This window comes from Leuconostoc holzapfelii (genome assembly GCF_012396485.1).
GTDB classification, from domain to species: Bacteria; Bacillota; Bacilli; order Lactobacillales; family Lactobacillaceae; genus Leuconostoc; species Leuconostoc holzapfelii.
Genome location: NZ_JAAXPO010000006.1, coordinates 1 through 57,671 on the forward strand (window position 1 = coordinate 1; position 57,671 = coordinate 57,671).

The 57,671-nt window shown below is 43.0% G+C and carries 62 protein-coding genes and 1 other annotated feature (1 of these 63 running past the window's edge); of the genes, 7 read left to right on the plus strand and 55 right to left on the minus strand.

The features are described from left to right. Nucleotides 1–161: 161 nt before the first annotated feature. Nucleotides 162–521, plus strand: a complete 360-nt coding sequence (locus tag HF966_RS05945; RefSeq protein WP_168677101.1) for a GNAT family N-acetyltransferase — start codon at nt 162–164, stop codon at nt 519–521. Nucleotides 522–1,181: 660 nt separating this feature from the next. On the opposite strand, the gene HF966_RS05955 is transcribed toward HF966_RS05945, so the two are convergent. From HF966_RS05955 to HF966_RS06015, 15 genes are all read right to left on the minus strand, one after another. Next, a complete protein-coding gene (locus tag HF966_RS05955; protein ID WP_168677103.1) occupies nt 1,182–1,829 on the minus strand; it encodes a putative bacteriocin export ABC transporter in 648 nt (215 codons plus the stop codon). 1 nt (nt 1,830) lies between these two features. Next, the gene (locus tag HF966_RS05960) at nt 1,831–3,972 is read right to left on the minus strand and encodes a hypothetical protein (RefSeq protein ID WP_168677104.1); all 2,142 of its coding nucleotides are present in this window, start codon (nt 3,970–3,972) and stop codon (nt 1,831–1,833) included. Nucleotides 3,973–4,109: 137 nt separating this feature from the next. Further along, entirely contained in the window at nt 4,110–4,244 is a 135-nt protein-coding gene (locus HF966_RS08960) for a hypothetical protein (RefSeq protein WP_281418512.1), read from the minus strand. Between the two features lie 27 nt (nt 4,245–4,271). After that, nucleotides 4,272–4,406, minus strand: a complete 135-nt coding sequence (locus HF966_RS08965) for a hypothetical protein (protein ID WP_281727732.1) — start codon at nt 4,404–4,406, stop codon at nt 4,272–4,274. Between the two features lie 85 nt (nt 4,407–4,491). Continuing rightward, nucleotides 4,492–5,013 (minus strand): Asp23/Gls24 family envelope stress response protein, encoded by a 522-nt coding sequence (locus HF966_RS05965; protein WP_168677105.1) that lies wholly within the window; start codon nt 5,011–5,013, stop codon nt 4,492–4,494. Between the two features lie 21 nt (nt 5,014–5,034). Then, nucleotides 5,035–5,244: a DUF2273 domain-containing protein gene (locus HF966_RS05970; protein WP_168677107.1), complete on the minus strand. Its 210-nt coding sequence runs from the start codon at nt 5,242–5,244 to the stop codon at nt 5,035–5,037. Between the two features lie 17 nt (nt 5,245–5,261). Then, nucleotides 5,262–5,816, minus strand: a complete 555-nt coding sequence (gene amaP / locus HF966_RS05975) for an alkaline shock response membrane anchor protein AmaP (protein ID WP_168677108.1) — start codon at nt 5,814–5,816, stop codon at nt 5,262–5,264. 23 nt (nt 5,817–5,839) lie between these two features. Beyond that, on the minus strand, nt 5,840–6,085 hold the full coding sequence (locus HF966_RS05980) for a GlsB/YeaQ/YmgE family stress response membrane protein (RefSeq protein ID WP_168677109.1): 246 nt from the start codon (nt 6,083–6,085) through the stop codon (nt 5,840–5,842). A 312-nt stretch (nt 6,086–6,397) separates the two neighbouring features. Continuing rightward, nucleotides 6,398–8,695, minus strand: a complete 2,298-nt coding sequence (gene metE, locus HF966_RS05985; RefSeq protein ID WP_168677111.1) for a 5-methyltetrahydropteroyltriglutamate--homocysteine S-methyltransferase — start codon at nt 8,693–8,695, stop codon at nt 6,398–6,400. Then, nucleotides 8,688–9,605: a methylenetetrahydrofolate reductase gene (locus HF966_RS05990; protein WP_168677112.1), complete on the minus strand. Its 918-nt coding sequence runs from the start codon at nt 9,603–9,605 to the stop codon at nt 8,688–8,690. Before HF966_RS05990 ends, metE begins: the two co-directional genes overlap by 8 nt. Before the next feature lie 220 nt (nt 9,606–9,825). After that, nucleotides 9,826–10,069 (minus strand) — a binding site (T-box leader). Nucleotides 10,070–10,159: 90 nt separating this feature from the next. Then, nucleotides 10,160–11,839 (minus strand): D-lactate dehydrogenase, encoded by a 1,680-nt coding sequence (gene dld / locus HF966_RS05995; RefSeq protein WP_168677114.1) that lies wholly within the window; start codon nt 11,837–11,839, stop codon nt 10,160–10,162. Nucleotides 11,840–11,985: 146 nt separating this feature from the next. After that, nucleotides 11,986–12,435, minus strand: a complete 450-nt coding sequence (locus HF966_RS06000; RefSeq protein ID WP_168677115.1) for a threonine/serine exporter family protein — start codon at nt 12,433–12,435, stop codon at nt 11,986–11,988. 10 nt (nt 12,436–12,445) lie between these two features. Next, nucleotides 12,446–13,219: a threonine/serine exporter family protein gene (locus HF966_RS06005; protein WP_168677116.1), complete on the minus strand. Its 774-nt coding sequence runs from the start codon at nt 13,217–13,219 to the stop codon at nt 12,446–12,448. A 160-nt stretch (nt 13,220–13,379) separates the two neighbouring features. Further along, entirely contained in the window at nt 13,380–13,805 is a 426-nt protein-coding gene (locus tag HF966_RS06010; RefSeq protein WP_168677117.1) for an Rrf2 family transcriptional regulator, read from the minus strand. 51 nt (nt 13,806–13,856) lie between these two features. Continuing rightward, nucleotides 13,857–14,708 carry an NAD(P)H-binding protein gene (locus HF966_RS06015; RefSeq protein ID WP_168677119.1) on the minus strand — a complete coding sequence of 284 codons (852 nt, stop codon included), beginning with the start codon at nt 14,706–14,708 and terminating at the stop codon, nt 13,857–13,859. A gap of 385 nt (nt 14,709–15,093) precedes the next feature. On the opposite strand from HF966_RS06015, the gene HF966_RS06020 reads away from it, so the two are divergent. From HF966_RS06020 to HF966_RS06030, 3 genes are all read left to right on the plus strand, one after another. After that, entirely contained in the window at nt 15,094–15,582 is a 489-nt protein-coding gene (locus HF966_RS06020; RefSeq protein WP_168677120.1) for an MscL family protein, read from the plus strand. Between the two features lie 185 nt (nt 15,583–15,767). After that, a complete protein-coding gene (locus HF966_RS06025; protein ID WP_168677121.1) occupies nt 15,768–16,502 on the plus strand; it encodes an AzlC family ABC transporter permease in 735 nt (244 codons plus the stop codon). Continuing rightward, a complete protein-coding gene (locus tag HF966_RS06030) occupies nt 16,492–16,824 on the plus strand; it encodes an AzlD domain-containing protein (protein WP_168677122.1) in 333 nt (110 codons plus the stop codon). Before HF966_RS06025 ends, HF966_RS06030 begins: the two co-directional genes overlap by 11 nt. Nucleotides 16,825–16,841: 17 nt before the next feature. On the opposite strand, the gene HF966_RS06035 is transcribed toward HF966_RS06030, so the two are convergent. The 14 genes from HF966_RS06035 to HF966_RS06100 all read right to left on the minus strand — a co-directional run bounded on the left by HF966_RS06035 (nt 16,842) and on the right by HF966_RS06100 (nt 31,349). Next, nucleotides 16,842–17,750, minus strand: a complete 909-nt coding sequence (locus tag HF966_RS06035) for a polysaccharide deacetylase family protein (protein ID WP_168677123.1) — start codon at nt 17,748–17,750, stop codon at nt 16,842–16,844. Continuing rightward, nucleotides 17,747–18,025 (minus strand): hypothetical protein, encoded by a 279-nt coding sequence (locus tag HF966_RS06040; RefSeq protein WP_168677124.1) that lies wholly within the window; start codon nt 18,023–18,025, stop codon nt 17,747–17,749. Before HF966_RS06040 ends, HF966_RS06035 begins: the two co-directional genes overlap by 4 nt. Nucleotides 18,026–18,030: 5 nt before the next feature. Then, entirely contained in the window at nt 18,031–19,242 is a 1,212-nt protein-coding gene (locus HF966_RS06045; protein WP_247594547.1) for a glycosyltransferase family 2 protein, read from the minus strand. Between the two features lie 5 nt (nt 19,243–19,247). Continuing rightward, the gene (locus HF966_RS06050; protein WP_168677126.1) at nt 19,248–20,297 is read right to left on the minus strand and encodes an acyltransferase; all 1,050 of its coding nucleotides are present in this window, start codon (nt 20,295–20,297) and stop codon (nt 19,248–19,250) included. Nucleotides 20,298–20,472: 175 nt separating this feature from the next. Then, nucleotides 20,473–22,095: a MucBP domain-containing protein gene (locus tag HF966_RS06055; protein WP_168677127.1), complete on the minus strand. Its 1,623-nt coding sequence runs from the start codon at nt 22,093–22,095 to the stop codon at nt 20,473–20,475. Continuing rightward, nucleotides 22,085–23,461 carry a hypothetical protein gene (locus HF966_RS06060; RefSeq protein ID WP_168677128.1) on the minus strand — a complete coding sequence of 459 codons (1,377 nt, stop codon included), beginning with the start codon at nt 23,459–23,461 and terminating at the stop codon, nt 22,085–22,087. Before HF966_RS06060 ends, HF966_RS06055 begins: the two co-directional genes overlap by 11 nt. Nucleotides 23,462–23,758: 297 nt before the next feature. Then, nucleotides 23,759–25,093: a dihydrolipoyl dehydrogenase family protein gene (locus HF966_RS06065; protein WP_168677129.1), complete on the minus strand. Its 1,335-nt coding sequence runs from the start codon at nt 25,091–25,093 to the stop codon at nt 23,759–23,761. Between the two features lie 148 nt (nt 25,094–25,241). After that, nucleotides 25,242–25,514 (minus strand): hypothetical protein, encoded by a 273-nt coding sequence (locus tag HF966_RS06070; protein ID WP_168677130.1) that lies wholly within the window; start codon nt 25,512–25,514, stop codon nt 25,242–25,244. 147 nt (nt 25,515–25,661) lie between these two features. After that, on the minus strand, nt 25,662–26,252 hold the full coding sequence (locus tag HF966_RS06075) for an ATP-binding cassette domain-containing protein (RefSeq protein ID WP_168677132.1): 591 nt from the start codon (nt 26,250–26,252) through the stop codon (nt 25,662–25,664). A 10-nt stretch (nt 26,253–26,262) separates the two neighbouring features. Then, nucleotides 26,263–27,018 (minus strand): hypothetical protein, encoded by a 756-nt coding sequence (locus HF966_RS06080; protein WP_168677133.1) that lies wholly within the window; start codon nt 27,016–27,018, stop codon nt 26,263–26,265. Nucleotides 27,019–27,324: 306 nt separating this feature from the next. Beyond that, nucleotides 27,325–28,014 carry an N-acetylmannosamine-6-phosphate 2-epimerase gene (locus tag HF966_RS06085; RefSeq protein ID WP_168677134.1) on the minus strand — a complete coding sequence of 230 codons (690 nt, stop codon included), beginning with the start codon at nt 28,012–28,014 and terminating at the stop codon, nt 27,325–27,327. A gap of 130 nt (nt 28,015–28,144) precedes the next feature. Then, a complete protein-coding gene (locus tag HF966_RS06090; RefSeq protein ID WP_168677135.1) occupies nt 28,145–29,494 on the minus strand; it encodes an FAD-dependent oxidoreductase in 1,350 nt (449 codons plus the stop codon). Nucleotides 29,495–29,621: 127 nt separating this feature from the next. Continuing rightward, nucleotides 29,622–29,954, minus strand: a complete 333-nt coding sequence (locus HF966_RS06095) for a DsrE family protein (RefSeq protein WP_168677136.1) — start codon at nt 29,952–29,954, stop codon at nt 29,622–29,624. Between the two features lie 69 nt (nt 29,955–30,023). Beyond that, the gene (locus HF966_RS06100) at nt 30,024–31,349 is read right to left on the minus strand and encodes an MATE family efflux transporter (protein WP_168677137.1); all 1,326 of its coding nucleotides are present in this window, start codon (nt 31,347–31,349) and stop codon (nt 30,024–30,026) included. Nucleotides 31,350–31,462: 113 nt separating this feature from the next. On the opposite strand from HF966_RS06100, the gene HF966_RS06105 reads away from it, so the two are divergent. Together HF966_RS06105 and HF966_RS06110 are read left to right on the plus strand one after the other, a co-directional pair. Then, the gene (locus HF966_RS06105; RefSeq protein WP_168677306.1) at nt 31,463–32,758 is read left to right on the plus strand and encodes a Y-family DNA polymerase; all 1,296 of its coding nucleotides are present in this window, start codon (nt 31,463–31,465) and stop codon (nt 32,756–32,758) included. Further along, complete coding sequence (locus HF966_RS06110) at nt 32,751–33,164, plus strand: hypothetical protein (protein ID WP_168677138.1); 414 nt, start codon at nt 32,751–32,753, stop codon at nt 33,162–33,164. The genes HF966_RS06105 and HF966_RS06110 overlap by 8 nt, the downstream gene beginning before the upstream one ends. Here HF966_RS06110 and HF966_RS06115 read toward each other — a convergent pair. The 4 genes from HF966_RS06115 to HF966_RS06130 all read right to left on the minus strand — a co-directional run bounded on the left by HF966_RS06115 (nt 33,161) and on the right by HF966_RS06130 (nt 36,466). Beyond that, nucleotides 33,161–34,252 (minus strand): ABC transporter permease, encoded by a 1,092-nt coding sequence (locus tag HF966_RS06115; protein ID WP_168677308.1) that lies wholly within the window; start codon nt 34,250–34,252, stop codon nt 33,161–33,163. The genes HF966_RS06110 and HF966_RS06115 overlap by 4 nt on opposite strands. Further along, the gene (locus HF966_RS06120) at nt 34,252–34,971 is read right to left on the minus strand and encodes an ABC transporter ATP-binding protein (RefSeq protein ID WP_168677139.1); all 720 of its coding nucleotides are present in this window, start codon (nt 34,969–34,971) and stop codon (nt 34,252–34,254) included. Before HF966_RS06120 ends, HF966_RS06115 begins: the two co-directional genes overlap by 1 nt. A gap of 138 nt (nt 34,972–35,109) precedes the next feature. Continuing rightward, the gene (locus HF966_RS06125) at nt 35,110–35,790 is read right to left on the minus strand and encodes a VIT1/CCC1 transporter family protein (RefSeq protein ID WP_168677140.1); all 681 of its coding nucleotides are present in this window, start codon (nt 35,788–35,790) and stop codon (nt 35,110–35,112) included. A gap of 1 nt (nt 35,791) precedes the next feature. Further along, the gene (locus tag HF966_RS06130; RefSeq protein WP_168677142.1) at nt 35,792–36,466 is read right to left on the minus strand and encodes a VIT1/CCC1 transporter family protein; all 675 of its coding nucleotides are present in this window, start codon (nt 36,464–36,466) and stop codon (nt 35,792–35,794) included. A gap of 158 nt (nt 36,467–36,624) precedes the next feature. On the opposite strand from HF966_RS06130, the gene HF966_RS06135 reads away from it, so the two are divergent. Further along, the gene (locus HF966_RS06135) at nt 36,625–37,491 is read left to right on the plus strand and encodes a LysR family transcriptional regulator (protein ID WP_168677144.1); all 867 of its coding nucleotides are present in this window, start codon (nt 36,625–36,627) and stop codon (nt 37,489–37,491) included. Nucleotides 37,492–37,520: 29 nt separating this feature from the next. Here HF966_RS06135 and HF966_RS06140 read toward each other — a convergent pair whose 3' ends face one another. From HF966_RS06140 to HF966_RS06245, 22 genes are all read right to left on the minus strand, one after another. After that, nucleotides 37,521–38,726, minus strand: coding sequence for an aminotransferase-like domain-containing protein (locus HF966_RS06140; RefSeq protein ID WP_168677146.1), 1,206 nt, complete (start codon nt 38,724–38,726; stop codon nt 37,521–37,523). 97 nt (nt 38,727–38,823) lie between these two features. Continuing rightward, a complete protein-coding gene (locus HF966_RS06145) occupies nt 38,824–40,035 on the minus strand; it encodes an MFS transporter (protein WP_168677148.1) in 1,212 nt (403 codons plus the stop codon). Between the two features lie 26 nt (nt 40,036–40,061). After that, nucleotides 40,062–40,835 (minus strand): amino acid ABC transporter ATP-binding protein, encoded by a 774-nt coding sequence (locus HF966_RS06150; RefSeq protein ID WP_168677150.1) that lies wholly within the window; start codon nt 40,833–40,835, stop codon nt 40,062–40,064. Nucleotides 40,836–40,845: 10 nt separating this feature from the next. Next, nucleotides 40,846–41,817, minus strand: coding sequence for an NAD(P)-dependent oxidoreductase (locus HF966_RS06155; protein WP_168677152.1), 972 nt, complete (start codon nt 41,815–41,817; stop codon nt 40,846–40,848). Between the two features lie 13 nt (nt 41,818–41,830). Beyond that, on the minus strand, nt 41,831–43,066 hold the full coding sequence (locus HF966_RS06160) for an aminotransferase-like domain-containing protein (RefSeq protein WP_168677154.1): 1,236 nt from the start codon (nt 43,064–43,066) through the stop codon (nt 41,831–41,833). A 26-nt stretch (nt 43,067–43,092) separates the two neighbouring features. After that, complete coding sequence (locus HF966_RS06165; protein ID WP_168677156.1) at nt 43,093–43,836, minus strand: amino acid ABC transporter ATP-binding protein; 744 nt, start codon at nt 43,834–43,836, stop codon at nt 43,093–43,095. Continuing rightward, nucleotides 43,833–44,546, minus strand: coding sequence for an amino acid ABC transporter permease (locus tag HF966_RS06170; protein ID WP_247594548.1), 714 nt, complete (start codon nt 44,544–44,546; stop codon nt 43,833–43,835). The genes HF966_RS06165 and HF966_RS06170 overlap by 4 nt, the downstream gene beginning before the upstream one ends. 9 nt (nt 44,547–44,555) lie before the next feature. After that, nucleotides 44,556–45,383, minus strand: coding sequence for a transporter substrate-binding domain-containing protein (locus tag HF966_RS06175; protein ID WP_168677312.1), 828 nt, complete (start codon nt 45,381–45,383; stop codon nt 44,556–44,558). A gap of 43 nt (nt 45,384–45,426) precedes the next feature. Next, a complete protein-coding gene (locus HF966_RS06180; protein ID WP_168677158.1) occupies nt 45,427–46,173 on the minus strand; it encodes an amino acid ABC transporter permease in 747 nt (248 codons plus the stop codon). A gap of 261 nt (nt 46,174–46,434) precedes the next feature. Beyond that, nucleotides 46,435–47,109, minus strand: a complete 675-nt coding sequence (locus HF966_RS06185; RefSeq protein WP_168677160.1) for an ABC transporter ATP-binding protein — start codon at nt 47,107–47,109, stop codon at nt 46,435–46,437. A 4-nt stretch (nt 47,110–47,113) separates the two neighbouring features. Beyond that, the gene (locus tag HF966_RS06190) at nt 47,114–48,190 is read right to left on the minus strand and encodes an ABC transporter permease (RefSeq protein ID WP_246586678.1); all 1,077 of its coding nucleotides are present in this window, start codon (nt 48,188–48,190) and stop codon (nt 47,114–47,116) included. After that, a complete protein-coding gene (locus HF966_RS06195; RefSeq protein ID WP_168677162.1) occupies nt 48,160–48,702 on the minus strand; it encodes a TetR family transcriptional regulator in 543 nt (180 codons plus the stop codon). Before HF966_RS06195 ends, HF966_RS06190 begins: the two co-directional genes overlap by 31 nt. A gap of 101 nt (nt 48,703–48,803) precedes the next feature. Beyond that, entirely contained in the window at nt 48,804–49,157 is a 354-nt protein-coding gene (locus HF966_RS06200; protein ID WP_168677164.1) for a VOC family protein, read from the minus strand. Between the two features lie 95 nt (nt 49,158–49,252). Beyond that, nucleotides 49,253–49,912: a phosphatase PAP2 family protein gene (locus tag HF966_RS06205; RefSeq protein WP_168677165.1), complete on the minus strand. Its 660-nt coding sequence runs from the start codon at nt 49,910–49,912 to the stop codon at nt 49,253–49,255. Between the two features lie 53 nt (nt 49,913–49,965). Then, on the minus strand, nt 49,966–50,736 hold the full coding sequence (locus HF966_RS06210; protein WP_168677167.1) for a COG4705 family protein: 771 nt from the start codon (nt 50,734–50,736) through the stop codon (nt 49,966–49,968). A 104-nt stretch (nt 50,737–50,840) separates the two neighbouring features. Further along, nucleotides 50,841–52,160, minus strand: coding sequence for a sensor histidine kinase (locus tag HF966_RS06215; protein WP_168677168.1), 1,320 nt, complete (start codon nt 52,158–52,160; stop codon nt 50,841–50,843). A gap of 4 nt (nt 52,161–52,164) precedes the next feature. Next, complete coding sequence (locus HF966_RS06220; RefSeq protein WP_168677170.1) at nt 52,165–52,839, minus strand: response regulator transcription factor; 675 nt, start codon at nt 52,837–52,839, stop codon at nt 52,165–52,167. A gap of 88 nt (nt 52,840–52,927) precedes the next feature. Continuing rightward, nucleotides 52,928–53,362: a peptide-methionine (R)-S-oxide reductase MsrB gene (gene msrB / locus HF966_RS06225; RefSeq protein WP_168677172.1), complete on the minus strand. Its 435-nt coding sequence runs from the start codon at nt 53,360–53,362 to the stop codon at nt 52,928–52,930. Nucleotides 53,363–53,486: 124 nt separating this feature from the next. Then, nucleotides 53,487–55,319 (minus strand): aminodeoxychorismate synthase component I, encoded by a 1,833-nt coding sequence (gene pabB / locus HF966_RS06230; RefSeq protein ID WP_168677174.1) that lies wholly within the window; start codon nt 55,317–55,319, stop codon nt 53,487–53,489. A gap of 31 nt (nt 55,320–55,350) precedes the next feature. Next, a complete protein-coding gene (locus HF966_RS06235) occupies nt 55,351–55,950 on the minus strand; it encodes an anthranilate synthase component II (RefSeq protein WP_168677176.1) in 600 nt (199 codons plus the stop codon). 36 nt (nt 55,951–55,986) lie between these two features. Further along, nucleotides 55,987–56,676 carry an NADPH-dependent F420 reductase gene (locus HF966_RS06240; RefSeq protein ID WP_168677178.1) on the minus strand — a complete coding sequence of 230 codons (690 nt, stop codon included), beginning with the start codon at nt 56,674–56,676 and terminating at the stop codon, nt 55,987–55,989. Between the two features lie 2 nt (nt 56,677–56,678). Further along, nucleotides 56,679–57,671: the 3' portion of an LLM class flavin-dependent oxidoreductase gene (locus HF966_RS06245; RefSeq protein WP_168677179.1), read on the minus strand. 48 nt of this gene lie beyond the right edge of the window; the window shows 993 of its 1,041 coding nt (coding positions 49–1,041); its start codon lies beyond the right edge, outside the window; its stop codon occupies nt 56,679–56,681.

Sequence of the window (57,671 nt, forward strand, 5' to 3'; positions counted from 1 at the left end):
GTTCGTGAGCTGATAAACTAGAAGACATAAGCTGCAGATCCTTTATGGTTGATTTTAGTCAATTACCATTAAAGTCTCTGCAGTTTTTTTATGCAAGGTGTTCGGTTTAATTTTACAATCTGCCATATGCAGAAGAAAAAATTCAAGCTGGTACCTGGCAAATGAATGATGCCTTAGAAAATTCTGAAAAAACATATACGCGTTTATTGCCAAATGGCCTTGAAACATCCGGAAACTATTTTTATTCAATCTATGATGAAATTAATATAATAGGCTACATTTGGCTAGGAACTGATAGCGAAAATGAATCAAATGCTTTTATTTTTGATTTTGAAATTTACAAACAATATCAAAACAATGGCTTTGGCTCAAAAGCTATTATATTAGCTGAAAAGGAAGCCAAAAATATGGGATTTCGTACCATTGGTTTACACGTATTTGGTAGTAATCAACGAGCCATACATGTTTATCAAAAATGTGGTTACGGTATTACAGATATCAAGATGCAAAAAGCACTCTAAATTAATTTCAGAGTGCTTTTTCTTTCTGAACCGGACCAATCAAAATTTACATAATCGTTGCTATTTCCAAACGCTGGAAAAGCGTTTGGAAATACAAAAAAATGCTTGTGAAAAACAAAAATCCATATACATCTCTTATACGCTATTAACTAGTTTCATAAGATCATAAATAATAACATTGCACAAACATAAAAAAATTGACCAACTTTTTTGATCGATTATAAAAAATAAAATCGGTATTCCACTGTGTAGCTTTTTTTGTGTTCAGGCCAATGTCATTCCGATTCTAAGTGTATTTAGTATAATTCACGAGACCTTGTTCAATAGAATATTCACTCCCCTTATATCCGTGATTACTTAGTATATTTTGTTTCCAATTTTTTCAACGTACTCTTCCAGACCAGCCAACTTACTAGGGTATATTGCTCATTCTTGTAGGTATCATAATCGTGGACATCATTTTTAGGTTCATTGCCTTTGTGACGGCATTTTAATCACAAATAAACGTTAGTATAAAGTCATTACGCCCCGCTTTATTTCAATGTCAGTGATATAGGTGATACGTAAGATTTTCTGCTTCTTATCAATTAAGTGAATTATTTATGAAAAGCAATGGTCTATTGTTTGCACATGCTAAACAAATAGACCATTGCCTTAATGTTAGTCTGTATTTAACACAATTTGCCTTGTCGCCATTTTCGCCACGTTTGAGTCATGTGTCACAAGAATAATCGTTTTTCCAAGTTGATTTGCTTTCAGTAGTAAAGCCATAATATCGTCGCGGTTCCCAGAATCTAGTGAGCCGGTTGGTTCGTCTGCTAATAATAATCTACCAGGCTTGATAAGCGCTCGCGCAATAGCAACGCGCTGTTGTTCTCCGCCAGATAGCTCATAGACATGACGATTTTCAAAGCCACGCAATCCCACCTCAACAAGTATGTTTTTAATCATTTGATTTTTTTCTGACTTGCTTTTCTTGAGATATTTTATAGCGATGTTGAGATTTTCAGCAACGGTATCTGATTCAATGAGTCCAAAATTTTGAAATAAATAGCTCAAATCATCTCGAATAATTTTCTGAGATTTTTGACTATTAATTGGGATATTGGTTTTGCCTGAAAAACTGTACATACCAGCATCAAAACGATCAATAAATCCAATAATGTTCAATAAGGTTGATTTGCCAACGCCGCTTGGTCCAGTGATGGCTAGAATCTCACCTTCTTGTACTGTTAAGTTGAATCCTGAAAAAATCGTTTTTTGGCCGAATTTTTTTGTTAAGTTAGCTAGTCTAATGAGTTCTGGCATCTTATTCTCCCCTTAATGTCGTACTTAAACTTTTATTTTCAAGCCGTAGTATAAATGTTAACGCCATAGCGGCATCAATCAACAATATCAAAATGACAATTGGTAACACGAGTAACGATTGACTAAATATGGCTAAAGTGAGGAATTGAATCACATATATGCCGATAAAAATCATCATTTCCCAGCGATACCGATCCTTGACTTTGTAGCCATGCATTTTTTGGATGGCTAATATTTTTCTTTTTGTTTGGATAATTGTTGTTGTGAGAAAGAATGAACTAAAGCCATTTAATATGAGCAATGCCAGCAATATGAGGCCTAAAATTTGTAATGATGATATATTGCTATCAATCTGATCACCAACCAATGACCCAATACTTGAAAACTTTGGCATAATTCTGCTGTCCCCTGTTTGTTGGTGAATTACCTTTTGAATGGTTTGAAGATTGTTGTGAGTATTGGTGATTTTAATTGGTGAATGATTTAAACCTGTATTTGCAAGCAGTTCTTTTTCAGACCAGGACATATTTTGCTGATTAAAAAAGGCAAAAATTGGCTGCTTGATTTGGCTGGGCATGTTTGAATTATAAGGAAATACCTTGATGTTTGCTTTATAGTAAACAATATTAAACGGTACCGTGTTAACGTCTAAGTGCTGTTGATCTTGAAACGATTGTCCTTCGAAAATACTATTTTGTATCAAATGAGTCATTTTTTGTTGTTCAGCTTTATAAGCTTCTGGTACAAAAAACGTCCGGATATTTCCTTGCAGCTTAGCCTTTGGAAAAGGGAACTGCATCGCTTCCAGATAGTTCTGGTTGATATGAACGATGTTGTATTCATCTGATTTTTGATACAAATGTGCGTAGTGATGCTGGGATAAAAAATAATTTTTCGTTGGGACGACATGTTCGACGTTAATATATTGTGCAGCAACAGATTGCTCAAGTTGTGCAAATAAATCAACAAATCGCTTTTGATTTTCTGATGTATTATTAACTAGGTCTTGTCCAGCCAACCCCGTTGGCGTGAGGTAATCAAGTGTCAACGTTTTTTGATGCGCCTGCCAATGCTTGCTCATTTGGTAGTTGGTCATGAGCGATTTGGCATTAGCCCCGACTAACATTAAAACACCGACTGTTGCTATCATTATCAAACATTTTAGTGTGTAAGTGATAAAGACGCCAATTTTAAAATCAACAAAATTCTTCAATAGATGCTGAATCGTCATATTTTTAATCACAAGATAAGTCATCAAATGACTGGCTAAGTGAATAAGGCCGATGGTTAACTGTACGACTATGAGCGTTGGCATCATGAGATTGGGTAGAAAGTCAAAGACAATGATCAAACCTATGTCGACCACAAAACTTATGCCAAAAATCCAGCCGATATTTTCTAGGATCTCTTGCCAAAAGATACCACTATTAGACCAACCATTTAGTTTTTTAATGCCGATAGCCTTGATGTAATGTAATGGCAAAATGAAGTTAATCGCAAACATGATCAACAGCAGGCATAGAATCATGACTGCTAAAATGATCAAATGATAATTGACAAAACCAACGCGGCCTTTCGATGTTTGTTTTTGTAAACTTTCGGTACTTTCACCAAAAAAACGCGCAAGTTGTGCTAACACTGCTGCTTGATTATTGCGACTTAAAACGACCGTATATGCGCCCACAATAGACATACTTTTATCTTGATAGGTTTTATCCAAAGTCTGTAATTTAAGTGTCCTCGGACTCAAGAAAGTTGGAATGATCGTATGAGTATGCCGTTCCTGACTGGGTTTATTACTGTAAACAGTATTTTCATTAGAAAATAAATTGGTTTTTTTCAGGCCAAATGCTTGATATGGGAAACTGTTCGCATCATAGATGACTGACTTAATCATCGTATTCGTGTTAATGACGTCGGTTTTAAAAATCGTGACTTTTTTATCATGTGACAGTTGTTTTAAAAAAGTGAGTTCCGAAGCTAACGAAACACCCCGATTTTCTTTAATATAAAAATTAAAGCTCTTGTCCGTCTTCTCGATCTCCTGAAGACGAATGATGTCTTTTGTTTGAAAAATATTCACAATAAGTAGCGTTGTGAGTATCACCGTACTGATCAAAATGGCGCGAATGACTTTTAGCAAGTGTCTATCTCCCCCTAAAAAATTATGCTGACGTGTGTTAAATACTACGTTTTTGCGCTTGATTTGACACACATCATAATTCATTTTTGATACAAATAAAAAGAGCAAAGCGCTGACGGCTTTGCTCTTTCTCAATGTCAACTTTTCTTTTTATTTCTAATGTCTTTGATTTCATGATAGACACTAAATAACAATTGGCCAACGGCCAACAAAACAGATAACCGGCTCCAAAAGCCAGCTTTTTTCATTTTATGCTTTTTTTCTGACATCATTTGTTCCCCCAAAATCCCTGAATTTAATTAGTGAATGGCATCTTGCAGTTCATCACCGGCCTTGTCAATTTCTTTTGCTGCAAAAATTGTACCGCCAATGACTAACCCACCGAGAACAAGTGATGTTGCCACTGTGAACTTTAAAATATTTTTTAACATCATGGATCTCCTTGATTAAGCGAGTCAGAATGACTAGTAAAAAAGAACCGTAAAGGTTCTTTGCCTTATTTGGACAAGATCAAACTTGTTAGACAACACGCGTATCGTCGTCTTCCGTCATTTTACTGGCGGTGTTTTTCACACTATCATAACCATCGGCAGCCTTTTCTTTCAAGGTATTACCGGCATCCGTTACCCGATCTTGTAACGTCACGCGAGATGATTCATATTCAGATTTTGTTTGAATATCAACAACTTCGACGTTTAACTCAACTAGGTTCAAGCTTGTCGTTTCGGTCAATTTCTTAGCCACGACCTGTGTGATTGATTGGTAAATGTCATGTGCATTATGGCCAAATTCCATAATCACATTTAGATCAACCGCGACCTGTTCTTTACCGACTTCAACTTCAATACCATCCGTAGCGTTGTCGCTATTAACGATTTTATTTTTGATATTGGCCACAAAGCCACCATCAACACCTAACAAACCAGGTGTATTTTCAATGGCATAGCCGACAACTTTTTGGATCACTTTATCGTCAAACGTCAATTCACCCTTAGGCGCTGCCGCTTGTGTGTCTTGTGTTGCTTTATTTTCTGTCACCATGCGTATTTCCTCCAAATGGACCTATTGTTGGTGCTTGCCGACGCGCTTTTTTATCACGGACAAGACATCAATATTGTGTTTATCTAATAAATAGCCACTATAAGTGCCAACTAGCGTCACGAAAATGATAAAAAGTGTTTTGAAAAATCCCAAAGCCATCAATAAAGTAGCTAACAGAAAACCCGTACCACCCATTATCCCAATCAACGCTAAACGGTTATAATTTTTCATCTCCACACTCCAAACGATTAGATCACGCGCGATGTTTTGCGCTTGCTGTGATTAGCTTGGTTGATCTGCATGTCAATTTTGACCGGCACATCATTGACGCCTGCCAACAAAGTTGTCAATTGGTCCGTTAATGTTTGCTTCAATCGGGGGAGTTTTGCGACCATATGTTGTTGGTAAGTAGTATCTGCCACAACCCGAAAGCGTCGTCGATGACGAGTATTCTTAATTTTGACGCGAATGTTGGTTAAGCCTTCCCCTGATAACTGCGTCTGAATAAAGTGCGTGATGCCATCATTGCTCAATGCCAGCCGACCACTTGATGAGACGCGCAATGGCACATCATGTTTTTGTGATGGCAAGAACAGAACCATCAAGAAGATCAGCAACGTGATCCCAAGCAGCGTCAAGCCATAATAGTGGCCGATAACTTGGCTATTGCCGTCGAGGTTCAGATGCCATTGGCGCAAGAGTTGCAAGCATTGCGCAAAGAGTCTTGGCCAAAGCATGAGTGCTAATCCGATCAAATAACCAATACTAAGTAAACTTAGCAAAGTTTTTTGCCATTTCTTCATATCACACTCCTTAAACAGTTGTATTAACGTCTATTCTTCACACCAAAAATAGCCGAAACAACGAGTACGAGAATAACCGCACCAATAATTGATGGAATGAGTGCCATCCCCGCTAGGCTTGGTCCCCAATGGCCAAGAATCCCTTGACCAATGGCTGAACCAATTAACCCAGCAAGAATATTGCTAATCCAACCCATTGATTCTCCGCGATTTGTAATTGCACCTGCAACGGCACCAATAATGGCACCAACGATTAATGACCAGATCATAATGAGATCCCTCCGTTTTTTCTCTTTTAAATAAAATTCTATCTAAGTAGCGCTACCTATTAGTGATATTATAGCACTGTTTTTGTTATTTCACAAATTAACATTTGAACAAACGCCCATACAACGGCTTTGGAAGCGCTTACTATTATTTATTTTTTCACAAGAAAAGAAAAATAAAATAAAAATTCTACGCAACTTATGGTATCGATAATGGCACGATTCACCATTTTTTTAACCACAAAGAGCAAACCACTGTATGGTTTGCTCTTCCTCAATATGAAAGAAAAAATCGCTGGTTTGCCCAAAAGCAAGTTATGCCTCTTGATGTTTAAGCACGACGCGGTCGCGTGCGGCTTGAAGACGAGTAAGTGCGATAATCACTTGTTCTTCAGTTCGCGTTTTTAAGCCACAATCAGGGTTGACCCAGAATTGTTTTGGATTAATCACTTGCAGACCACGTTGAATGTTGGCCGCAATTTCACTAATGTTTGGCAGTCTAGTCGCATGAATATCATAAACCCCTAAGCCAATTTGCTTTGTATAATGCGTCCGTTCAAAGGCGGCAATGATTTCCCCGCGCGAACGTGCAGTTTCAATTGAAATCACATCTGCATCTAAATTGGTAATCGTATCGATAATGTCATCAAAGTCCGAGTAACACATATGCGTGTGAATCTGTGTCTGATCTTGGACACCGGTTGTGGTAATTTTAAATGCAGCCACGGCAGCATCTAAATATGCTTGCCAATGACGGACTTTTAAGGGCAACCCTTCGCGTAGTGCCGGTTCATCAACTTGAATGATTTTGATGCCCGCTTGTTCTAAATTCAATACTTCCTCTCGCAATGCCAAGGCAATTTGGTTTTGAACAGTTGCCCGTGTGATATCATCACGAACAAAAGACCAATTGATAATGGTTAATGGTGCTGTAATCATGCCTTTGACCGGTTTGTCCGTTAATGACTGGGCATACACAGATTTGTCAACTGTGATGGGTTCTTGATAATAAACATCCCCATAAATTACTGGTGGGCGTACCGCGCGCGAACCGTATGATTGCACCCAACCATTCTTTGTCGCTAAGAACCCGCCTAACTTTTGCCCGAAGTATTCGACCATATCTGTGCGTTCAAACTCTCCATGAACCAAGACATCAAAGCCAATGCGCTCTTGCAACCGAATCCAACGCTTGATTTCCGAGGCAATGAACATGTCGTAAGCTTGATCCGTTAACTTACCCTGTCGCCATGCGGCGCGTTTTGCGCGTACAGTGGCGGATTGCGGAAAAGAGCCAATGGTGGTAGTTGGTAAGAACGGCAATTTTAATGCCGCAGCTTGTATCTTTTGCCGTGTGTGATAGTCTGATTTGCGTTTGAATTGTGATTCATCTAAAGCATTGACACGTGCTTTCACGTTAGGATGATGACGAAAAGGTGCTAATTTTAAATGGTTAAGCGCCTGTTGATTTTGGGTCAGTGCTTTGGTCACATCTTGCTGGTTGCAGGCCTTTGCAATGATGCCTAACTCTTTAATTTTTTCATCGGCAAAAGCCAGCGCATGATAAATTGTGTCATCGCGTGCGGCTTCATATTTTGTCGTGATGGGAACGTGTAACAGGGAATTACTGGGTTGCAGCCAAATTTTAGGCGCGTACCCTTGTAGCGTTTTGGCCAATTGCACCTTTTCTGTTAAATCTGATGCCCAAACATTGTGACCATCTATAATCCCTGCAGCCAAGATTTTATCTTTTGGGAATCCGATCTGTTGGATATGTTTCAGATTTTCACCATGATCATGGACAAAATCTAAGCCAATAGCTTGGACGGGCAGCTTCATCACAGCTTCGAAAGGATCAATCGCGTCAAAATAGGTTTGCAATACAATGTTGATTGTTGGCGCAACGCGATGTAAATAGGCCGCCATTTTTTGGTAAGGCAACACATCGTCAGCGTGGGTTAATTGCACCAGTGTCGGTTCATCAAGTTGCACCCATGAAACACCAGCTGCCGCCAGTTGTTGAAATACTTCACCATAGATTGGCAATAGCTGATCCAGAAGTGTGTTGATATGGTCGGCCTCAGTGACATAAGTGCCGTTAATTTTCCCAAGTTTGATGAGGCTAACAGGCCCGAGAATAACCGGTTTGCCATCGATATGCAAGGCATCTTTGGCTTCTTGCCAATAGCGTAACCACCGATTATCTAATAAACGTGGTTGGGTATGATCAAATTCAGGCACGGTATAGTGGTAGTTAGTATTGAACCATTTTGTCATGTCGGCTGGCACATTTTTGTCTGTTCCCCGCGCAACGGCGAAATATTCGCTCAAGTGCAAAGGCCGATTATACGAACCAAACCGTTCCGGCACCAGATTAAAAGCAGCCATTGTATCTAACACATGGTCATAATTCGAATTATCGGCCACTGGAATATGTGTCACCCCAAATGCTAACTGCTTTTGAAGATTTAATAACCGTAACCGTTTAGCGGCGATTTCAAATTGGTGGTCATCAATTTCATGGCGCCAATAGGATTCAAGCAATTGCTTCCATTCTCTTTTTTCGCCAAGTCTGGGATAACCTAAATTCGATGTTTTCACAGTTTCAAGCATGTTTGTTCTCCTTTGGTGAAAGACCGTCAGTTTTTTTGTTTTGTATATATTGGTTGATTTTGGGAATCATGGTGGTGAGGACATCTTGTTGATTCATGGCATAAATATGAATGCCATCGACCCCATGATCAATTAAGTCATAAACTTGTTTAAGCGCATACGTCATACCTGCTTGCCGAAAGCCAGCAGGATCATGCTGGTATTTATGGATAAGCTTTGTTAACTGAGCGGGCAGTGACGATCCGGTCAGATAGGTTAATTTTTCGACATGCTGCGGGCTAATAATAGGCGCAATACCAGCCGAAACTGGCAAATGGATCCTTTGACTGCTTAACGTTTCTTGCATGCGATAAAACGCCTGATTATCAAAGAAAAGTTGTGAAATGAGAAACTTAGTACCAGCGTGCATCTTGCTTTTAACGCCTTCAATATTTATCCCAGTTGCTGGATTGTCCACGTGACCTTCTGGGTAAATAGCAGCCCCAACACAAAACTGCTGGGTTTTGGAAATGGCCTGAATTAAATCTTTGGCAAAAGGAAAGTCATGCGTGCCCTGGCTTAACTCAGAGACGTCACCGCGCACTGCAAGAATATTTTCGATACCAGTTGTGCTGATCTTTTCTAATAATTGTTGTAGACGGTTTGGGGTTTGATTGATACCAGTTAAATGATGTAATACAGGAATACCCCAATCATTTTGAATCGTCTCGGCAATGTCATGCGTCTGCAATTGATTATTTTGCCCGCCAGCGCCATAGGTCACGCTGATAAAGTCCACGCCAGCCTTTTTAGGTTCTAAGTTGGCCAGGGCTGCATATAACGCCCGACGTCGTGTTGGATGCGGGGGATAAATTTCAAACGATAGCACAGGCCCAGTTTTTGTGTGATAAATTGTGTCAATCTTTGTCATAACGACTCCTCTCTTTTAACATAAAAAAACAGGCGTTACATGACAGCATCTACCGCACCACTACCACGCAAATAAACTTGCGTCGTCATTTTGTTGGAATGCAAATAATAAAATTTTTTAAAACCTTTCGACATATTGGTTACACTCCAGATTGCATACTAAGTGAAGTAACTTGTCTGAGAGACAAAAAAATCCCATAGTCTCTGTTTTCAAACAAAGACTATGGGACGAGGTTATCGTGTTACCACCCAATTTTAATAAAGCATGACTACTTTATACTCTATAGGTACATCCGTGGAAATACCTTGTCGCGATAACGGGCGCACCCGAGACATTCTCACTTCACAAAGCTGACACGACTATGAACTCAAAGACCATATTCCGGCGCGCCTCATGCCAAATCACACCCCACTTTGGCTCTCTATCAATCCGCTTCGCCGTACTCATCTTTTCAACGTTTAATCTTAATGCCACCATTATATAATAATTGTAATTTAATGTCAATTAACATGCCATTTTTACACGATAAAAACAGTATGATATAACAAAAAAGATTAATATTCGCCCCAGTATTTTGACATTGATTGTTGGCCAATGCCAGGATTGAAGCTATTCGTTGGATCGTTCTTACGGTAGTGATTGACCAATGCGGGTGCTGCAAAGTATAAATGCCCAACATTATGTTCAGCCGGGTACACCGCATGCCGGGCATCCAAGATTTTTAACATGTCCTTTTTCAATGCATGTGCATCTACACCAGGTTTGAGTATATAATCCTGGTGCATCACGTGATCAAGTAAGTGACCATAGTAAATTTTATAGGCAATTTTTTCTTCAATTTCCGGTGGTAATTGTTCGAACCAATGATACTCATTGCTAGCAAACGCGATATCTAAAGGCAAAATGTCAATGGTATCCTGTTTCAATTCTTGGTAGCGAATGGCGACACCGGCCGTCACATAACGGTGAGTTTCTGCCTTACTGGTTTCATTGGCATCTGCTTCAAAATAGTCCCCATCCTGAGTTGGGAAAATTGACGCCAGATAGTCACGTGCCTCAGCAATACCATCTCCAGCCATTTTGAGTTGCAAATAATGGTCGTATTTTTCATAATACGTTTCTAAGCGTTTGGGCAATTGGTTTGGGAAAAGATGACTGAGGGCTTGCAATAAGCGATCTGGGAAATAAGGCTTAAAGAACGGGATATGCTTCAAGAACCGTTCACCCCAAGCTTTCAAGGCAAACATCTGTGGCAAGTGTCCGGTCCCAATTTTTTCAATCACAATTAGCGAATCTTTACCGTATTGCTTAGCGAGTTCATATGCCGTCTTATGCATATACTCTCCTGAAACCGGCAATGCTTTAAATTGCGTCATGATATGCCGTCGAATATCTTCGAGCTCATCTGGATTATTCGTCCCAATATAAAAGACTTGTGTCGTCTCATCTTTTGGGAATGTATCTAAACGTACAGCCAGCGCGGCCACGTGACCAGCAGAACCAGACACTTCAAACAATTCTTTTGGATTGGCATTATAACGAATTGGTTGATCAGATGTCACATCACGCACCACTTTTTCATGGTTAAACATTGAGCCGTGATGGTCAGTTGCTGGCACTTGGTTTAAGTCGAAATGACGATTTTCCAAATTGGTAATGATCTCTTCCGGGGTGTTTCCTAAATCAATGCCGAGATGGTTCACTAAGTGCATCTCATCATTTTCATCAATCCAAACATATAGCGCCAATTCGGTATAGGCTGGACCGCGACGAATCAAGGCGCCACCAGAATTATTGTTTATACCTCCAATCACGGAAGCACCAAGATTAGATGAACCAATGACGGAATGGGGCTCGCGATTTAATGGCCGTAAGGCATTTTCCAAATTAAATAGTGTTGTCCCTGGGAAAGCTAGGACCTGTTCTCCATGATTAATCAGTTGTAGCGCCTTAATCTTCATGCCGTTGACAACCACAGCGGGCCGATCATAACCAGGGGCGGGTACTGACCCTTCTGTCAAACTGGTATTGGCGGCTTGCATAATGATCACGATGTTGTGATCATGCAAGACATTCAAGACACGCCACATCGCCATCAAACTGGTTGGGAAAACCACTGCTAAAGCATCCCCATGGCCCGAACGATACCCCTTTCGGAAACGTAAGGACTTCGCGGCATTCGTGATGACATTTTTTTTGCCAACAACCGCAACTAACTCGTCAACTAAACTCATATTTCCAACTACCCTCCATCGTGTTTGGACTAACTCTACACCCCATCATACGCCTTTTTTTGGTCAAAGTTTAGTCAAAATGTCTATTTTTCCGCATAATTATTAAAAAAACGATCATTCAGCAGGTGAAATACCGAATGACCGTGTTATCGTTCTGATGCAACGCGCTTTTTTTTGTAAAATATTCCATTAAAAATATTAGCAACACCAACACCCAAGGCCAACGAGATAGCAACACACCCTGTGTTAAATAGGCCTTTGAGCACAGCCGATAAATTATTTTCAGAAATTTTTTGCAACGTACTAAACGCCATACCACCTGGAACCAGTGAAATCAGTGCCCCAACATAGATCATGGTCACTGGGACACGAAAGCGGCGTGCTAAGTAAAAGCCAAGCACACCAACGACTAAAGCAGCTGCAAAATTGGGGACTACAATGCTGTGATACACTAAATTTAAAAGATAATAGGCTATCCACGAACAGACGCCAGTCATGCCAGCACCCAATAATGCGCGCTGTGGCACATTAGCAATGATTGAAAAACCAATACTCGAAAGCAAGGCTAAAAACGTGCTGAATAAAAAATTTACCACAAGCAATACCTCAAACAAAATTTACGATTTCTAACGCGAGCCAAACGCCAGTGACTAAGGATGACACCACCAACAAAGCGTTAATTGATCGCACCAATCCAGACAAGACATCACCCATAATAATTTCTCGGATGGCATTAGTCATTGCCAAACCAGGCACAAGCGGCATGACAGCGCCTAAGATGATGGAAAGTGATGAACTTCCAGACAACAAACTATGACTCATTAATACAAAGAGGCCAATACCAAATCCACCAATAAATTCAGGCGCATACGGTGTTTTGGAATATCTGTCGGTCATCACATAGCACAAGTAACCAATAATGCCAGCAAAAAACATGAGCACAAAATCAAGCCCGGTTCCCTGCCCAATTAACGAAGGTGCCATCGCCACCAACCCAGCACTCAATACTTTTACGGCCAAGGGGAAGTCAACTACCCGTTGTTTCAAGTCGTCAATGGCCACATAAAACGCGTCGGGCGAGATCGTCCCAGCCACCAAGTCACGCGAGAGACTATTAACGCGGTCAACTGTCTGCAAATTAAAACCCGAAATACGGGCTTTGACTAACTTTGTTTGGACACCGTTGTTTGCAGAAACGACGACGGCTGTCATGGTGACATAACACGTTAACGGCAAGCCGAGTGATTTGCCAATATGTTCCACCGTTTCTTCTATGCGAAACGATTCTGCGCCACCAAGCAAGAGCAACCGACCAGCTTCGGTGGCAACGTTGATAATGTCTGATTCTGTATACACAGTTTGCGATGTTGGCGTTGTCATCAATTCGTTCACCCTATTTGGACAATGAACACATTGTCCGTCTTTTCGTTTTATTATTATTATCTAGTGTATCATGGATTGAATGCACAGAAAAAAATACGAATGTTATTCGACAAAAACTTGGTTTTGTTCAATAAAAAAGCCGTAGTTCCCTACGACTTTAACATGACGCCTGTTGTAAAATATCTTGAATCACATCAGTTAGTGGCATGGCAGCCATTTTTTGGTAAGCGGCCGCTTCAACCGTTGTATACATATGGTCGAGCGTTGTTTGAATTTGACCCCCTACCAAGCAATTTGGGTTCGTTTTGGGATCGACATGCAAGAGTTGGTGTGTCATGTTAATCGCTTGATAAACATCATATAGGCTAATCGCCTCTGGGGCTCGTGCCAACGCTGGTTTCGCCACACCTTGGCGGGTGGTGAGTAAGCCTGCTGCACGCAAGTCCAACATCAAGTTACGAACAACACTCGCATTTGCGCCAATACTTGCTGCAATGGCCTGACTAGATAAATCTTTGGTTTTAAAAATTTCAATGTAAGCTAAAATGTGGATGGCATCGCTTAATTTATAAGAATAACGCATATTAGGCAGATGCCCTCCTTCTGTCTACTGTCGTTGTCCAATGGCGACCAATTAACGCGCGAGAATTTCCTTTAACGCCAATGGAAGCGGTGTTAACTCACGACCCAAAACTGCCGCCAAGTCATCTGAAGCGACAGCTAACGATCCTTCAGCAATCGGACTTTGGAACGAAGCAAATAGCACGGCCAACTCGTGTGGTAAATCGTGGCTTTCTAAAATACTAACGTATTCGTCTTGTGTTACTTGTTTGACTTGAATAGCTTGGTCGGTGGCTTCACTCAGCGCTTGTCCAAGCGCTTCATAATCAGCTAATCGACCAGAAAATTCATAGACGGGCTTCGGCGTATCACTGACCAAAACTTTCGCAGCGGCTTCAGCATATTCGCGTTCCAACGCCCAACCCGCGCGTCCGGACGCCCAGTAGGCCGTGATTTTTTGCGTGGCACCGGTGGTAATAAACCCAGTTTCATTTTCAAGATACCAATTATTGCGCATGATTGCTGCGGGAATGCCAGCGCTTGCTAAAGCTTTTTCAGTGGCTAAATGATCTGCCGCTAGCGCGCTCACAGATTGGTCTGCTTGAATGAAACTTGTGTAAGCGACAAATGACACATGCGCTGCAACCATGGCATCAATGACATTTTGATGTTGCTTGTCACGGGGCACGGGCCCACCGGGTTGCGATGAGATGAATAAGACACGATCAATACCGGCAAATGCGCGCGTCAAAGCATCGACATCATCGTAATCAGCGATCCGTACTTCGGCATCGGGGAATTGCTCAGTTGCCTTCGCTTGATTTCTAGCGATGACGACGATATCTTGATTATCGACTAGCGCTTGGAGGTAGTGATAAGCTAATTGACCAAAATGACCAGTAGCGGCAGTAATTGCATATTTCATGATAAATGTCCTTTTCTATCAATGCCTGTTGTTTTATTTGTTACAAGTAGTATAGCACAGCTTGTTGTTTAAAAAACAACAATTTTTTCAATTTTTAACAAATCAAACAATGTTAAGTAAAGTTTAATTCACCCCCTTGTTATACTGTTAATGTACCACGTTGGTACGCACGCAAAGCCATGTTTATTAAACTATGTTTCTCAAATATACCGTAAAATTCATACTCCCAGAGCATGGTTTTTGTGTACATAAGGCCAATTTGGCCGCCATTCGATTCAAAGAACTGTAACATGCTATTGCCTCATAAAACCTGGGGCGCTAGCATGTTTTTTTGAGATTTGTTATACTTATTTCTACTATATTGATGAGGAATAGCCAGTAACACATGAAAAACCCAAAAAAATTTATCCAACAGCAAACCAATCAAATGCTCAACAAGTCAACCGAACATTTAGGGCAGTTTAAACAATTCTTGTTTGCCCCTAACCTCATCACATTTGTGATTTCAGTTGTTGTCGGTAATAGTTTTGGTGCCACCATTAAAACGCTTGTCAACCTTGTATTTGGCCTGTTTGATTTTACCAGAATTTGGCTTTTTTCAGCACAACACACGGCCTATTATAACCGCATTACACAGCCTTTTTCAGAATTTTCCAGCAGCCTGATTACCACAATTTTGATTGCAACGATTGTTTTTTTCACCATCCGTTTCATCAATGAAGCGCTCATCGTTGATCCTGTCAATAAGTGGGGCTACAATCAAGTGCATGCGGATGCCCTGCAATTACAAAAGCAAAATGAAGAAACAATTGCCTTGCAACGTCAAATTTTGACTGAGCTTGAAAAACTCAATCAGCAGCGTGACTCAAGGTAACTTTGGACACAGCAAAAAAACCGGTTGTTCACCGGTTTTTTTGTGGGTTTTTAGCCACATTGGGTTAAGTTTTTTTGCCCTTGAGATCGTATCATGATGAATATTAGTGAAACAATGATAAATCAATAACATTTTAATGTGATAAAATGAACTGATTATTCGAACGAGGAGCACGTTGCCATACAATGATCAAACAATCATCTGGTTTTAAACAGTTTATTAACGGCATGCAAGCTGCATTGCCAACAATTTTAGGCTTTATTAGTATTGGTGGAGCTTTTGGTATCATCGCCAGTTCCGAGGGTTTTTCCGTATGGCAAGTGTTTCTTCTGTCAGCCGTCCTCTATGCCGGTTCTGCACAATTTATTATTATTAGCATGCTGCTATTTCATGCGGCCTTAGCTGATATTGTCTTCATGGTCTGCCTCGTGAATTTTAGAATGTTTTTACAATCACTTCATGTGGCACAATACTTCGAACCGCAGCCAATGTTATCAAAACTCTTGATGGGGAGCATGATTACCGATGAATCATTTGGTATCTTTTCGTTGGAATTAATGGCTAAAAAACCAATGAGCATGAACTGGATGCATGGGTTAAATATTGCTTCTTGGGTTGCATGGTGGGGCGCTTCTACTGGCTTTGCCCTGCTTGGCAAAAATATTCAAAATCCTGAAAAATATGGTTTGGATTTTGCACTCACGGCGATGTTTGCTGGCTTGTGGTTGTTAACGACCGTGTCATTCTTCAAAAATCCAAACGAATCCCGCTTAAAAATTATCATTGGAATCACCGTGACAACAGCCCTTTTCTATCTCACGGAAACTGTCTTTAGTGCAGTGATTGGCGTGCTCGTTGCCGCTGTTTTTGGCAGCCTATTTCTCACGTACTTAAATAAGGAAACCGTTCATGTCAGCTGATGCACAAAACTTTTATACAATTTTGATTCTCTCAACTTTAGTCACTTTGGCGATTCGGATTATCCCTTTTTTGCTCGTCAAATTCATGCGTTTTCCTGATTGGTTGACAACTTTTTTACATTACCTCCCGCTCACAATGATGACCGCCCTTTTTGTACAAAATATTTTCGATAAAAAAACTGGCCACCTCCTACCACTCATTAACTTTGAAAATCTATTAGCTATTCTCCCAGCACTAGTTGTCGGCTATCTCAAAAATTCCTTAATGGCTGTCGTGATTGTCGGTATCGTGTGTATGGCAGCCTTACGCCTACTGCACTAAACATTGCCTGACATCAATTATTTCATGACGAGCCAATCTTGCAATTGTTTGAAGTTCTGGTCGGTAATAATAAAACGCGGGATTTGCTGCTGGATATGCTGCGCATCATTTGTCACAATGCCTGGTTCTAACAGGTAAATACCTTTCACACCATGCGTCATCATGTAGCGCGTCAGGGTTTTGTTGGCACGCCCATAAGGATAAGCAAACACATTGGGTTGCCGATTTAATTGTGCTTTGATTTTAGTACGTGATTGTTTATAGTCCTTAATTATGTCACGCTGAGATACCTGGTGTGTGGCTAAAACTGGTTGATTATTCACTTGGTAGTGCAAATCATTTGTGTGCAGTCCAACAGTCACGCCATGACGTTGAGATAATTTTTCAATTTCCGGCCAAGAGGCCAATTGCTCACCATCAAGATTTTTACCGACCTGACCTGTAATCACAAAAAACGTAAACGGGAATTGTTTTTCAAAAAGCACATTTGCGGCATTGCGAGGTAAGGTCGTGTCGATATCATCAAAAGTTATAACAACATGTTTCCCCTTGATATCATTTGCTTTGATGTGTGCAAGTAATTCATCACTGGACCAGACACTAATTCTTTCTTGCTTCAACCAGGCCATCTGTGCGTTAAAAACTGCTTGGGAGACATTATATTCTTGCAACTGTGGGTTTTTGGATACGCGCTGCGCAAAATTAACGACTTGATTATCCTTTAGAATTCGATGGTAAGCCAGCACAATCACACCATCTTTAATGTCAGCATGCTTTGCGGCAAAATCACGGTACGTGTAATCGACTTTTTTGGCAACCATATCTGGCTGATAATTTGGTTTTAACCCCTTAAAAATCATCAGCACACCCGTACCCAACATCACACAAATCAGCAAAAAGACGAGTAATCGATTACGCTTCGTCATCGCGCGCTGACCTCATTTTTTGCTGCAATGAATGCCAAGGTCGGTAAAATCAATAACGCTGTACAAATCAGCAATGTTTGCCAACATTGCACCAGCACGTGATTACTGATCCCAAAAATCAGTTGTAACACAACAAGACTATCGTTGTAGAAACCCAGTTGCGTCACGAGTGCTAATATCAGGACGACAATGTGAAATAACCAAGCTAATAAAGTAACAAGGTTTGACAAACTATTGCCTACCCGATTGCGACGCCGAATAATTAAATTTTCCATAACACTTACCTCCCACGATCTGGGCTCTCCCATGAGCCTTTTTGTTGATAGAAAAACACGACTTGAAATTGTGACACCAAGGCCGCGACCAAAGCAGTTAACCAGTAGAACAGACTATAAAATGGTATGGTAAAAAGATCTTGAATCTCTACTTGTGACTGATGCTTGTCTTGAATCATCCCCTGCAAAAACATCACAAAAAACAACACCGTGTACAGGAACAAAACGCCGCCCGGTAATGAAAAAGTTTGATTTGCGACAGCTTGCACAACATATTGCCCTAAAGTCATAATGACAAACCATGCCCAAATATGGCTAAAAAACATATCCAGAAGCAATAATTTTTGGTGTAAGTAACCTTTCCCAAGAACCCATGCTTTATTTTTTAAGAAAACCTCGATACCACCCACTGACCAACGCACACGTTGCTTAAAATAACCTTTCACCGTTTCTGGCACTAAGATATAAACTAAGGCATCAGCGGCATAACGAATTTGCCAATGCTGCTTGCGTAAACGCCAAGTAATATCGATATCTTCTGTAATCGCCTGGCGATCAAAACCGTTGACGGCAAGCAGCGCTTCACGGCGATACAAAACAACCACACCTGCCACGGTCATAATGCCACCATACAGACTCGCCTGTGCACGTTTGATCCGATCAATAATGCCAAGATACTCTAACGTTTGGAGACGACCAAGTAAGGTCGTTCGATTTCGTACAACTGGCTTGCCAGTAACGGCAGCCACGCGATCACTCGTGACTTGCCGGAGTAACTGGTCAATGACATCTGGTGCTAATAACGCATCGGCATCCGTCGCTAAAATAAACGGCGCATCAATATGCTTAATTGCCTCATTGAGGGCCTGTGCCTTGCCGATGTTTTGAGACAAAGGGATCAGCCTAAACTTTGTGCTTGATTGTTTTGCGAGCCATTGAGAAACCACTGCGACAGAATGATCGGTACTTTTATCATCGACAATCACCACATCATAATTGGCATACTGAATTTTGGTTAATGCTGTGAGCGTTTCTAATATGGTGTTTTCTTCGTTAAACATCGCTAACAATATCGTCACTTTCACACCATGGGTAGGACGAGTTATTTGATGCCCGTTTGATTGCCATTTAAAACTCGACAATCCTGCCCCAATGAGCCAGACAAGTGACATGATAATAGGATAATGGGCAGTGTAAAATTGTAAAATATTTGACATAACGGTCATTTTTTTTGCCCCTTTCTTTGATTAAATATTGGGTTAATCACTAGCCAAGTCGTGATCCCAGCCAAAAAAGTGGCAGACAGAAATGACGCCATGATGACCACCGGCGCCCAAGGTAGCCGATCTGCAACGTTTGGCACGAGTTGCTTTAAGTGTGTATAAATCACACGGTCAGTCAAATGGGACATCAGATAAATTGACAAGGTCATGTTAGCTAGCCAAATGCTTAACTTTTGGCTGTGCCCTGTTGGTTTTTGAGGCTGGATAGGTACTTTCAGCCACATGGCAAAAATAAGAACGGCCAACATCATTGGTTGGTAGCCCATATAATCATTTTCAGCCGTCCAAGCAAAAACACGGTGATAATTTGCAATCAACGATGTCGTGGCAAACCAACCAAAAATAAGGACAAAGCTGATGAACCATGTCCGCCATTTCGTTTGTTGGAGGGCTTCTTGGTAAGTTTTAAAGTACAAGCCTAGATAATAGTAGCCAATCGGGTATGCGCCAGTCCACCATGCAGGCAACAATTGTCGTTCAGCATTAAACAGTGACGGTGCAAAGAATAAAATCATGGCCACGCCAAGAATATAAACGTGATAAGCCTTTTTCCGGTTGAAATGCCACGCAGCGTTTAGAAACGGGATCATCAGATATAAGCCGATATACATTTCAACATACCAGGCATAATCATCTGTCGAGAAAGCCATTAATCCCCATAGCGCATCAGTTAAAGTCCCACCTTGATGTAATAACAGGCATTGCCCTGCCCAATCAATGAGGGCAATCACAATATAAACCACGATAAACTGCAATAGTCTGGTCATATAGTGCGCATCTAAGGTTTTTTCTCCCATTAAAAACCCCGTGGTCATCATGAATAATGGCACTGCTGTAATGAAAATTAATCGACATAGAATCCCAATACTGGTCGCCAATGACCCCGTTTTAATATCGTAAAAACCACTATTTAATAAAAAATGGACGGCGACAACTGCAAAAACAGAAAAAATCTTAATTTGATCAATTTGCGCATAACGTTGTGTCATATTTCCCTCAATACCTTCACTTAATCATCATTAAATGCTATTTTATCGGGTGAAAATTAGAAATTATTTTCTATATTTTGCCTAAAAATAAAAAATAAAAAAAGCATGAGTAATTGTCATCGCAACATAAAAAAACCATTGTTAACAAGCAAACAATGGTTTTGCACCGTCTTTATTAACGGCTGGAAAAAGTTGTATCGTGGGCTAATGCTGTTAGTACCTGGGTGAAATCACTCACCACTGCCACAAATGGTGCAGGTTTTTGGGCACGACTGTTTAAATTGCCGCCAAAATCAGTTGTTGGATCCTCGGTCACAGTAGCTGGGACAACATCAGGCCAACGCCCTTTAAATCGGTGATTAGCTCGACTTAACGTATGCTGCCTTTGCGTCACGCCTGGCTTAGTGCTCAGGTGACGTGCGTTTAACGGCCGCTTGGCGTCATTAACTGGTAGTACTGGCATGGTTTCAGAATCGGCCTGTGGTCTTGTTATCGTTTCATCAGGCAAATGTCTTGGTGCACTGGGCTGCGCGCCACCATACCCCGCCGGTGCTGGCCATTTGGCGACGTTTTGCGGTAAGGCTGTCGCCCGTTTTTCTAATTGTACAGTGAAAATATGCGTGTTTTGCTCACGATTGGGCAGCGTGAATTGACCCGGCCACGTCGAAGAAAGCATTTGATAGTCCTTGAGTTGCGCCAATAGGACATCATTGGCATAAGTCACTGTCTCACCTGCCTGCCCCGTTAGCACTACCGTGTGCAACGTGCGACCGCGATAAACATAATCAATGGCAATTTGTTGTGTCAGCGGTTGATAGTAATAGGTCACATCCGTTGGCTTGGATGCAAAGGTCCCCGTTGCATTTGCGGGCATTTCTTGTAAGCGATAGCCCGAAATCGCTTTCGGGTGTGTTGAATATGGCGTATTAAGCTGACCAGTGAATTGTTGTGACTCAGCCAGTGGCTGTTGCTGCGAGTCTAGATAATGGGCCGTCACTGTGGCTGTTGTGCCCGGATTGACCTCTTGTGTCACGGGTGGCAAACTCACGACAAGTTGGGATACTTGTGAAGTTGCTGCTGAGAAAACCACATATAATGGCTGAGACAACAGACTCGTGTCACGCAGTGAATAGGTCCAATGATGCCCATGGTAAGTTACGTGGATCACATGTTGGCTTTGCTTGTAATCCAAAGACAATGTTTCAAATTGCTGATTAAAAATACTGTCATCTAAGGTTTGCGCCTGATTTGGCATGGACTGCGGGGTCCCATCACAATTTGTTGAGAAAAAGGTTCCAAAAGGATATGGTGGCACGCTTGGTTGGCTATTTGGGATAGTGGCATCATTTTGTGGTACCAAATTGATTTTAAATCCCAAGACATTTGGTAAGCCAATAAAACCATCAACACCTGGTGGTACTTGTCTAAATGCTGATAATTGTGCTGCTGACACTAATCCGATCGTGAACGAATCACCGGGTTGGTAAGCTGACGCTGATCCTTCAAATTTCACGCCAAGATTGATTGCAAAATCATGGTTTAAAAAAATTGGCTGCTTCAAATAGCCCGTACGACTGACAGTCGGGTTGTTTGGCGCCAAAATAAGCCGATTCGCTTGACTGGCAGACAATGAATCCAGGGTTGCCATTGCGTTGCTTGATGCACTTTGATTCGAGGTAGGTATGGTTTGTGCAGCAGTGGCGATTTGAGGCCATGATAACGTACCGATGACAAGCAGCAAATGCGTCATGGTCCGCACATGAGATTTTTGATGCAGTTTAACGAGTTTATGCTTCATGTTGTTTAACTTTGACGAGTAGTTCACCTAATGCGCGCCAATCACTTAACGTCGGTGGCTTTTTCCAAATGACTTGTTCACCCGCAAGTGTGTCATCAATGGCTTCTGATAGGAATATATCCGCATCCGACACATTTTGCGTGAAATAAACATTGGCATGATTAATGTGGCCACGTAACATGGAAATGATCATCTGGTTGGTCATCTGGGTTTCCGTAAAGTTCACGTTAATAATCACGCGATCAATATCTGCGGCAGTAATTTGGTCAAACATCATCCCAATGAGATTGAACTCAAATAATTCTTGCTCAAGCGACCGCACAATAGTATGTGCCGCATTCACTTGCTCGACGATTTCAGGTAATAATTTGAAGACTGAGGGATAAATATCGCGGAAGTAATTGAGATTAATTACACCTTCATGTTTAAAAAACCATTCCTGCTTATAGCTAAACCTTTGGCTATAGACCGCAATGCGATGGCTTAATGTTTCAATCGTTTGCACATCAAGCGTTGCGAAAAACTTTTTCAAAATTGGATGCACGCGTGTTTTTGTTTGGTTAATTTCATGATCGATTTCCGGTAGAAAACTATAGTTAGTATTGGGCAATAAAAAATCATACACGTCGAGTATTTCTAATAATTTCGCCATAAATACGTGTACATCACAACCAATCAAGCCAGAAATGCAGTTTGGTAAACTCACCTGTGCCCCGATCGTAAAGACCAGGCTGACGTCAAAATCGTTGGTATCACCGTGATTTAAAATTTCTGTGACGAAGAAATTCACTAGGACAGTCTTTTGAGCTAAATGTTCCTCGTCGATTAACGCTTCGTCTAGCAGAAAGCGGATCACTTCGCGGCTAATCGTACTGGCTCGTTTAGAGAAACTTGGTTTGTCGTCAAAATAAGTATAGATGGCATAAGCCGCTTGAATGAAATCATACTTACCAGCAATGGGCACAAGCTCGGTTAATTGGTTTTTTTGCGCAAAAAAATAAGATGTACTCCAGCCGTATTCCGACTGCACCGTGGTATAAGACGGAATCGCCCCTGTTAATACGCGTTTTTCAAGTAATAACTTGAGGGGTGAAAGGTTAAAGTAAAGTTGAGAAAGCTTGTACAAATGATACCGCGTCACCCGATAATTTTGATAAATTGTGCCTTTCTCAATCATTAACCAATCAAATTGGAATAAATTATCGATGTCAAGATTAATCGCAGCGACCGTCTCTCGTAACATATAACCTGAGATGGCAAATTTTTCTTCCACATCTTTCATATCATAAAGCTGTTGGTCAGTCTCTAAAATATAGGCCACCAAATCGATTTTCAGTAAATCATTCTTATTCACAAATGTGCGCATGCAGCGTTTCTCCCATTATCATATTCATCTCGTTTTGACTAAGATTGCGCGTAAAATTCATATTTCGTGTCTGATTATGCCAATAACATAACTTGCTCGTAAAATTTCGGCCATCTATCCAATTATGTGGCAAGACAAAGCGTAATATTTTCATGTTTTTAAAAAATATACAAAAATATCAGAAAATAATCTACCAACATCATGTTAAGCACGCATGATGTTGGTGTGCAATTTGCGGTAACAAAAAACCTTGATTACTTTCAAGGTTTTGACGATATTCATTGGCAACCGCTAGTTTTAAAGCTGGTCCCATGCGGATGCCGCAATTGATGGAAATACATGGATTAACCGTTCGATTTCTTCTGCGCCATATTGGAACGTGATGGCTGGCAATAATGCATTAATGACATCGTCGGCACGATGTGACACTTCGGTGGCGCCAACTAATGTATGTTTTTGATCAAAAATCAACACGTTATCGCCCATTGTCTCTTGCTCAACCTGACGATACCAGTCATCTGGCACGTGATGCTTTTCAATGACATATTGGTCAGGATGGGCCTCAGCTTCAGCCACCGTGACGCCTGCTTGCGCCAAGCGTGGGGAGGTAAAAACAACGGAAGGTACAACTGGGTAATCAATTGGTGCTGACGTTTCCCCTGCAAATAAATGCATCAGATATTTTGATTCAAAAATCGCTGTTGGTGTCAACTTTGGTTGCGTCTTGTCAATCACGTCCCCAGCTGCGTATATACTTGGTACATTGGTGCGCAAATATTGGTCAACGACAATGCCTTTTGGCGTATACTTGACGCCGACTTTTGCCAAATTTAGTGATTCGATATTGGGTACGCGTCCAGTTGCATCTAGTATCCAATCAGTCTGCATCTCAAACCCCTCATCACCACGCACGATGAAATGATCACGCTGTTGGTCAATGGTAGTCACGGCTGTATCAGTCACAAATGTGACCCCACGCTTTGTCAGATCGGCCATGATCTGCGCGACAAAAGGTTGATGATATGCCCGCAACGCTTGTGAACCGCGCATTAGGACTGTCACTTCCGCCCCTGCTGCGTTGGCCATTGTAGCAAATTCCATGCCAATGTAACCAGCACCAATAATTGTCAGTCGTTTGGGCATCACCGTCAAATTCATGAAGTCTTCAGAATCATGGGCGAACTCAGAACCAGGTATGTCTAAACGATTCGGACGTAAGCCTGTTGCAATGACAATTTTATCGGCCGTTTTATTCTGCCCAGCCACAAGTACAGTGTGGGCGTCTAACAACTGGCCCTGGCCAAAAATCACATCCACGCTATGATCATCGAGCAACCCCTGAATAAAGGCCGGTAATCCTGAAATCACTGCTCGCTTATGGGCTTGATTGGCTGCCCAGTCGATTGTTGTTTCACCAGTCACGATATGATGAACATCTGCAAGATGGCGTTTTAGTGCCACTGGCGAATCCAACACAATCTTTGCATTACAACCGCGGTTCGGACAAGTACCACCAATCAAATCCTGCTCGATCACACCGACTTTAAAACCCTTTGCCCCCAGTGGAATAGCCCCATCAAAGGTTCCATGTCCACTGCCAATATATAAAACATCATAATCATATGTTGTCATCTGTTTCGCCTCCTGTAGCACCGTTCTTGCGAGTAAAATATTTGGCAAATCATTAAGCACCTATATTATAGCTAAAAAAGCATCAGTTGACGAGTTGTTTGACTTCAAAGTTTTACCAAGTCATTATTTTTAAACGCAAAATACCCGTTCACTGTACATGATTATGTTGGTAGAGCTGCTGAATCTGTGCTACCCAATAAGTCCGAGTGGCTATGTCGGCACAATCTGAAAAAGCATAATCGATGTGAAGCCGATGGAAACGTCCATAAGATACCCATATCATCACGCATGGTAAATCGTCGTTTTTGGTCACAGCTTGAATCGTCACCTCTTTTTGATGATTTATCGCATTAATCACTTTTTTCAGCAGTTCCTCTGAAGAAAATTTTGGGTCTGCGCTTTGATAACGATAGACTAACATGTTAAAACTCCAATCCGTTTTTGCTATCACCCATGTTAACCGTGTTGTTGTTAAAACAGTATTAAAAAACCCTGGTAGTTTTACCAAGGGTTTTGAGTGCATCATTTATTTAACATACAATCTCTGCATGCTAAGTTCTATCACGTTTTACAATGCTACATGATGAAACGCCATACCTTCTAATTGTTCTACATGATGGGTCACCATCACGACAGTTTTGCCCCGTGCCGTGGCTAATTGATCAATTAATTGCAACATCACTTCAGCATGCGCTGAATCAACACCACTCATGGGTTCATCGAAAAGGTACAATTCTTTGTCTAAGAGGCAATGACCATACGTTAGAACCATTTGTTGTTCCCCGCCAGATAACCGACCCATTGGCGTTGACGCTAATGGGTCTAAAATCGATGCCTTTGCCGCTTCTAACAATGGCTGTTCAGTGGTGTCAACGTCATAACTCAGAGACCGAAATAAACGGATTGTTTGAGCAACCGTTAAGTTTGGAAAAAAGTGCGTCTTTTGTAATTGATATGCGATAGTGCGCGTGTGAGGCCAGTCTATTTTTTTACCATTTGTCGCACTTGACCCCACACCAGCAATAAAATCTAACAAGCTCGACTTGCCTGAGCCATTTGCTCCAGTGATAATATTGAGTTTGCCTGGCAAGAATGTGATATTTCTGGGCGCCACTATTTGCCGTTTACCAATTTGAAACACATAATTTTGGATTTCCATCACGAGCCTCCTATGCACGACTTGCAACCGGTTGCACGGTCAGCCTTTTTAAAGCAAACAGCCCAATTCCGGTATATAACAGTGTGATTGCAAGCACTAATAACCACATGCTGGGATTGAAATTTGCTGATTCAAATATACTATATATTTGAACAGCCACTTCAGCCACATAGTTCATCGGATTAAGCAGTAGTAACCCTGCATGTAACGTTACACGCGTAGGTAAACCTGTCAAAAACAAGAGACCAAACAATAATAAACCGGTTAACACATTGACTGATTCAATTTTAATTTTAAATAAAAGCAAGGCACTACAAAGCAAGGCAATCGGCAGGGCACTAAGCCATGCTACCCCCACCCCTGTGACCAAAATGACCAGGCTAAATTGTCGGCTGAGAAGCAACACAACGCTATTGAAAAGCAACAGCTCAATACTCAGCAAAATAAATTGGACAAAAAACAATGCCGCAATCAACTTCATTTTCGATCCAATGATAAAGAAAAGTTGTTTCAACAAACCAAGTTCACGATGGGCAATCAGTGTGACGACGAAATTATTTAACAAAGTTACTACGATAATGTAACTCCAAAAAAAGCTGAGTGTCGCGAACATATGCTGCGTGATTGGGCGTAAAATGGGTTGGTTACTTGTCATCTGTCGGTAAACATAAAATGCGGTTGGCACAACCAGATTATAAATAAAAACAAATTTATTGGCCCATAAATATTGAAAATACACTTTAATTAATGCCTGTATTTCTCTCATCCAAACCCTCCAAAACTCACTTTAATACAGTTTAATCATATCACATGCTCATCGATTTAATATTTTATACTTATTAAAATGTCATTAAATAAATTAAAACAAAGAAACCCCCAAGTAAATTAATCGGTATTCAAGCCAAAATCTGACGTTGATCGACATAAAAAGAAAAAAGCAGTGACGCTGGTCCCTGCTCAAGTTAAACTATCTTTGTCTGATTTGATTGTCGCCTTAGTCCGCTGTTTTACGCCCATGACAAAACTCGCCAATTATTTGATCAGTTATGCCAAAACGGCGTAGCACATGCGATTATTCTAGCGCACGGATGAATCGTTGCGTGATTTCTAACGGGCGCGTAATTGCGCCACCAATCACAATCCCGGCAACGCCTAATTGATGAATCGCCTTGACTTGTGCTGTTGTATGAATCCGCCCTTCGGCGATCACAGCAATGCCAGACTGGACTAATTGCGCGATTAATGCCATGTCTGGTCCGTCTTTTGAAGCACTGTTAGCTGTGTAGCCAGCGAGAGTGGTCCCAACAAAATCAACGCCCGCATCAACTGCAGCCACGCCTTCTTCAAAGGTTGCAATATCTGCCATAAGCAATTGATCTGGATATTTTGCCTTGATTTGTTGAATAAATGTGCGCACTGTTTGCCAATCATGCCGCGGACGATCGGTACAATCGAGCGCAATCACGGCAACATCAGTAGCAGCCAATTCATCAATTTCACGCATGGTTGCGGTAATAAAAGGCGCTTCGGGCGGATAATCCCGCTTAATGATACCAATAATTGGCAGTTGGACAGTGGCTTGAATTTCTTGAATGTCGCGGATTGAATTCGCTCGAATACCCACTGCGCCTGCTTGCGCCGCTGCGCGTGCCATCAGTGGCATGACACCGCCTTGTGGGACATAAAGTGGCTCGCCTGGTAAGGCTTGGCAAGAGACAATAATGCCATCTTTAATCTGTGCTAAAAACGTTGCTTTATCCATATTGATCTTCCCCGCTTTCACTATTTCCTGCTCACCGTCAGCCTAACATGGCTGAGTGTGGCTTGTAAAGAGACCAATTACCCAACGATAGTAAAAAAGCGCCTTGCCTGGCAAGCCGCTTTCAAAGATGTCATGTGTCAATTAAGCCAAAAACATCGTTTAATCCTTCCATCATCGAAGGATGCGTATAAATTTGGTCTCGTAATACTTGATAACTTATCCCCTGATGCATGGCCAGCGAGATCAGATTGATCATTTCTTGTGCAGCAACTGCAAAGAAGGTTGCACCCAAAATTTGATCATTTTGACCAACCAAAACTTTTAGGTAACCACGTGTATTACCTTCAATATGTGTTTTCGGCAAACTGGCCACTGACAATTTCGCTACGCGATAGGCCACATGAGTTGCTTTAGCTTGTGCTTCGCTTAGCCCAATCGTGGCCAATGGTGGATTCGTAAACAACACGTGGGGCACGAGTTCTTGTTGTGCGAGTGTGGCCTGCCCATCCCCAAAGAATTGTTGCCAAACAATACGTGAATCGTCGAGTGATAGATAGGTAAATTGCGCACCACCACGCACATCACCTACCGCCCAAACCTCTGGTGCTGTTGTTTTCAAACGACTATCCGTCACAATGGCCCCGTCCTCAACCACGACGTCCGTATTTTCGAGACCGAGATTGGCAATGTTTGGCCGGCGACCCGTCGCCACTAAAATGGCATCCGCAGTTAACGTATCAGTTGTGTGCTGGTTTTCAGCAAGTGATAACACGGCCTGTTTTTCTTCGTCAACGACTGCGGTAACCAGGGTGTGATAACGCACCACCACACCCAAATCAGCCAGGGATGCTGCAATAGCTGCGACAGCCTCAGCTTCAAGGTGTGGCAACAAATGGCCATCACGGACCAATAACGTGACTTTAGCTCCAAATTGGGCATATGTTGTGGCGAACTCCACGGCAATATGCCCGCCGCCAATAATCACGAGATGTTTTGGTAACACGTCATGGGCCATGAGTGTTTCCGTGTTGTAAACAAAACCACTCGACTTCAAACCTGTAATTGGCGGTATCACGGGTGTCGCACCAGTATTAATGATAATGCGTTCACCAACAACTGTCTCGGTCGTCCCGTCCTTCATTTGAATCGAGAGTGTGTGATTATCAACAAATTGTGCAGCACCCGTTATCACAGTCGCCGTTGGTAAATCAGCAACCTTCTGGTAATTAGCCTGCCGTAATTTACCTATCGTGGCCGTTTTATTTAATACGGCACGTTGATAATCAGCAGGTTGACTCGCATGAGCCGATAACGTGTAGAGTAATTTTGAGGGGATGCAGCCAACGTTAATGCACGTACCGCCATACATCTGGTCTGACTTCTCCAGCAAAATGACGGATTCCCCTTTTGCTGCTAACTTAAAGGCGAGGGTTTTCCCCGCTTTTCCAAAACCAACAATCACATTTTTTGCGTTTCTCATATGACCTACCCATTTCATTTTAATAATTTGTGATGCGAACCGTGTGCGGCTGCTGGGCATTTATTTTTACAATATCTCATCATATTGTTATTATAACAAGGCCATTTTGAAAACTGGTATTTCGTGCTCAGGGCTTAATATAGGCAAAGCCAGCATGTTGCCGCAAGGCGAGTTCAACAACACCTGAAGGGACAACAGTTAGACCAGGCTGAAGTTCTGGGCGGGTAATCCCACGCTGCGTCATCGAGTGATGACAGACCGCCACTTGAACCCCTTGGTCGATGACCGCCTGTAGATCGATGGTTGCGTTTTTGACCGCTTGACTCACAGCTTCGCCGTTAATCAGTAAAATAATTTGGCCAGACATTTTTTGATGGTGCAGCCAATCAGACATATGCTGTAAATTTGAGCGTACTGTTGGCCATTGCCGTGGGTCATCAATATGAAAAATAGTATTCATGTGTTGTCCTTTCCTAAACGCCAATTTTACCGCAACCCTGGGCATTTATTTCCAACCTTTTTATGTTTATCATACCATGTTTCGACTGTTTTTTTGCCAAGTCAACCATAAATAAATCGCACGTACATCATAATCTATGCCCAGTGCGATCCAGATACCAGCAATTCCCCAGTCACACCATTGTCCAAGCACAATCACCCCAATAATTCGAATACCAAACATCCCGATTAAGGTGCTCCATAGCGGTGTTTTTGTATCGCCCATCCCTTGTAAGGCACCTGCAATAATGATAGTTACAGCAAGCCCGGGTTGGCTAAAGGCATCAATTCGCAGTGCTGTGACAATTTGCGCGATTGCGACATGATCTTGCGTAAACCATGTAGCCATGACCGGCACCGTCAAAAACATCACCAAACCAAGTAGCGATAGCAGCAGTATCCCATATCCTACAGTGAGTTCAGCAATGCGCTGAACGATTTTTTTATTTTTAGCCCCTACATTTTGACCAATAAGTACCGCTGCTGCAGTGGCTAAACCATAGGCTGGCATGTAAACAAAGCTTTCAATATTACCCGCAATCATATGGGCTGCAAACGTTGTCGCACCGATCGCCACGATTAATGAAAAATACACAACTTGCCCGCCACGCAAAACTAACTTCTCGCCTGCGGCCGGCAATGAAATTTGAACTATTTCAGCTAATATCGGGCGGTTGCGCCACGACCAACGCCACTTGACGGCCGTACGAGATTGTTGCACAGCCAGCAACAAATATCCCACACTAAAGACACGAGCAGCTAGTGTGCCAATGATAATCCCATAAACGCCTAATGCCGGAATTGGGCCAAAACCGCGCACTAAGATAAGATCCAACATGATATTGATGACATTAGCCATTAAGCTCGTAAACATCGGCGTTTTAGCATCACCAACCGCACGCAATAGGCTCCCCAATACCGTTGTCCCGGCCATGAATATGGCAAGGCCGCCCACCCAAGATAAAAATGGTTGTGCATAACTGAGCGTTGCTGGTGTCGCACCAATCATTGACAACAACGGACGCCCAAAAACAATCGTCAAAATACCTACCACACTACTTAAACCAGTTGAGAGCAAAATCGCCTGTTGACCCACGGCTTGCGCACCAGCGATATCTCCTGCCCCAAATTTTCTAGCAACCAGCGAAGATGTCCCAATGCCAATCCCCAAAAAGACAGCCAAGTAAACATTGAGCACCGTATTCGCTAAATTCACCCCGGTAACAGCCACTAACCCAATTTGGGCGACCATTAACGTATCAACAAAACCCACCATCGTTTGTAAGACGTTTTCGATGGTGGTGGGTATTGCAATATTAAATATTTGCTGAGTCAGTGATTGTTTGACGTGCATCATCTATTCCTATGTCTCATGTCGTATCTTTTAATTATACCGTATAAAAGATGACATCTAGACAAATAGAACATTTGTTCGTATAATGTAAACTAAGAACTTTGGAGGTTATGACCATGTATGATTATCGCTTTGAAACCCCACGCATCGTGTTCGTCATTGATACCAAGTCGTTTTATGCTTCTGTCGAAGCTGTAGAACGTGGTTTACATCCCATGAAAGTCCCTTTAGTCGTGGTTTCTACTGGGCCAAACGTTGGCGGTGGCGGTTTGGTATTAGCGACCTCCCCTACTGCTAAAAAAAGATATGGCCTTAAAAATAATGTCAGTCGGATGAAAGATCTACAAGGCCTACCAGGCTTAATTCAAGTCCCACCTCGCATGAATCTTTACATCCAAAAAAACATGGAAATCAACGCGATTTATCGGCAGTATGTGGCAGATGCTGATTGGCATCCCTACTCAATTGATGAAAGTATTTTAGATTTAACCGATACCTGGCAATTTTTTGGGCACACCCCTTGGGAAGTTGCCCGCAAAATCCAACGTGAAGTGCATGAAAAAACAGGCTTATACACCACAGTAGGTATTGGTGATAACCCCGCTTTAGCCAAAATCGCATTAGACCGCTATGCTAAACACGACCCATCATTTATTGGTGAAATCCATTTTAATACAGTCCCTGATAAGCTCTGGCCAGTGCAACAGCTCGACACAATTTGGTCCATCGGCCATCGTACGGCAAAAAAGCTCAATCAAATGGGTATCTATTCAATGGCTGATTTAGCCCATTGCAACCCTTTTCGGCTGCGAAAAGTTTTTGGCCCTCAAAACGGGCTCCGTTTGTATGCTTTAGCCTGGGGCGTAGATCGTACACGCATCCGCGATAAAGTCATGCCTGAGTCACGCACGATTGGTAATTCACAGGTTCTGCCAAGGCGATATACTCGCCTTTCTGATATTACTGTGGTGCTACGAGAAATTGTTGCGCAAGTTGCGACCCGCTTACGATTTCAACAGCTCTTAGCTGGTAGCATTAGTATTCATGTTGGCAACGATGGTGTTGAAAATAGTCTACATCAGACTGTTCGTTTGACCACACCAACAAACATCACCAGACGCCTCCAAGACGAGGCGATCGCTTTGTTAACAAAACATTGGCATGGTGGCGGAGCGCGACATTTGGCTGTCTATTTTGGTGAGTTATCTTCTGATCACGTCGCTCAACTCGATTTATTTCATGATCGTATACAAACTGAAAAACAACAACGGCTCGATCGTACGATTGACGCCATTCGTAAAAAATTTGGGTTTACAAAACTTGTTCATGGCGTGTCATTAGATCCCGCTGGTACCGCAATTAGTCGCGCCAATCTGGTAGGTGGGCATAATGGTGGGCATGCTAATGAGTGAGACATACCCGAACTATGATCCGACTTGGCCGATGCAAGTTTTTGGTCAGCTTTATCAAGACCAAGGCATGAAAAAATGGGGCGGGTTCTACTTGTCAGATCATACAGCCGTTTTAAATCAAGCCGCAACACAACAGGCAACCATTGCCGCCCGACAATTAAAACCAAAAATGCGCACGGTTGACCTGATAACACAGTGCCGTATTGCCATTGAAAAGCAATTACCAGTTAGCCTGCAACCGGATTTGATCACGTTTAATCCCTCAGGCGAACGCGTCATACCGGCACTCGTATCCGGTCGGATCACCAGCTATAATGCTCGAGAACTGCGCATTGCAAATACTATTTTTCCATGGGAGGCCATACGCTGGCTTGCCATCATCACCCCAGCCGACTTACCCCATTAAACACGGCGGTATTTTTTCAACCCTTGAATATTAATACCCGTCAAAATAAGAAAGAAACCAATTAAAATCAAACATTCCACCCAAATATGCGTCAAGCCTAATCCTTGCATCATGATCTTTTTATCAGCGCTAGCGACATACGTTAACGGTAAAATATATTGAATTTTAGCAATCCACGGGTTGATTGTATCAAGTGGGACAATCCCTGAAAAAAAGATTTGCGGCACGACAATCAATGGTATGAATTGCATCATTTGAAATTCCGAGGCGGCAAAAGTTGACATCAAGATCCCAAGTGATAACGCCACCAAAGCAAGCAACATGTTGGTCAAAATCACCCAGCCAATGTGCCCGACAATTTGAATATGTAAGACGTCAACCGTGTACAAGACAATCGTTAATGTTTGCAACACAGCCAATGCCCCATAGCTGAAAGTATAGCCAAAAATAATGTGTCCACGCCGAACGGGTGTGGCTAAGAGCCGCTCAAGCGTCCCCGTGGTACGCTCCTTTAGTATCGCCATACCACTGACTAAAAAGACAAAGAAGAAAACAAAGAAACCCATTAAGATCGGTAACACAGTATCCATATAACGTGTTTGGCTATCACCATATTGATAGGTCTGCTTTAACGTGGCTTGCGGTTGAGCAGCAACTGGGTGATGAACAGTTAACTGTGTAATCGTCTGCGCCATTGATTGTAATTTGTCATGCAACATCGCACTTTGCATTGCTGACTTGGCTAAGGTTGTTTTATTTACATCTAAATTAGCATACGTTATCTGATAAGTTGCCGTGGTCTTGTTATAGGTTATCACACTGTCAACGCGTTGCGCTTTTAAAGCAGTATTAGCCGCAGTGACCGTCGGATAGGTTGTCTGGCTGACATGGGAAACAGTCTCTAATTGTTTCACCATGGTTGCTGGCATTTGGACAGTACCAATCTGGACATGTGGTGTCGCGTTCGTATTAAAAACAAGATTCATCAACGTTAAAACTAATAAGGGCGCTAGGAACATCAACGCCAATGTGCGCTTATCTTTGCCCAATTCTTTTAAAATACGTTGACTAATGATTAGACTTTTCATCATTTGCCGGCCTCAACTTCCGCTTTTAAGAACACCTGCTCAACTGTTGACACGTCATAGCGTGCTTTCAGCGCGGCTGGGCTATCATCTGCGATGATGCGGCCATCAAATAACAGGACAACACGGTCAACTTTTTCGGCCTCATCCATCACATGGGTAGTTATCAATATCGTTTTCTGTTGGGCTTGCTGCCGCCTAAGCTCGTCCCAAATTTGCCTTCTGAGTGCCGGATCAATCCCCACTGTTGGCTCATCTAAAATGAGAAACTCTGGTTCGCCTAAAAAGGCAATTGCTAATGACAGGCGTCTCTTCATCCCGCCTGAGTAACCTTTCACTTGCTGGTCTAGTGCGTCAGTCAAATTAACAATCGTGGCGACGCGCTTGATCTCCTCATCTACTACCCGAATATCTCGCATTTGCGCAAAAAATTTTAAGTTATCATATCCTGATAGTGCCTCATACAAAGCGTCACTTTGGGCCATATAGCCAATTTTTCCTAATGATTGTCGATCCGGCATTTGGATGTCAAAAATATGTGCGACACCAGCATCAGCTTGGGCCATGCCCAGCGCCAACTTTATCACTGTTGATTTACCCGACCCTGATGGACCAATCAAGCCCATCAGTTCCCCTGCGGGTAACTTTAAATTGACTGCATCAAGTACAGTGCGTCCACCATAAGATTTGGTAATCTGCTGGAGTTCCAAAACATCACTCATCTGCATTCTCCATTATTCAGTTTTATTTGATTATACTTCTGAGTATATTATAAGTAAATCCAGTAAACGGTTTAAATGCATTTGCCCCCAATGGTGTAGATGACACAAAAAAACTGAAGCCGGTGAGCTTCAGTTTTTTCATTTTAATAATGTTCCAATCCAATAGGTGAAAGCCATGGTAATCAGGCCCGTAATAACATTACGTAAAATAGCTGGGGTTTTTGGTGCGTGCCCTGACCAAGCGCTTAACCAACCTGTTAAAAACAAAGCCCAAAGCGTTGCGACCACAGTGCCAACGACTTTCCAACCTTCAGGTAGCACCACCACCGCTAACAATGGCCAAATACCGCCCGACACTGAGGCGATAAAGGAAGAAATCAAGGCATGGGCTGGACTTAAATACTTCTCAACGATAAAGCCATACTTAATTTGCACGTAATGTCCCAATGCATCTTTGACCATTAAATCATCGGCCACACGCGCAGCTAGTTTTGGTTCAGCGCCCCTTGCTTCATAATGCGCAGCAATTTCGTCATGAATCACAGCAGGTTGTGTCGCCAGCAAAGTTTTAGCCTGGGTAACAACAGCTTTTTCCGTGTCCTTTTGTGACGACACGGAAACAAATTCTCCTGAGGCCATGGAAAACGCGACAGCAAACATTTCCGCGATCCCTGCCACAAAAATAACGGTATTGTTCGTCGTGGCGCCAGTCACGCCAAGAATAACACCGGCGCCACCAATAATACCATCGTTGGCCCCTAACACGCCGGCACGGATAATGTTTAGTTTTTCAGATAATGTTAATTTCTGTTTTGCCACGTCACACCACCATCAACAAACCAACCAAATACGTCACACCCATTGTCAATAATCCCATCCCCACATTGCGTAAAATCACAGGTTTTTTGGGCGTGTTCCCATAGACGGCTGAAAAATAACCGGTTAATATTAAGGCGAAAATCACCAATATAAGGGTTGTGACAATCCGATAAGCGGCTGGTACAAGGGTCATCCCAACCATCGGCAAAATTGCACCAATTGGGAAAGCCACCATCGAGGCGATCGCGGCCTCAACTGGGGAAATCATTTGACCCTCATCAATCCCGTATCGCGCATGTAACGTCTCATTTAACGCATCTTTTTGCATCGTTTGTTGTGCAAGCAGTTGTGCGTTAGCCTCACTGATGCCATCAGCTTGGTAATGTTGGGTCAAAAATGCCGTTTCTTGCGCAAAATGATTCGCCAGTGCGGTTTCTTGTGTCGCTTTGGCTGCACGCTCGGAATCTAATTGCGAATTGACGGAAACATATTCACCGGTGGCCATCGAAAAAGTGCCGGCAATAGTAGCCGTTAAACCTGCAAGAAAAATGGCCCACGCATTCATGGATGCGCCATAAACACCAAAAACTACGCCAGCAATTGAGATAATGCCATCGTTAGCTCCCATCACAATGGCGCGTAAGATATTAATACGTTGACTAATTTCCATTTCCATGGGGCCATTATAACATGATCTTGTGCGTGATCATGGAAAAGTTAAGACATTGGCAAATGATTTTGACAACTTGGTTTTGAATTCGCTACACAAGCGTTAATTATGGTACGATATGATCACTAAGACTAACAGATCATGCTAAATGAGGAAGTACCACTGTGAATACCTTTGTATATGAAACCATTGTGTCAATTGTCGAGGAAAAGTCCTTTCAAAAAGCCTCAGAAAAGCTCAATATTACGGCTAGTGCCGTCAGCCATGCCATCAATCAAGTCGAAAAAAAATACGGCTTTCCGATTTTTATCCGAAATCGCTCGGAGGTAACCTTGACTGATAACGGTGTCAAACTCTATCCTGTCTTTCGCAAAATCCTTGCAGAAGAAAAAGAATTGGAAAAAACCGTTCAAGCCATTCAAGGACTCGAATCTGGCATCATTAAAATTGGCGCCTTTAGTAGTGTCTGCATTAATTGGTTACCTGATATTCTCAGAAATTATTCAAAAAAATTCCCTCATATTGAAATCGCCCTCACACAAGGCAATTTTTCTGAAATCAGTCAACGGGTTGAATACGAGGATTTGGATCTTGGCTTCACACTTTTGCCAGTCTCAGATAATGTCAAAGTGACTGAACTGCTCAAAGACGAAATTAAATGTGTTGCACCAGCCGATTTTACACCACGCAATGGGCAAACAATTACCAAACAAGATCTGCAGGGCTTTCAGTTCATGTTGCAAAAAGCCGATTATGACCGAGACACCAAGAAAACTCTGGATTTTTACGATGTGCAACCCAACACCATCAATTTTTCAATTGATGACCAATCGATTGTTTCCATGGTTGAGGCTGGTCTTGGTTTCGGTATTCTGCCAGACCTTGCCTTGAAGAAATTAAGCGGTGATGTGCGGATTTTTCCGTTCGACGAACCCTTTTATCGCACAATTTCACTTGTTCAAAGTAAAAGTGAAAGTTTATCGCCCGCTGCACGCGCTTTAGTCAGTGAAGTTGAAGCCTATCTCAATTAAAAACCAACACAAGTCCTTGTGTTGGTTTTTTACTGTATGGCTGCGCACTGACGCTGTAAAATCTCTCCTAAGCGCGCCACGCCGGTATGAATTTGTTCAGTGGTTACACCGGTAAAATTCAATCGGAAATGATTTTTTACCTGGCGTGAGGCATATTGCATTTCTGATGGAACATAGACAACCTGACCTTCAGTTAACACAGGTCCTGCCAATAATGCTGTGGCGTCCATTGTATCCGGTAAAGTGACCCAAATGAAGAAGCCCCCTTCAGGTTGGGTAAAGGTCACTTCAGCAGGCATGTCAGCAGCCAACCTATCTAACATGAGCCAACATTTTTCACGGTAATTTTCAATAATTGTTGCAATATGATCGGCCATGCGATGTTGTGACAAGAAATAATCAATCGCCATTAAGCTCAAATGAGATGGCTGCACATCAAGGGCAGATTTAATCGTTAAAAATAAGGCCGTTAATTCAGGATTAGCCACCAACCAGCCGGTTCGCAAGGCAGGCGATAAGATTTTGGAAAAGCTCGATACCAAGATGACACGCCCATGGGTATCCAAAGCGGCTAAGGATGGGAGTGGCGTACCCGAATATCGCAAATAACGGTATGGGCTGTCTTCAATAACATAGAAATCATATTTCTCAGCCAATGCCAATAGTTGTTGGCGCTTTGCCAAGCTCATCGTGACCCCGGTCGGATTTTGAAAATCAGGAATCGTATAGACAAATTTTGTTTCTGGGAATTGCTGTAAGGTGGCTTCGAGTTGCACCATATCTAACCCATCTGATTCAAGTGCTACTTCATGATAGGTTGGTTCATAGCTATCAAAAGCATCCAGCGCGCCCATATAAGTCGGTGCCTCAACAATAATATGATCATACTTGTCTAAAAAAGCACGGCCGACAATGTCAATCGCCTGTTGCCCACCTTGGGTCATAATAATGTGTTCAGGGGATGGCTTGAAATCAAAATATTCAGCTGTCAGCGTGGCAATCTTTTGTCGTAAAGATAATGGGCCTTGAGTCGCATGGTACTGAAATATTGTCGCGCCTTCTTGTTGAATGGCTTGGTTGAATGCCTCAGCAAGTGCTGCGCTTGGGAAAATGGCATCATCAGGCAATCCCATCCCAAATGAAATATTTTCGTTGTTAGCCGCCTGTGCAAAAATTTGATCCATATTTAATTCATCCGTTTGATGATGGCGCGTTGATAAAGTTGAAATCGTCATAAGCGATAGGTCCTCGTACTTTCTTGAAGACTATCATACCTGACCGACAACATGAATGTGACGAAACTATTTCGTGTCAACATGAATTAATTTCAGTTTAACGGGCCTGTTGCAACACCTTACGATAACGCCAGATGAGATATAAAGTGGCAAGCACTAAACTGGCTGCACAACAATACAACCAAAAATAACCAAAACAACTCGCAAAAACACCCCATAAAATGGCCCCCATACCGTAGGCAACATCATTCCCTGACGAGAATATCGCTGTAGCGCGGCCGCGCTGCATCGGTAATACATGCCCTAATACCACGCCATTAAGCAGTGGCATGAGGAGTGCAAAGCCTAACCCATCTAATCCACCAGCAATCAAGAGCCCAAAAACACCTTGACTCCATGCAATCAACAGATAAGCACTCGCAATCAACACAATGCTACTGGCAATCAAGACGACAGTTTCAACGGCCTGGTATAATTGTGCAAACCATAGGCGAGCGCCGACCCCAATGATGGCTTGTACCGTAAAACTTAGACCCACTAAAGTAAGTGGTAGGTGCTTTTCATAGCCAAATTGTACTAAAAATGCTGCAACTGCCGCGTTTGCAAAGGAAGCAACGAAAATGATGAGGCTTGGTACCCACACTTCAACCTGAAATAACAAGTCCCCAAAGGGCTGATGCATCACGATGGTAGTGTTTTCTTGCACTGGTCGCTCATAACTTTCATGAACAAAAAAAGTGCAACTCAAGGCGATGAGAACCAAAGTTAAATTAAAGTAAAATAACGACTGAAAGCCCCAACGGTTAACAAAAAACAACCCGATCGCTGGACCAATCGCAGCAGGTAAAGTTTGTGAAATACTAAAGTAGCCCAACCCAACAGATAATTTTTGCGGTGGCAATTGATCAGCAACCATGGTGGCCACGGCGGTGCTTTGTGTTCCATTGCCGACGCCTTGCAGTGCCCGCAAGACCACTAATCCCACTAATGCACTATAAAAAATCAACAACGAAAAATCAGCAGCGAGAATAAATAGCCCAATTAACACCAATTGTTTGCGACCAAAACGATCAATTATTTTACCCACAGGAATTCTGGCCACCAGAGCAGACAGCCCCCAAATGCCCACCACTAACCCAGCAATCGTAGCGTGTCCACCGAGTTGCGTCACATAGAGTGGCAAAGTTCCCATTTGCGTCGTAACAGCAGTCATCACCAAAAAATTAATCACCATGAGTAACATAAAATCACGTTGAAAAAGACGCTGGGTTGGTCCAACATCTTTGTCCTCCACAGCGTCTTTTGTCATTGGTGCCACGCGCGCATTGTGCCACCTCATAGCGTAACCACTGCCGATTCACTAAAATCTTGCCCGCTCAGGCGAGCCAAGAACTTCTGTGTACGGATGTCTTGTGGTTGATTAAATAATGCTGCTGGCGTGCCTGATTCAACGACGACTCCCCCCTCCATATAAAGAACACGGTCAGCCACTTCATAGGCAAACTGCATTTCATGCGTCACCACAATCATAGTATGTCCAGCTTGCGCCAGTTTTTTCATAGCGGCTAACACTTCCCCGACCAATTCCGGATCTAACGCACTCGTTGGTTCGTCAAAGAGCAATAATTCCGGCTGCATGGCCATAGCACGGGCAATGCCAGCCCGTTGCTGCTGACCACCCGATAATTGGGCTGGGTAATAACTGACGCGATCCGCTAATCCCACCTCAGATAACGTGAGCAGACCAAGTTTCATTGCGGCATCGCGTGGCATCTTTTTAACACGGACCAACCCTTCAATCACGTTTTGTAAGACAGTCATATTGGGGAACAAGGCATGCCCTTGAAAGACCATGGCGGTTTTTAAAATGAGGTCGCGTGTGTTTTTAGGGTCATGCACGGCAAAGTCTTTGGTCACATGATCAATAGTAATCTGACCACAATCTGCTTTTTCAAGTGTGTTCAAACACCTTAAAAAAGTTGTCTTGCCAGAACCAGAAGGTCCCAAAATAACAATCACTTCACCTTTTTCGATCGTTAAGTTAATGCCCTTTAAAATTTCTTTACCATAAAATGACTTATGCACATCTTGAATTTCAACAAAGCTCATGATTGACCTCCTAATTTAACACAATATTTGCCGACGTCCCACTTTTAACCGTTTCACGCGCATTTTCTAGTGCCGTGAAGACAATGTCGCGTACCGCCGCCGACGTATGATAGGCAATGTGTGGCGTCAATAACACACGGCCAAATGCGTGTAATGTTTGATAATACGGATTCATTTCAAATCCTTGTGTGTCCTCATTTTCCAATGCATCAAGAACAACGCCTTGAAACTTCCCGGCAGTCAAATGCGTAATCAATGCTGACGTATCCACAATGCCGCCGCGGGCTGTATTGATGAGCATGGCGTGATCTGGCATTTTTGCCAATGTGGCATAATCGAACTGATGAAAGGTAAGATCAGTTAAAGGCACATGAATGCTAAGCACGTCACTCTCGTGTAGTAACGTCTCAAAATCCACTTGCGCGATGCCCAGTGCCGTTAATGCCGGTTTTGGAGTTCGCGCATTAAAAATCACACGTGCGCCCATAAAATGCAAAGTACGCGCCACTAAACTACCCAGACGCCCCGCGCCGTATAGGCCAACAGTCACGTCAGTAAGCTCGGTACCAATACCTTGTTTCAAAGGCACGGTTATTTTTGAATCGAGATATTGCGGTAAATGACGTAGCAACATCAGGATACTCATAATTGTAAAATGTGCCACAGACTCAGGTGAATAATTTGGCACATTCGTGACGGTGAGCTGATACTGCTTAGCATAAGTTAAGTTGATATTATCGTAGCCCGTTGACTTGATTGAAAGACATTGCACACCGTTACGCGCTAATTGCTGATACAGGCGCGCATCCGTTTGAAACTGTTGGCCCGGATAAAAAACGATGGCGTCAAATGTTGCCGTCATTTTCATCGTTTCGATCCTTAGCGAGTCACTGGTTGTCTGCACAAAAATATGATGATTCGCCGACCATTCTGCAATCAAATCGGCCTCGGCAGCTGACACATTAAAAAATAATATTTTCATGCTAGTAACCACCTCAAACGCTGATACCTTGTGGCTTTTTTGCTGCAGCCGCGGCCGCAGCAATTCGCGCCACACCCTGGGCAATCGTTTCAGGGGTTGGCAAAGTAAAGTTTAAGCGGAAATAACGTTCGTAGCCTTGTCCCGCGGCACTCATCACATTACCAGGAATGACACCCACGTGGCGTTTATCCAGCTCATCGTAAAAAACTGCGGCATCGATATCATCATTAAGTTTGACCGATACGAAATAACCACCATCTGGCACAACAAAAGTCAAATTGCCACCACCATCACGTTGTAAAGCAGTCACCATGGCATCTAACTTGACTTTATATAGCTGCTTGAGATAGGCAATATGGGCGTTAAATTCATCATCTTCAATGAGTTGACTGGCTAAGTACTGCCAATATAAATTCGCAAATGAATCCGCAACTTGCTTCACCAACACGAGCTTTTGGAACACGCGTTCCGGCGCAAGGAGAAAGCCCAAACGAGAACCCGGTGCTAAAATTTTTGAAAATGACCCCGCGTAGATGACATGTCCAGTCGTGTCAAAGGCCTTAATCTTGGGCTGCTCAGGTGTCTCAGTATAAAGGAGATCCCCATAAGGATCATCTTCATAAACCATGACATCATGATCGCGACAAATGGCATAAATACGCTGACGATCTGCCGAAGACATCGACGTGCCGATTGGATTTTGGAACGTCGGGATTAAGTACAGCAGTTTAATTTGATGTGCTGTGTCAGCAGCCAGTGTTTCTAACAAAACATCTGGATTAATGCTTTGCCGTTCTAAATCAAATGGCAAGCCTTGTACTTGCCCACCATATGATTTGACCGCGTTGACTGCGCCAACAAAAGTGTGTTCTTCAGTCAGGACAATGTCGCCTTCGTTAACAAATATCTTAAAGACCAAATCCATACCTTGGGTTGAGCCAGAGGTAATTAAGACATCATTTGTGATCACATCTAATCCTTGGTATTGGGATAACCGCGCCTTAATCTGCGCACGTAACTTTGGTATGCCCTCACTTTCACCATATTGCATAAATTCAAAAGCATGGTCACGATAGATACGTTCAGAAATTTTGGCCAATTTTGCCACTGGAAAAGCCTCATTACTTGGATAACCATAAGTCAACTTGATATAATCATCAGCAATTTGACTTTCCTTTGCTTGTTCACGCAGCGTGTTGGGCTGTAATGCAGCCACCCGAGTTGCAAATTGATAGTGCTGTTCTGACATATTTGGCTCCTTTAATCTGTAGTGCACTAGGCATAGCGCACTTTAAAACGACTTAGAAATGCTTTCGTGCGGGCTTCCTTTGGGGATTCGAAAATTTGCTGTGGTGTGCCTTGTTCCACAATGGCACCATCTGCCATAAAAATAACCCGATCACTCACTTCATAGGCAAACTGCATTTCGTGCGTCACAACAATCATAGCAACGCCCGCCTGCTTCACAGCTTTCATCACTTTGAGTACTTCACCAACCAATTCGGGATCCAGCGCTGCAGTAGGTTCATCAAACAATAAGACCGTCGGGTGAACCGCTAAAGCGCGCGCAATCCCAATACGTTGCTGCTGACCACCGGATAACTGGGCGGGATAATAATCACCAAATGCGCCTAAACCAATGGTTTGCAAGAGCTGCGTGGCGCGATCATACGCCTCGGTTGGGCTCACTTTATGCACCAACACCATAGGTTCCATAATATTTTGACGCGCTGTTTTATTTAAGAACAGCGCATAGTTTTGAAAGACCATCCCCATACGTCGTCGGAGCGCCATTACCTCTTGTGAGGTCGCCTGATTAAAATTAACCCAATCCTGGTCAATCTTAATTGCCCCAGAATCCGCATGTTCAAGAAAATTCAAACACCGTAAAAACGTTGTCTTACCCGAACCAGACGGCCCCAAAATGGTGACTACTTCGCCTGGCTGGAGGGCTAAATCAACGCCTTTGAGGACTTCATTATCGTTGAAACGTTTGTGTAGTGCCTTCACTTCAATCATGATATCGCCCTTTCCATCTTCTTGGCCAACTGTAACTCAACCCAATGGGCCCCGCGTTCAATTAAAATGGTCATTGCCCAATAAATGATCGCTGCTGCAATATAAGCTTCAAAATACTTATAGTTCGAACTTGCTGCTTGCGTGGCTGCTGAAAAAATTTCTACGACAGAGACCAACGAAGCAATCGCCGTGCCTTTGATTAAGTTAATCAACATATTGACAATCATCGGAAAAGCCACCGGAAACGCTTGTGGCACTAATACCCGGCGAATCGTTTGGCCCGTTGTCATTCCTAATGAGCGTGCCGCATCAAATTGAACCAGTTTCACTGACTCAAATGCCCCACGAAATGCCTCACTCAATCCAACCATCGCCATCAATGAGAGACCTATGATTGCTAGTAAACTCATTGGTAAGTCACCATATTGAAGATGCAAGCCTAGCATTTTGGCCACGTTGTTGAAATTCTGCGAGGTGATTAAAAAAATCACCAAGAACACCAAAACCAACGGCACGCCTTTTAAAACCGTAATCATTACCGTCATCACTTGAGATAAGCCCGGCACCTGATAAAATCGTGCCAATGCGACCAACAACCCTAAAGCCCCACCAATTATCAAGCTGACAACCGCCATGTAGAGGGTGACTGGGACATAGGGAATAATTTTTAACACCACTTGTAAAATAAAACCAAAATCAAATGTCATCATTTGCCTCCATTAGTTTTCGGGCACGTAATCACCCTTAAGCCATTCTTCACTGAGCTTCTTCAAAGTGCCATCTGCCTTCAGTTCACCCATCGCCTTGTTGACAGCCGCAATTAACTTTGGATCGGCGTCCTTATTAAACATTGGATATGCATTCGAATGATTAATGGATTTGCCGGCAATCAACTGTGTGCCAAACTGGCGATTTAACAGATCAATGGAATACTTTGGTGCTGGATAAACATTAAACTGGCCTGATTTAAAGCCTTGTGCAATTTGTTCTGTTGTATAAGTTCCCCGCACAACTGAGAACGCGTCGGGATGATCCTTTAAGTAAGCATCAGTTAATGTTGCTTGGTTGGTGGCATTTGTCACGTAAACTTTCTTACCCTTAGCATCAGCAAATGAATCTAACTTTCCAGTTGCAGTTTGCGTTGCTAGTAATGTATCCCAAACTGTGTAACCGACACTACCGAACTTAAAATCTTGCTTACGTTCAGCGTTTTGTTCAATCTGATACATCGCCATTGTCGTTTTCCCACTCTTTAAATTCGTAATCAACGTGGGGAAGTCAGACAAAGTTAATTTAAATTGATACTGTGGCAATTTTTTATCAATGGCTTGGATCAATGCAATATCCATGCCGGCTGGCTTGCCATTCTTATCCAAATAAGCAAATGGCTGGCCATCATTGCCGGAACCAACATTAATTGTTTGCACCTTACTATCAGACTGGGCTGATTTGCCATTGCCATGTAACAACATGACAGCTGCCGCTGCCACCACCACAACACCTAAACCAATAAATAAGCCTTTTTTTGAACCTGACTTTTCTTGCATCATTGTTTCCTCTAATCTCTCAATATTTTTCTACTGCCCACGGTTAAACCGTCTCTGGTTTTTCAATTACTGGTATCACGGGATTCGTTGCCATAATTGGCATTGGCCGTGATGCATAATTACTACGTTTCTCGACCCAGCGGAAGGTGCGTTCTAAGATAAAGCTCAAAATCACAAAGATAATCATCGCGCTGATGTAAGCTTCGACGGTATGAAATGTTGCCGTCCCCAAGGCTTTGGCCTTGCCAACCACATCTAACACCCCAATAGTAAAGGCCAAAGAAGTATCCTGAAGTAATGAAATGACCATTGTGGCAAAACTTGGCATGGCAATGATGATGGCTTGGGGAAAAATAATTTTAAAATACATTTGCTGTTTGGTGTAGCCAGCGGTCATAGCGGCTTCTTTTTGAGTTTTTGGCACACTCGCTAAGGCCGCACGGATAATTTCGGATAAAAAAGCAGCCATGTTCAACCCATATGTGATAAATAGATAAATTAATGGGTTGACGCTATCCGCATTGATACCGATGTAACTTAAGAACATGGGTAAGCCATAATACACCAAAAACATTTGAATCAAAATGGGCGTCCCACGTACAAATGATGTAAAGACAACCGCAATTTGTTTGAAAATTGGGGTGTTTTCCATGCGGACATAAGCAATACCGGCACCAACAATCACACCAATGATTGTGGACACCAGCGTCAGAAGTAACGTTGTCGGTAAAGCCGACAATACATCTGGTAGAAATTCCCAGATGAGGTGTGGTTGGAAATAATTAGTCATAAAACGCCTCCTGCAACATCAACGATGTCAACCTCTTCTCCGGCAATTTAATGTATTCCTTGATTTATAAAGCGATCAACCGGTTAAATGCTTTTAAAATTAGAGACATTAAATATGGATTAAAAACATCATACCTTTTCACAACACTATAAACAAGTATTTTGTTATTTTTGTTAACATTGCACAATAACACCTTGTGCAGTCTGCTATGCGCAGCATTTTCGTAAAAAAAACGCCAACTTTATGTTGACGTTATCTGGCTTATTTTTCCTGATGAATGTGGCCATCTTCAATGGTGTAAATATGGTCGGCAAATTGCTTTAACCGTAAATCATGTGTCACAATAACCACTGACTTTTTGTTGGCAACAGCGATTTGTTGAAAAAGCGCCCCAACTTTTTGCACACGCGCACTATCCAATGCAGCCGTTGGCTCATCGGCCAAAATGAAGTCTGGATTCGTGTATAGCGCGCGAGCAATTGCGACACGTTGGGCCTGCCCACCTGATAGTTCACTTGGGTATTTGTCGCCCAACGATTCAATCCCTAAAATGGTTAAATACCGCTGAAACGACGACGCATTCAAATTACCAGTCTTTTTCACATGATCAACGAGATCAAATTGCTGCTGGACTGTTAAAAACGGTACCAAGCTGTGTGATTGGAGGACAAAGCCTACCTGATTCAGCCGAAATGCATCGGCATCCTGCCGATTATCCATCATAATGGGCTGATCATTGACCTGCACCGTGCCCTGAGTTGGTGATTGTAAGCCGCCAATAATGGTTAATAAAGTACTCTTGCCAGATCCTGAAGGACCAAGTATTAACGTTAACTCCCCTTGCTTGGCTTCAAAACTGATATCATCTAAAGCCACTACACGATTGCTATCTTGACCATAAATTTTTGACACGTGGTCTAATTTTAATGCATGCATCCTGTTACCCTCCAATACCTTGCTTAGGTTCGATTTTAACAATTAAACGAATCGGGATAAACGCAGCAAGTAAGCCAGCAACAATCAACCCAAGGCCAACAGCAAGGATAAGCTGAAAGTTGAAATACATCGGTACGACGCTGGGGATGGCCAGACTGCTCAATAGACAAGCCAATAAGCCGATGACCACTGCCGATGTCATGATCATTGCCGTTTCACTCAACGTATTGAAAACCAAATAGCGACTTGGAATGCCTTGCGTGCGTAGCACCGCAAGATTTGGCAGCTTTTGCATCGTTAGAATGTATAAAAAGATCGCAACAACGACAATTGAGATGACCACCAAAAAACCAATCATTAATTCAAACGTCATATTTTGTGCGGCATAGCCTGGCATCTTGTTAAACAAGGCACCGCGGGTATAAACTTTTGTCCCAGCGACGTGAGTAAGTGGTTCATCAGAAATAACACCACTGGCATAAAACGCCGAAGTGACCCCTTTAATTGCTGGCCAATGATGCAAATCCCCATAAACGACTGGCGACATATTGTATGCCGCATTTTTGACAAAACCAACCACGGTGAGTTTTTGCGGCAATAGGCCAATTGTGATCTGATCCCCGAGTCTTAAACCACTTTGACGTAATTTTTCAGAGACGACCACCTCTTGACTTGATTTTGGCAGGCGACCCGCTGCCAGTGAGACGCGCTTGCCATAGCGACTATCAGGTAAAAAACCGATAAAAGTTGTCGCAACCCGTTGGCGTTTAAATTTTAAAATAGTCTGTGCCACGCCGATCGGGGCACTATGCGGTTGATGGTCAATTAATTGGGTGACTTTATCTTGGGGCAATAATGATTGGGCAAGGTTACCGTTCGCATCATTGCTCATTGCCACATGGCGCACTTGCCATGATGTCACCGCTGACGTGTTTTCATTGGATAATCCTAATGCTAACGCACTGAGAATAAAAATTAAAAAACTAATTAGCGCAATGACGGCAATGACGAGGCCATAGCGTAATTTTTCTTTTCGCATTTCTCGAATTGCTAAGAACATGTGGCTTCCCTTTCTTGCCATTTGGCTAATGTCGTTAATGTGGCCATGATCTCTGCTTGGGCTTCAGGATGTAGGAAGAAATCAGCAACCAGGCGATGAACAGACTGCTTGATTAACCAGGCCTGAATTGCCGAATCTGTTGCATCAGAACGCAGATGCCGCAATTGCTTGGCATGGTCTTCTGGAATGCGTTGCGCAATGATGGCAGCGTTGACGGTAAAATGATGTTTCAAAAAATTGTAGTCCGATCGGGTTGTGGCATGTTGCAAGAAAGCCTTGGTTTGTGCGATTTGCTCATCTTCACTTTTCAGTTGGGTATGAATATCTGTAAAAATAAGTTGCGCCGCCCATTGATACGCATCATAGATATCATCAAAATAGGTATAAAATGCCCCGCGGGAGATACCCGCTTGTTTCACGATATTGGCAACCTTTGCATCTAACAAAGGATGGTTGGAAAACTCCAAAAATAAGGCTTGTTTTAAATTTTCCTGCTTGGCCGCGCTTAAATTGGTCAGTGTTGCTTTGATCATCAGTGACTCCTTTCAAAAATGACACAATGTCACTATAGTGACATTGTGTCATTTTTATAAAAAAAAGTCAATAAAAAAATACCTTACGGTATTTTAATCGGCTATTTTGGATTTTTCGCAATCACGTAATAGTTGCCTTCTGGATCAGCAAAGTTAAAGGTGTCATTCATCTTTTCTCGTCCTTCACCAAGCTTCTCATAGAGCGCGTCGAATTTGTCTGTATAAAACATCAAAGACGGCACTGGGCCAAGCACTTCTGGCGAGTATTTGGCGATAAATGCTTTGGGAAACAGGCCCAACGACAATTCTGGTGTCACAGTCAAATTCACGTTTGTATAGTTATCTGGCAAGCTGATGGTTTCGACAACTTGCGCCCCGAGATTAGATACAAAAAAGTCACGAATCACTTGGACATCTTCAACGTACAACATCACGCGCGTTTGATTCACTAACATGGTTTCTCCTTCACTTATAAAACGCATCTTTTCCAATATCAATCAACTTGTCTTATTTTAACATAACCTCAACTTGCTTGGTCCAAGCGTCGATGTTAGTCATTCGCTTGGTTGGGTAAGATTTTCACTAAAAACGCATTAGCCTGCACCCGAAGCATCGTTTGATGAAAAGCGTACGCCATCGTCCCCCACCAGAACAAACCAAGAAAAACACCGGCAATCGTATCTGTTGGGAAGTGATCACGTAGGTAAACCCGTGATAAGGCCACCAAAAAGATCCAAATCACCGCCAAGCTGCGTGCCGCGATCACACCTTGGGCGCCTTTTTTAAGCAATGACAAGAGTAAAAAGACAAGCATCACAGCCGACAAAGTATGAATACTTGGAAAAGAAAAACCAGTATCAGGGACTAATTGATGGGTTGGGCGGGCACGCGCAGTGATTGTTTTGATGACTTCAGCAATCACATCCCCACCAATCACAGTCGTCAGTACCCAAATACTTTCAAATCTCTTGTGTTGACGCCAATAAACCACCGCCAAAATGGCCATCATCAACAGTACGCCACCAGGATTACCAACCAACGTGATGACTTTCATTAACGCCGTCATCAGGCCATTTTGCATGTGACTGACGATACCTTGAATCAGGCGATCTAAGCTATTGAAAGGTTGCATCATCACATAAACCGTCATCCCAAGTAAACCGATCAAACCAGTTGCCGCAACACCACGACGTGCAAGTACAGGATTCATATTATTCCTCTTTCATTTTTAACATTCTAAGTCCGCGATCCCCATCGCGTGACTTAATCTTCAGTGACTAGTGTCCCCAATTGATTGGCCACCAATTTTTCTTGAATCAACAAGTAGGCAAAAAGACCAATAAAGCCGACGAGCCAAATCGCACTCATACCAGCACTACCCAAAATACCATGATGCCAATCATACCCAAAATAATCAGCAAAACTTGCTCCGATTGGCCGAGTTAAGACATACGCCGACCAAAAAGTGAAGGTATCAAAACGCCCACCCGCAAAACGACGAAAAGCGATAATGGCCAAAAATACCAAGCCAAGATAGACGCCAGTATCCAAAAAACCTAAGTGCACTGTTTCCGCTAACAAATCACCAACTGCCGTCCCCAAAGTAAATGTCAATGTTACGGTTAACCAATAAAACATTTCTCGGCGATTCGTTGTAATCGTGTGAACCGATAAATTATGTGCGTGTCGATACCAAAGTACCAATGTCACCACTAACGCCGAACCATAAATGATAAACGCCATCACATAGGATAAGCCAATACCGTGTGTGGCATCAGCGATGAAGGTGCCAAACACCGCTAAGCTTAACAAGGTAAGCCAATAAGTCCACACCCGATATTTTGGTTGCTTAAATTGCAAGAAAAGAAAGACGCCAAAGCTGAGTAAGCCAATGGCCAAGTCAGCAACTGGCCCCAGCGATTGATTAAAGAAATCAGACCAAGATTCTCCCAAGCCAGTTGTGATGAGTTTTGTCGCCCAAAATGCCAAACCAATCGCTGGCACTTTTGTGGCTAAATATGTCCGTTCTGTCATCAAATAAAAAACCTGCTTTCATAAACTAAGACTAGTTTATGGCAGATTTTAAAATGGCGCGATGGGTTTTGTCTGAAAGAAAACTGACGATTTGTCAGATTGATTTATCGGCAATCTAATCGCACAATCGTGCCCGTTGGGTGATGATCTAATAACGTAATCTGAACATGCTGGCGATCGGCTAGCTGTTTAGCCAAAGCTAACCCTAAACCACTGCCACTGATATCTGAATGTGATTTATCCCCACGATAAAATTGTTCAAAAATATGCGGCTTGTCATGATCAGCTATACCTGAACCTTGATCAATCATTTGTATCTGTTTTGGTCCACATAACACCGTGATGACGGTCGATTCTGGACTATATTTGGCGGCATTATCAAGGATAATTCGAATTAACTGACTGAATTCGTCCACATTAACGGTCACCGAAAAATCCTCAAACTGGCGCTCTACCACGCGTTGGGTGTCGATCTCAAAAGCGTGAATAACACGCTCTAAAATCGGCACAACTTGAACAGTCTCTTGATTCATCACAGGCTGATTAGCGGTTTTAGACAGCGCTAATAAAGTCGCCACCAAATTTTGCATACGCCGTGATTCTTGGTCTAGGTTGGCGATGGCCGTTGGAATAATTTCTGGATGGTCAGTCCCACGACGTTTAATTAAATCAATATTACCGCGAAAACCGGCCAGCGGGGTCTTGAGCTCGTGAGAGGCGTTACTGATAAACGCACGTTCTTTGGCAAGTTGCGTTTGCAATTGCTTGAGCCAGCTTTGCAAATAACGATTTAAAGTCTCAATTTCCTCCGCCCCTTCAATGTTTGGCAATACCAAATCCTGTGTCCCAGAATAATCCAATGTTTTAACTGCTTGGGTGAGGGTTAATAAAGGGGCATTTAAATCCTTAGCAAGTTGGCGAATAACAAAAATCGTGAGAATGAAAATCACGGTTAAAGTCACTAATAACGCCGTGCTGACGGTTTCCACCATCGCAATGACTTCATATAACCCAATGTAAATTTGATAAGTCATCTTGCCAAGATGGCCGGTTTGATAATAGTAGAAGTAACGCTCGCGTGCTTTATAAAAATGATCCAACCATAAGTGACGGTCTGCGATGCGTTTTAAAAATGTCGCACTGCCGGTTGAATAATAGGTTTCATGTTGCGATTTAATCACGACAAAAGTATCACGCGTATCGATGGTACTGTTGCGCCGCCACGTCTCCCAATCAAAATCAGAATCAATATCTGCACCACGTAAACTGGTCACGATACGTTGCGCATCGGCCGTTCGTGATTGTATCAGTTGATAACTCACCGTGCTAATGACCACCAACGTGGTTGCCACGTAGAGCAAGGCAAAAAGTTTGACATAGGCACGTGTCATCTGTGCAACAGCTGTATTCTTCCGTCGCCACATGGTGTTAATCCGCCTTTCGCAAGACATAACCGACACCTCGTGCCGTTTGAATAAGTGATGGCTGGTGCACATCAATCTTTTGACGCAGATGCCGAACATTCACATCTACAGTGTTATATTGGCCAGCAAAATCAATGCCCCACACGTGATCCAAAATCTCGTCACGAGAAACCACCTGATCCTGATGCTGCATTAAAAATGTTAATAAATCAAACTCACGCTGGGTCAAAGCAATGTTTTTTCCCCCACGCTGTACCCGATGTGTGGTGGTATTTAGCGTGAGATCCTCGAGCTGATAACTTGTTGGGGCGGGTGCTTGTTGTCGCCGCAACACCACACGCAAGCGTGCTAATAACTCTTCAATCTCAAAGGGTTTGGTGAGATAATCATCAGCCCCTGTATCTAGCCCAACCACTTTATCGTCAAGCTCGCTTTTAGCAGTCATTAAAATCACGGGCAACGTCTGATTTGTCTGCCGTAAACGCCGGAGCACAGCCACGCCACTCTTTTTAGGTAACATCCAATCCAACAAGACAGCATCTACCGGAGATGAATCCAGGTAGGCTAACCCTTCTTCGCCATCAAAAGCTTGTACGACACTGTATCCTTCAAAAATTAACTCGTTTTTTAAATAATATTGTAGACTCTCTTCATCTTCAACGACTAAAATTGTTGCCATGTATCCCCCCAATGGTTCGACGCGCTTTGTCTGGCGTGCTTAAAACGAGGTCACACTGATGTGCATAACCTCGTGGTTGCATTCAAAGTTATTTATCCTCAGTCAGGTGGGTTAAATATTGGCCATAACCAGCCGCTGCCATGTCAGCTTTAGGAATAAACCGTAAGGCTGCTGAATTAATGCAATAGCGTAGCCCCCCAGTCGCTGCTGGACCATCTGGAAAAACATGGCCAAGATGAGAATCAGCTGCGCGTGATTTCACCTCGACGCGCGACATACCATAGGAGGTATCATTTTTTTCTACGATGTTATCAGCAATCGGCTGCGTAAATGATGGCCAACCACAACCTGCATCATATTTTTCTTTCGAGGTAAACAAAGGTTCACCACTCACAATATCGACATATAACCCATCGTCATAAAATGCATCATACTGCCCGGAAAACGGCCGTTCCGTGGCTGCATTTTGTGTGACTTCAAATGCTTCTGCATCTAGATTGGCTAAAATTTCAGATTTTTCCATGCTGACTCCTTTACTGGTGATCTTTCACCACTTCTAATCAAGGACAACGTAGCTGTCCAACGCGTGACTGACAATTTGTAAGTTTATTGTACCGCATTTTAATTAGAAAATACGACAAATCAACTTAAATGTCATCGAGTACGATTGGGACTAAGCCTCGCCCGGCGTTTGTCATATAAAACGCATCAAATGCCTTTAAACCAGTTAAGGGAATATCTTGCCAAACCACTTCATGGGACTTCGCAAACTGGGCGAGATACGTCCCTGGTAACGCTTGTGTTGCGGGGGTATAGTAAGTCGTGCCACGACGGGCTAAAAAGTTCCCAATCGCTAATTCAGTCACCAACCCGTTGGTGTGAAACAACACATCCTGATACCCTGCAGCTTTTGCGCGACCAACCGCTTCATGAAATGCTTTTTGAAACGTTGGCCCAGATAATTTGTACTGGGTTAACACTGATGGCGGCAGCGGTTGATCAGCTAGTTTCACACGATATGCACCGGTCAAAGGTGGCAATTGGCGTGTGGCGACAGTCAAAGCATCGCCATCCGTACTAACGCGCAAAACGCCATTTTCAACTTGGCTTGCAAATACTTGCAGTTGAGCTGTTAAATCCGCATGCTGATACTGTTTTTCTAATCTTTGCACATGCGCTGACAAGTTTAGGAGTTGCCCATTTTTCACCTGACCAGTAGTAAAAATGGGCGTTGGCACGGTGTCAATCCCAAAGACGTTCAAAAACGGTTGCGCCTTGACCAAAATTTCGTCAAATTCTGCCGCTGCATCACTTTCATAAGTCACCCCACCGCCAACACCAAGTTGATAATGATGGCCATCATAAGCCAACGTCCGAATCGCAATATTCATGTCTAAATCCATCGCCTGATTTAACCACCCCTGCATCCCCGTGTAAATGCCGCGCGGTCTTTTTTCTAATTCGGCAATCACAGCCTGTGCACTGCGTTTGGGCGTGCCAGTAATGGATCCCCCAGGAAACATGGCTGTCATAAATTCAGCAAACGTTAAGTCTGGTTTAACCTGACTTTTAATAGTGGTGACCAGCTGATGCACATGAGCAAACGTTTCAACCGCCGCAAACTTGTCTACGGTTAACGTCAATGGTTCACTTATGCGAGCCACATCGTTGCGCAGTAAATCCGTCACCATCAGCAGCTCCGCGCTGTCTTTATGGTTGTTGATGAGTTGCGCTTTTTGTTGCGCATCGGTTTGCGCATCACGCCCACGTGCGATGGTGCCTTTAATCGGCTTGGTGATGAGTTGCCGATCTTGAATAGCCACAAACCGTTCCACCGAACTGGAAATTTGGGTCATCTGCCAATCTGGGTATTGTAAAAAACTGGCAAATGGCGCAGGATTGATCGCTACCAAAGCTTGAAAGACACTAATTGGTTGGGCATCTGATAAAATATCGAATTGCTGCGTTAAATTGCCAACATAAAGATCCCCGGCTGCCATGTGTTCCTGCATTTTTTCTACGCTGGCCATATAATTTTGTCGCGTTTGATCCATAAAAATAGCGGCGGGCTGGCTCACCGCGGGCACCTTTTTTGGTACTGGCAATGGGGACGTTGGAGTGAGCCAATAGTCAGCTGTTGTGTGGCCAAATTGTGCGACATCAAGCGTTTTCGTGTCATGATCATACAAAAACAATTCATCATAGCGACTAAATCGCGCGGGATCTTCTTCATAACTGACGAAGCCTAAAATTTCTGGTTGGATTGGCCAATCTGGTAACTGCGGATCGTCTTGTGTGCGTAATGCATCAACAGCTTCTGGAAATGACTGGGCCGTAATCATCCCGTTATATCGCACGACCCCTTGTTTTTGAGTCACTGTGGCGTAGGGCAGATGACCCAAAATACTGTACCGTTCAGCCGTCCCCGACTGACTAGTATGTAAAAAAACGAGGGATTCTTCCGGGCTATAATTGGCCATGAACAAATCCCAAATATTGATGTCTGTGCGCTTAAATGTTTTCAACTTGCTGTACCTGTTTTAAGAAATTTTGGAGTATTTCACGACCGTGGGTTGTTATCCAACTTTCAGGATGAAATTGGACCCCAAAAATTGGCAATGACTGGTGATGCAATGCTTGAATCACCCCATCTTCACTACGTGCATCGACAACCAACGTTGGAGGTAAGTCAGTCACAACCAAGGAATGGTAACGGGCGACAGTGAGGTGCTGTGGCAACCCGGCAAATAGGCCTTGGTTATGGTGTGTAATGTGAGCAGTCACCCCGTGCTGTGGCCGCTCACCACGAACAACTTGCCCACCAAACACAGCAGCAATCACTTGTTGCCCCAAACAAACCCCCAGAATTGGCAACCGGCCAGCATATATCGTCACGACATCACAGCTAAATGTCGCTTCTGCCGGTGACTTTGGGCCCGGTGAAATCACCAATGCATCAAATTCAGCCTGAATGGTTGCAGGGTTTTGGCGCACAATTGCGGCCATTTGGTCATCAGGCGTCACCACGGTGACTGCAGCGCCCAATTCTTTAAAGTAAGTTACCAACAGATAGGTAAATGAATCATAGTTGTCAATTAATAAAATACGCATGGCCACCTCTTGTATTTCATTATACTAAAAAAACGCCTACAAAGCGGCGTTTTCTCGGGCTAATTGAATTTCTTGCCCACGGGGTGATTGCGCAAAACGTGCAATCATGGCTTGCAGTTCTGGTAAGGTGACATTAGCGCCAAATACTTCACTCCCAGGTTCAAGCATGATGCCATTTGCCAGCGGTCCGATAAACAAACTATCAAAACCTAAATCATTGATAAATGATCGCACAATCGTGATGTCATCGTCATCATCTCCTGCCAACGCTAGCGCTTTACGCTTTAGCGTCCCTTGAGGCACTGACTCGTCAAACAAATCATGATACCCCATATGATTAAAAGCTTTGACCACGTGACTGTTTGGCAAAAAGCGCTGGACAAGTTCACTTGACGACTGCAAGAGATTGGTTAAATCAGTGCGAATGCCATCAACTTCCCACCAATAATTCATGGCATCTAACACGAGTTTCCCATCTAAACCAGAACGGTCAATCGTTTCATATTTACTTAGCGGTAAAGCTAAAATAACTAAATCAGACTGCGCTCCTGCTTCTGCGGCCGTGACAGCTTTGGCACCAGGTGCTAAGACTTCAACTGTTAGGGCAATTTTTTCAACGGGTCCCGAACCGGCAATCAGGACCTCATATCCCGCTTTTAAGGCTAATTGCGCTAAAACAATCCCCACCTTACCCGCGCCAAAAATACCAACTGTTTGAATGGCCATCCTTAATCCTCCGCTAATAATTCACGTACCCGTGGAATCACTTCAGTGGCATATAAAGTAATCATTCGTTCACGGGCTGACGCTGGCTGTTCGCCAGCCCCATAGACCAAATCAAAGCGACCCACGCCAAGTGTTTTAATCGCTTTTGCCATGCGTTGCGCCACCACTTCTGGGGTCCCAACATACATGGAACCAGACGTGATTTCATGTTCAAAATGTTCACGGGACATTGGCGCCCAGCCACGCGTGACCCCAATCTTATCAAAGGCTAGTTTAATATTTTCCCAAGCCATTTCAACCGCCGCTTCTTGGGTATCGGCAATGAAACCGTGTGAGTGCATCCCAAGTGGGTGCGTTGGCATGCCAAATTGCTGCGCGGCGCGTTCGTATAGTTCAACGTATGGCTTAAAACGTACAGGATCACCACCAATAATGGCTAAAATAACTGGGAACCCAAAATGTGCCGCCCGAACAATCGATTCTGGTGAGCCGCCAACCCCGACCCAGGTATCTAAATGACCACTTTCAGTTTTTGGAAAGACGTTGGCTTGCTTCAAACTCTGCGTCAATTCGCCTTGCCAATCAAACGGCTTTTCTTCGAGCAACTTTGAAAACAGGGCAATCTTTTCTTCAAATAACGCATCATAGTCCCCCAGATCGTAACCAAATAACGGGAAAGATTCGGTAAAGGAACCACGCCCAAGAATGACTTGCGCACGGCCATTAGAAACAGCATCAACGGTTGAAAATCGTTCAAACACCCGTACGGGGTCATCAGAACTCAAAACCGTGACCCCTGACCCAAGTTGAATTTGGTTGGTTTGTGTGGCAATTGCTGCTAGGACAGTCTCAGGACTTGAAATGGCAAATTCATCTCGGTGATGTTCGCCTAATGTGATGATATCGACGCCTAATTCATCTGCTAGCACTGCTTCTTTGACCACTTGACGCAATGCTTGCGCATACGTCATTAACTCCCCATCACTATTTTTAGG

Excerpts from the sequence above, each read along its gene's own strand:
- HF966_RS05945 (WP_168677101.1), top strand. The coding sequence starts at position 162 with ATGAATGATGCCTTAGAAAATTCTGAAAAAACATATACGCGTTTATTG.
- HF966_RS05955 (WP_168677103.1), bottom strand. The coding sequence starts at position 1,829 with ATGCCAGAACTCATTAGACTAGCTAACTTAACAAAAAAATTCGGCCAA.
- HF966_RS08960 (WP_281418512.1), bottom strand. The coding sequence starts at position 4,244 with ATGATGTCAGAAAAAAAGCATAAAATGAAAAAAGCTGGCTTTTGGAGC.
- HF966_RS08965 (WP_281727732.1), bottom strand. The coding sequence starts at position 4,406 with ATGATGTTAAAAAATATTTTAAAGTTCACAGTGGCAACATCACTTGTT.
- HF966_RS05965 (WP_168677105.1), bottom strand. The coding sequence starts at position 5,013 with ATGGTGACAGAAAATAAAGCAACACAAGACACACAAGCGGCAGCGCCT.
- HF966_RS05970 (WP_168677107.1), bottom strand. The coding sequence starts at position 5,244 with ATGAAAAATTATAACCGTTTAGCGTTGATTGGGATAATGGGTGGTACG.
- amaP (WP_168677108.1), bottom strand. The coding sequence starts at position 5,816 with ATGAAGAAATGGCAAAAAACTTTGCTAAGTTTACTTAGTATTGGTTAT.
- HF966_RS05980 (WP_168677109.1), bottom strand. The coding sequence starts at position 6,085 with ATGATCTGGTCATTAATCGTTGGTGCCATTATTGGTGCCGTTGCAGGT.
- metE (WP_168677111.1), bottom strand. The coding sequence starts at position 8,695 with ATGCTTGAAACTGTGAAAACATCGAATTTAGGTTATCCCAGACTTGGC.
- HF966_RS05990 (WP_168677112.1), bottom strand. The coding sequence starts at position 9,605 with ATGACAAAGATTGACACAATTTATCACACAAAAACTGGGCCTGTGCTA.
- dld (WP_168677114.1), bottom strand. The coding sequence starts at position 11,839 with ATGAGTTTAGTTGACGAGTTAGTTGCGGTTGTTGGCAAAAAAAATGTC.
- HF966_RS06005 (WP_168677116.1), bottom strand. The coding sequence starts at position 13,219 with ATGACAACGCCAACATCGCAAACTGTGTATACAGAATCAGACATTATC.
- HF966_RS06010 (WP_168677117.1), bottom strand. The coding sequence starts at position 13,805 with ATGCGTTATTCTTATAAATTAAGCGATGCCATCCACATTTTAGCTTAC.
- HF966_RS06015 (WP_168677119.1), bottom strand. The coding sequence starts at position 14,708 with ATGAAATATGCAATTACTGCCGCTACTGGTCATTTTGGTCAATTAGCT.
- HF966_RS06020 (WP_168677120.1), top strand. The coding sequence starts at position 15,094 with ATGAAAAACCCAAAAAAATTTATCCAACAGCAAACCAATCAAATGCTC.
- HF966_RS06025 (WP_168677121.1), top strand. The coding sequence starts at position 15,768 with ATGATCAAACAATCATCTGGTTTTAAACAGTTTATTAACGGCATGCAA.
- HF966_RS06030 (WP_168677122.1), top strand. The coding sequence starts at position 16,492 with ATGTCAGCTGATGCACAAAACTTTTATACAATTTTGATTCTCTCAACT.
- HF966_RS06035 (WP_168677123.1), bottom strand. The coding sequence starts at position 17,750 with ATGACGAAGCGTAATCGATTACTCGTCTTTTTGCTGATTTGTGTGATG.
- HF966_RS06040 (WP_168677124.1), bottom strand. The coding sequence starts at position 18,025 with ATGGAAAATTTAATTATTCGGCGTCGCAATCGGGTAGGCAATAGTTTG.
- HF966_RS06045 (WP_247594547.1), bottom strand. The coding sequence starts at position 19,242 with ATGTCAAATATTTTACAATTTTACACTGCCCATTATCCTATTATCATG.
- HF966_RS06050 (WP_168677126.1), bottom strand. The coding sequence starts at position 20,297 with ATGACACAACGTTATGCGCAAATTGATCAAATTAAGATTTTTTCTGTT.
- HF966_RS06055 (WP_168677127.1), bottom strand. The coding sequence starts at position 22,095 with ATGAAGCATAAACTCGTTAAACTGCATCAAAAATCTCATGTGCGGACC.
- HF966_RS06060 (WP_168677128.1), bottom strand. The coding sequence starts at position 23,461 with ATGCGCACATTTGTGAATAAGAATGATTTACTGAAAATCGATTTGGTG.
- HF966_RS06065 (WP_168677129.1), bottom strand. The coding sequence starts at position 25,093 with ATGACAACATATGATTATGATGTTTTATATATTGGCAGTGGACATGGA.
- HF966_RS06070 (WP_168677130.1), bottom strand. The coding sequence starts at position 25,514 with ATGTTAGTCTATCGTTATCAAAGCGCAGACCCAAAATTTTCTTCAGAG.
- HF966_RS06075 (WP_168677132.1), bottom strand. The coding sequence starts at position 26,252 with ATGGAAATCCAAAATTATGTGTTTCAAATTGGTAAACGGCAAATAGTG.
- HF966_RS06080 (WP_168677133.1), bottom strand. The coding sequence starts at position 27,018 with ATGAGAGAAATACAGGCATTAATTAAAGTGTATTTTCAATATTTATGG.
- HF966_RS06085 (WP_168677134.1), bottom strand. The coding sequence starts at position 28,014 with ATGGATAAAGCAACGTTTTTAGCACAGATTAAAGATGGCATTATTGTC.
- HF966_RS06090 (WP_168677135.1), bottom strand. The coding sequence starts at position 29,494 with ATGAGAAACGCAAAAAATGTGATTGTTGGTTTTGGAAAAGCGGGGAAA.
- HF966_RS06095 (WP_168677136.1), bottom strand. The coding sequence starts at position 29,954 with ATGAATACTATTTTTCATATTGATGACCCACGGCAATGGCCAACAGTA.
- HF966_RS06100 (WP_168677137.1), bottom strand. The coding sequence starts at position 31,349 with ATGATGCACGTCAAACAATCACTGACTCAGCAAATATTTAATATTGCA.
- HF966_RS06105 (WP_168677306.1), top strand. The coding sequence starts at position 31,463 with ATGTATGATTATCGCTTTGAAACCCCACGCATCGTGTTCGTCATTGAT.
- HF966_RS06110 (WP_168677138.1), top strand. The coding sequence starts at position 32,751 with ATGAGTGAGACATACCCGAACTATGATCCGACTTGGCCGATGCAAGTT.
- HF966_RS06115 (WP_168677308.1), bottom strand. The coding sequence starts at position 34,252 with ATGAAAAGTCTAATCATTAGTCAACGTATTTTAAAAGAATTGGGCAAA.
- HF966_RS06120 (WP_168677139.1), bottom strand. The coding sequence starts at position 34,971 with ATGAGTGATGTTTTGGAACTCCAGCAGATTACCAAATCTTATGGTGGA.
- HF966_RS06130 (WP_168677142.1), bottom strand. The coding sequence starts at position 36,466 with ATGGAAATGGAAATTAGTCAACGTATTAATATCTTACGCGCCATTGTG.
- HF966_RS06140 (WP_168677146.1), bottom strand. The coding sequence starts at position 38,726 with ATGACGATTTCAACTTTATCAACGCGCCATCATCAAACGGATGAATTA.
- HF966_RS06145 (WP_168677148.1), bottom strand. The coding sequence starts at position 40,035 with ATGACAAAAGACGCTGTGGAGGACAAAGATGTTGGACCAACCCAGCGT.
- HF966_RS06150 (WP_168677150.1), bottom strand. The coding sequence starts at position 40,835 with ATGAGCTTTGTTGAAATTCAAGATGTGCATAAGTCATTTTATGGTAAA.
- HF966_RS06155 (WP_168677152.1), bottom strand. The coding sequence starts at position 41,817 with ATGAAAATATTATTTTTTAATGTGTCAGCTGCCGAGGCCGATTTGATT.
- HF966_RS06160 (WP_168677154.1), bottom strand. The coding sequence starts at position 43,066 with ATGTCAGAACAGCACTATCAATTTGCAACTCGGGTGGCTGCATTACAG.
- HF966_RS06165 (WP_168677156.1), bottom strand. The coding sequence starts at position 43,836 with ATGATTGAAGTGAAGGCACTACACAAACGTTTCAACGATAATGAAGTC.
- HF966_RS06170 (WP_247594548.1), bottom strand. The coding sequence starts at position 44,546 with ATGATGACATTTGATTTTGGTTTTATTTTACAAGTGGTGTTAAAAATT.
- HF966_RS06175 (WP_168677312.1), bottom strand. The coding sequence starts at position 45,383 with ATGCAAGAAAAGTCAGGTTCAAAAAAAGGCTTATTTATTGGTTTAGGT.
- HF966_RS06180 (WP_168677158.1), bottom strand. The coding sequence starts at position 46,173 with ATGACTAATTATTTCCAACCACACCTCATCTGGGAATTTCTACCAGAT.
- HF966_RS06185 (WP_168677160.1), bottom strand. The coding sequence starts at position 47,109 with ATGCATGCATTAAAATTAGACCACGTGTCAAAAATTTATGGTCAAGAT.
- HF966_RS06190 (WP_246586678.1), bottom strand. The coding sequence starts at position 48,190 with ATGGCAAGAAAGGGAAGCCACATGTTCTTAGCAATTCGAGAAATGCGA.
- HF966_RS06195 (WP_168677162.1), bottom strand. The coding sequence starts at position 48,702 with ATGATCAAAGCAACACTGACCAATTTAAGCGCGGCCAAGCAGGAAAAT.
- HF966_RS06200 (WP_168677164.1), bottom strand. The coding sequence starts at position 49,157 with ATGTTAGTGAATCAAACGCGCGTGATGTTGTACGTTGAAGATGTCCAA.
- HF966_RS06205 (WP_168677165.1), bottom strand. The coding sequence starts at position 49,912 with ATGAATCCTGTACTTGCACGTCGTGGTGTTGCGGCAACTGGTTTGATC.
- HF966_RS06210 (WP_168677167.1), bottom strand. The coding sequence starts at position 50,736 with ATGACAGAACGGACATATTTAGCCACAAAAGTGCCAGCGATTGGTTTG.
- HF966_RS06215 (WP_168677168.1), bottom strand. The coding sequence starts at position 52,160 with ATGTGGCGACGGAAGAATACAGCTGTTGCACAGATGACACGTGCCTAT.
- HF966_RS06220 (WP_168677170.1), bottom strand. The coding sequence starts at position 52,839 with ATGGCAACAATTTTAGTCGTTGAAGATGAAGAGAGTCTACAATATTAT.
- msrB (WP_168677172.1), bottom strand. The coding sequence starts at position 53,362 with ATGGAAAAATCTGAAATTTTAGCCAATCTAGATGCAGAAGCATTTGAA.
- pabB (WP_168677174.1), bottom strand. The coding sequence starts at position 55,319 with ATGGCCAATTATAGCCCGGAAGAATCCCTCGTTTTTTTACATACTAGT.
- HF966_RS06235 (WP_168677176.1), bottom strand. The coding sequence starts at position 55,950 with ATGCGTATTTTATTAATTGACAACTATGATTCATTTACCTATCTGTTG.
- HF966_RS06240 (WP_168677178.1), bottom strand. The coding sequence starts at position 56,676 with ATGGCCATTCAAACAGTTGGTATTTTTGGCGCGGGTAAGGTGGGGATT.